52 protein-coding genes and 1 pseudogene (2 of these 53 running past the window's edge) are annotated in these 56,688 nt (G+C 60.1%); 40 read left to right on the forward strand and 13 right to left on the reverse strand.

Annotated elements, in window-relative coordinates; all coding sequences use genetic code 11:
- From mdcH to madM, 3 genes are all read left to right on the forward strand, one after another.
- Window positions 1–496, forward strand: partial view of a malonate decarboxylase subunit epsilon gene (mdcH, locus tag NJC38_RS05400; RefSeq protein ID WP_253111941.1) — the 3' portion only. The gene continues 425 nt to the left of window position 1, outside the view; the window shows 496 of its 921 coding nt (coding positions 426–921); its start codon lies off the left edge, out of view; the stop codon is at window positions 494–496.
- Between the two features lie 64 nt (window positions 497–560).
- Entirely contained in the window at window positions 561–977 is a 417-nt protein-coding gene (madL, locus tag NJC38_RS05405) for a malonate transporter subunit MadL (protein WP_253111943.1), read from the forward strand.
- A 1-nt stretch (window position 978) separates the two neighbouring features.
- A complete protein-coding gene (gene madM / locus NJC38_RS05410; protein WP_045486003.1) occupies window positions 979–1,743 on the forward strand; it encodes a malonate transporter subunit MadM in 765 nt (254 codons plus the stop codon).
- 39 nt (window positions 1,744–1,782) lie between these two features.
- On the opposite strand, the gene NJC38_RS05415 is transcribed toward madM, so the two are convergent.
- Complete coding sequence (locus NJC38_RS05415) at window positions 1,783–2,706, reverse strand: LysR substrate-binding domain-containing protein (protein WP_045486005.1); 924 nt, start codon at window positions 2,704–2,706, stop codon at window positions 1,783–1,785.
- Between the two features lie 127 nt (window positions 2,707–2,833).
- On the opposite strand from NJC38_RS05415, the gene NJC38_RS05420 reads away from it, so the two are divergent.
- Window positions 2,834–3,448 carry a hemolysin III family protein gene (locus NJC38_RS05420; RefSeq protein WP_045486007.1) on the forward strand — a complete coding sequence of 205 codons (615 nt, stop codon included), beginning with the start codon at window positions 2,834–2,836 and terminating at the stop codon, window positions 3,446–3,448.
- 426 nt (window positions 3,449–3,874) lie between these two features.
- Here NJC38_RS05420 and NJC38_RS05425 read toward each other — a convergent pair whose 3' ends face one another.
- Window positions 3,875–4,846, reverse strand: a complete 972-nt coding sequence (locus NJC38_RS05425; RefSeq protein ID WP_253111945.1) for an aliphatic sulfonate ABC transporter substrate-binding protein — start codon at window positions 4,844–4,846, stop codon at window positions 3,875–3,877.
- 383 nt (window positions 4,847–5,229) lie between these two features.
- On the opposite strand from NJC38_RS05425, the gene NJC38_RS05430 reads away from it, so the two are divergent.
- The 7 genes from NJC38_RS05430 (at window position 5,230) to NJC38_RS05460 (ending at window position 12,189) form a co-directional block, all read left to right on the forward strand.
- On the forward strand, window positions 5,230–6,579 hold the full coding sequence (locus NJC38_RS05430) for an OprD family porin (RefSeq protein WP_253111947.1): 1,350 nt from the start codon (window positions 5,230–5,232) through the stop codon (window positions 6,577–6,579).
- Between the two features lie 183 nt (window positions 6,580–6,762).
- Window positions 6,763–7,401: a peroxiredoxin gene (locus NJC38_RS05435; RefSeq protein WP_045486017.1), complete on the forward strand. Its 639-nt coding sequence runs from the start codon at window positions 6,763–6,765 to the stop codon at window positions 7,399–7,401.
- A 304-nt stretch (window positions 7,402–7,705) separates the two neighbouring features.
- Window positions 7,706–8,671 carry a sulfonate ABC transporter substrate-binding protein gene (locus NJC38_RS05440; RefSeq protein ID WP_253111949.1) on the forward strand — a complete coding sequence of 322 codons (966 nt, stop codon included), beginning with the start codon at window positions 7,706–7,708 and terminating at the stop codon, window positions 8,669–8,671.
- A gap of 28 nt (window positions 8,672–8,699) precedes the next feature.
- Window positions 8,700–9,497: an aliphatic sulfonate ABC transporter permease SsuC gene (gene ssuC / locus NJC38_RS05445; protein ID WP_045486023.1), complete on the forward strand. Its 798-nt coding sequence runs from the start codon at window positions 8,700–8,702 to the stop codon at window positions 9,495–9,497.
- Window positions 9,494–10,309, forward strand: a complete 816-nt coding sequence (ssuB, locus tag NJC38_RS05450; protein ID WP_045486026.1) for an aliphatic sulfonates ABC transporter ATP-binding protein — start codon at window positions 9,494–9,496, stop codon at window positions 10,307–10,309. Before ssuC ends, ssuB begins: the two co-directional genes overlap by 4 nt.
- A 32-nt stretch (window positions 10,310–10,341) precedes the next feature.
- Window positions 10,342–10,557, forward strand: coding sequence for a TOBE domain-containing protein (locus tag NJC38_RS05455; RefSeq protein WP_025262382.1), 216 nt, complete (start codon window positions 10,342–10,344; stop codon window positions 10,555–10,557).
- Window positions 10,558–10,887: 330 nt separating this feature from the next.
- Window positions 10,888–12,189, forward strand: coding sequence for a hypothetical protein (locus tag NJC38_RS05460; RefSeq protein WP_253111951.1), 1,302 nt, complete (start codon window positions 10,888–10,890; stop codon window positions 12,187–12,189).
- Between the two features lie 98 nt (window positions 12,190–12,287).
- Here the strand turns inward: NJC38_RS05460 and NJC38_RS05465 are convergent, their stop codons facing one another.
- Window positions 12,288–12,932, reverse strand: coding sequence for a TetR/AcrR family transcriptional regulator (locus NJC38_RS05465; RefSeq protein ID WP_253111953.1), 645 nt, complete (start codon window positions 12,930–12,932; stop codon window positions 12,288–12,290).
- A gap of 102 nt (window positions 12,933–13,034) precedes the next feature.
- Window positions 13,035–13,244: a DUF3077 domain-containing protein gene (locus NJC38_RS05470; RefSeq protein ID WP_253111955.1), complete on the reverse strand. Its 210-nt coding sequence runs from the start codon at window positions 13,242–13,244 to the stop codon at window positions 13,035–13,037.
- Between the two features lie 463 nt (window positions 13,245–13,707).
- Between NJC38_RS05470 and NJC38_RS05475 the strand changes: the two genes are divergently transcribed.
- The 3 genes and pseudogenes from NJC38_RS05475 to NJC38_RS05485 form a co-directional block, all read left to right on the forward strand.
- Window positions 13,708–14,424 carry an RHS repeat-associated core domain-containing protein gene (locus tag NJC38_RS05475; RefSeq protein ID WP_253111964.1) on the forward strand — a complete coding sequence of 239 codons (717 nt, stop codon included), beginning with the start codon at window positions 13,708–13,710 and terminating at the stop codon, window positions 14,422–14,424.
- A gap of 228 nt (window positions 14,425–14,652) precedes the next feature.
- Complete coding sequence (locus tag NJC38_RS05480; protein ID WP_253111966.1) at window positions 14,653–15,423, forward strand: RHS repeat-associated core domain-containing protein; 771 nt, start codon at window positions 14,653–14,655, stop codon at window positions 15,421–15,423.
- A 577-nt stretch (window positions 15,424–16,000) separates the two neighbouring features.
- Window positions 16,001–16,274: pseudogene (locus NJC38_RS05485) on the forward strand (RHS repeat-associated core domain-containing protein); the annotation flags it as partial.
- Between the two features lie 574 nt (window positions 16,275–16,848).
- On the opposite strand, the gene NJC38_RS05490 reads toward NJC38_RS05485, so the two are convergent.
- The gene (locus NJC38_RS05490; protein WP_045486036.1) at window positions 16,849–18,225 is read right to left on the reverse strand and encodes a glutamine synthetase family protein; all 1,377 of its coding nucleotides are present in this window, start codon (window positions 18,223–18,225) and stop codon (window positions 16,849–16,851) included.
- Between the two features lie 610 nt (window positions 18,226–18,835).
- On the opposite strand from NJC38_RS05490, the gene NJC38_RS05495 reads away from it, so the two are divergent.
- The 7 genes from NJC38_RS05495 (at window position 18,836) to NJC38_RS05525 (ending at window position 27,205) form a co-directional block, all read left to right on the forward strand.
- The gene (locus NJC38_RS05495) at window positions 18,836–20,194 is read left to right on the forward strand and encodes a glutamine synthetase family protein (RefSeq protein ID WP_045486039.1); all 1,359 of its coding nucleotides are present in this window, start codon (window positions 18,836–18,838) and stop codon (window positions 20,192–20,194) included.
- Between the two features lie 110 nt (window positions 20,195–20,304).
- A complete protein-coding gene (locus tag NJC38_RS05500; RefSeq protein WP_253111968.1) occupies window positions 20,305–21,669 on the forward strand; it encodes an aspartate aminotransferase family protein in 1,365 nt (454 codons plus the stop codon).
- Window positions 21,670–21,761: 92 nt separating this feature from the next.
- Window positions 21,762–22,859: a polyamine ABC transporter substrate-binding protein gene (locus NJC38_RS05505; protein ID WP_253111970.1), complete on the forward strand. Its 1,098-nt coding sequence runs from the start codon at window positions 21,762–21,764 to the stop codon at window positions 22,857–22,859.
- Between the two features lie 273 nt (window positions 22,860–23,132).
- On the forward strand, window positions 23,133–24,227 hold the full coding sequence (locus tag NJC38_RS05510; protein WP_253111972.1) for a polyamine ABC transporter substrate-binding protein: 1,095 nt from the start codon (window positions 23,133–23,135) through the stop codon (window positions 24,225–24,227).
- 55 nt (window positions 24,228–24,282) lie between these two features.
- Window positions 24,283–25,425, forward strand: a complete 1,143-nt coding sequence (potA, locus tag NJC38_RS05515) for a polyamine ABC transporter ATP-binding protein (RefSeq protein WP_253111974.1) — start codon at window positions 24,283–24,285, stop codon at window positions 25,423–25,425.
- Between the two features lie 35 nt (window positions 25,426–25,460).
- Window positions 25,461–26,342 carry an ABC transporter permease subunit gene (locus tag NJC38_RS05520; protein ID WP_173426712.1) on the forward strand — a complete coding sequence of 294 codons (882 nt, stop codon included), beginning with the start codon at window positions 25,461–25,463 and terminating at the stop codon, window positions 26,340–26,342.
- Complete coding sequence (locus NJC38_RS05525) at window positions 26,339–27,205, forward strand: ABC transporter permease subunit (protein ID WP_045486058.1); 867 nt, start codon at window positions 26,339–26,341, stop codon at window positions 27,203–27,205. The genes NJC38_RS05520 and NJC38_RS05525 overlap by 4 nt, the downstream gene beginning before the upstream one ends.
- On the opposite strand, the gene NJC38_RS05530 is transcribed toward NJC38_RS05525, so the two are convergent.
- Window positions 27,206–28,144 carry a LysR family transcriptional regulator gene (locus NJC38_RS05530; protein ID WP_253111976.1) on the reverse strand — a complete coding sequence of 313 codons (939 nt, stop codon included), beginning with the start codon at window positions 28,142–28,144 and terminating at the stop codon, window positions 27,206–27,208. It abuts the gene before it with no gap.
- A gap of 105 nt (window positions 28,145–28,249) precedes the next feature.
- Between NJC38_RS05530 and araD1 the strand changes: the two genes are divergently transcribed.
- Both araD1 and NJC38_RS05540 read left to right on the forward strand, forming a co-directional pair.
- Window positions 28,250–29,245: an AraD1 family protein gene (gene araD1, locus NJC38_RS05535; protein ID WP_253111978.1), complete on the forward strand. Its 996-nt coding sequence runs from the start codon at window positions 28,250–28,252 to the stop codon at window positions 29,243–29,245.
- 17 nt (window positions 29,246–29,262) lie between these two features.
- The gene (locus tag NJC38_RS05540) at window positions 29,263–30,843 is read left to right on the forward strand and encodes an aldehyde dehydrogenase (NADP(+)) (protein WP_253111981.1); all 1,581 of its coding nucleotides are present in this window, start codon (window positions 29,263–29,265) and stop codon (window positions 30,841–30,843) included.
- 35 nt (window positions 30,844–30,878) lie between these two features.
- Here NJC38_RS05540 and NJC38_RS05545 read toward each other — a convergent pair whose 3' ends face one another.
- From NJC38_RS05545 to NJC38_RS05555, 3 genes are all read right to left on the reverse strand, one after another.
- Window positions 30,879–32,270: an FAD-linked oxidase C-terminal domain-containing protein gene (locus NJC38_RS05545; RefSeq protein WP_253111991.1), complete on the reverse strand. Its 1,392-nt coding sequence runs from the start codon at window positions 32,268–32,270 to the stop codon at window positions 30,879–30,881.
- Window positions 32,271–32,330: 60 nt separating this feature from the next.
- Window positions 32,331–33,053, reverse strand: coding sequence for a FadR/GntR family transcriptional regulator (locus NJC38_RS05550; RefSeq protein WP_045486073.1), 723 nt, complete (start codon window positions 33,051–33,053; stop codon window positions 32,331–32,333).
- A gap of 71 nt (window positions 33,054–33,124) precedes the next feature.
- On the reverse strand, window positions 33,125–34,864 hold the full coding sequence (locus NJC38_RS05555) for an IlvD/Edd family dehydratase (protein WP_045486076.1): 1,740 nt from the start codon (window positions 34,862–34,864) through the stop codon (window positions 33,125–33,127).
- Window positions 34,865–35,072: 208 nt separating this feature from the next.
- Here NJC38_RS05555 and NJC38_RS05560 point away from each other — a divergent pair, with 208 nt between their 5' ends.
- From NJC38_RS05560 to NJC38_RS05580, 5 genes are all read left to right on the forward strand, one after another.
- Window positions 35,073–36,377, forward strand: a complete 1,305-nt coding sequence (locus tag NJC38_RS05560; protein ID WP_253111993.1) for an MFS transporter — start codon at window positions 35,073–35,075, stop codon at window positions 36,375–36,377.
- 60 nt (window positions 36,378–36,437) lie between these two features.
- Window positions 36,438–37,391 (forward strand): acetaldehyde dehydrogenase (acetylating), encoded by a 954-nt coding sequence (locus tag NJC38_RS05565; protein ID WP_253111996.1) that lies wholly within the window; start codon window positions 36,438–36,440, stop codon window positions 37,389–37,391.
- Entirely contained in the window at window positions 37,388–38,407 is a 1,020-nt protein-coding gene (gene dmpG, locus NJC38_RS05570; RefSeq protein WP_253112007.1) for a 4-hydroxy-2-oxovalerate aldolase, read from the forward strand. Before NJC38_RS05565 ends, dmpG begins: the two co-directional genes overlap by 4 nt.
- Before the next feature lie 149 nt (window positions 38,408–38,556).
- Complete coding sequence (locus NJC38_RS05575) at window positions 38,557–39,729, forward strand: hypothetical protein (protein WP_253112009.1); 1,173 nt, start codon at window positions 38,557–38,559, stop codon at window positions 39,727–39,729.
- Between the two features lie 65 nt (window positions 39,730–39,794).
- Window positions 39,795–40,526, forward strand: coding sequence for a hypothetical protein (locus NJC38_RS05580; RefSeq protein ID WP_253112011.1), 732 nt, complete (start codon window positions 39,795–39,797; stop codon window positions 40,524–40,526).
- 257 nt (window positions 40,527–40,783) lie between these two features.
- On the opposite strand, the gene NJC38_RS05585 is transcribed toward NJC38_RS05580, so the two are convergent.
- A complete protein-coding gene (locus NJC38_RS05585) occupies window positions 40,784–43,171 on the reverse strand; it encodes a penicillin acylase family protein (RefSeq protein WP_253112013.1) in 2,388 nt (795 codons plus the stop codon).
- Window positions 43,172–43,322: 151 nt separating this feature from the next.
- On the opposite strand from NJC38_RS05585, the gene NJC38_RS05590 reads away from it, so the two are divergent.
- Entirely contained in the window at window positions 43,323–44,267 is a 945-nt protein-coding gene (locus tag NJC38_RS05590; RefSeq protein WP_253112015.1) for an alpha/beta hydrolase, read from the forward strand.
- A 6-nt stretch (window positions 44,268–44,273) separates the two neighbouring features.
- On the opposite strand, the gene NJC38_RS05595 is transcribed toward NJC38_RS05590, so the two are convergent.
- On the reverse strand, window positions 44,274–45,020 hold the full coding sequence (locus tag NJC38_RS05595) for a DUF2059 domain-containing protein (RefSeq protein ID WP_045486100.1): 747 nt from the start codon (window positions 45,018–45,020) through the stop codon (window positions 44,274–44,276).
- Between the two features lie 188 nt (window positions 45,021–45,208).
- Between NJC38_RS05595 and NJC38_RS05600 the strand changes: the two genes are divergently transcribed.
- Window positions 45,209–45,844, forward strand: a complete 636-nt coding sequence (locus NJC38_RS05600; protein ID WP_045486103.1) for a 2OG-Fe(II) oxygenase — start codon at window positions 45,209–45,211, stop codon at window positions 45,842–45,844.
- Window positions 45,845–45,853: 9 nt separating this feature from the next.
- Here NJC38_RS05600 and NJC38_RS05605 read toward each other — a convergent pair whose 3' ends face one another.
- On the reverse strand, window positions 45,854–46,375 hold the full coding sequence (locus NJC38_RS05605) for an Mpo1-like protein (protein WP_253112017.1): 522 nt from the start codon (window positions 46,373–46,375) through the stop codon (window positions 45,854–45,856).
- Window positions 46,376–46,459: 84 nt separating this feature from the next.
- On the opposite strand from NJC38_RS05605, the gene NJC38_RS05610 reads away from it, so the two are divergent.
- Window positions 46,460–47,170: a Crp/Fnr family transcriptional regulator gene (locus tag NJC38_RS05610; protein ID WP_045486109.1), complete on the forward strand. Its 711-nt coding sequence runs from the start codon at window positions 46,460–46,462 to the stop codon at window positions 47,168–47,170.
- Here the strand turns inward: NJC38_RS05610 and NJC38_RS05615 are convergent.
- On the reverse strand, window positions 47,167–48,132 hold the full coding sequence (locus tag NJC38_RS05615; RefSeq protein ID WP_045486112.1) for an AraC family transcriptional regulator: 966 nt from the start codon (window positions 48,130–48,132) through the stop codon (window positions 47,167–47,169). The genes NJC38_RS05610 and NJC38_RS05615 overlap by 4 nt on opposite strands.
- Window positions 48,133–48,275: 143 nt before the next feature.
- Here NJC38_RS05615 and NJC38_RS05620 point away from each other — a divergent pair, with 143 nt between their 5' ends.
- The 9 genes from NJC38_RS05620 to NJC38_RS05660 form a co-directional block, all read left to right on the forward strand.
- Complete coding sequence (locus NJC38_RS05620) at window positions 48,276–48,857, forward strand: alpha/beta hydrolase (RefSeq protein ID WP_045486115.1); 582 nt, start codon at window positions 48,276–48,278, stop codon at window positions 48,855–48,857.
- A gap of 81 nt (window positions 48,858–48,938) precedes the next feature.
- Complete coding sequence (locus tag NJC38_RS05625) at window positions 48,939–49,889, forward strand: sigma 54-interacting transcriptional regulator (RefSeq protein ID WP_253112019.1); 951 nt, start codon at window positions 48,939–48,941, stop codon at window positions 49,887–49,889.
- Between the two features lie 233 nt (window positions 49,890–50,122).
- Window positions 50,123–50,905, forward strand: coding sequence for a MetQ/NlpA family ABC transporter substrate-binding protein (locus NJC38_RS05630; RefSeq protein ID WP_045486121.1), 783 nt, complete (start codon window positions 50,123–50,125; stop codon window positions 50,903–50,905).
- Between the two features lie 191 nt (window positions 50,906–51,096).
- Complete coding sequence (locus tag NJC38_RS05635) at window positions 51,097–51,993, forward strand: TauD/TfdA family dioxygenase (protein WP_045486123.1); 897 nt, start codon at window positions 51,097–51,099, stop codon at window positions 51,991–51,993.
- A 30-nt stretch (window positions 51,994–52,023) separates the two neighbouring features.
- Entirely contained in the window at window positions 52,024–52,908 is an 885-nt protein-coding gene (locus tag NJC38_RS05640) for an ABC transporter ATP-binding protein (protein ID WP_045486126.1), read from the forward strand.
- Between the two features lie 42 nt (window positions 52,909–52,950).
- Window positions 52,951–53,829 carry an ABC transporter permease gene (locus NJC38_RS05645; protein ID WP_253112021.1) on the forward strand — a complete coding sequence of 293 codons (879 nt, stop codon included), beginning with the start codon at window positions 52,951–52,953 and terminating at the stop codon, window positions 53,827–53,829.
- A gap of 29 nt (window positions 53,830–53,858) precedes the next feature.
- Complete coding sequence (locus NJC38_RS05650) at window positions 53,859–54,875, forward strand: ABC transporter substrate-binding protein (RefSeq protein WP_253112023.1); 1,017 nt, start codon at window positions 53,859–53,861, stop codon at window positions 54,873–54,875.
- Between the two features lie 424 nt (window positions 54,876–55,299).
- Complete coding sequence (locus tag NJC38_RS05655; RefSeq protein ID WP_366855525.1) at window positions 55,300–56,058, forward strand: RHS repeat-associated core domain-containing protein; 759 nt, start codon at window positions 55,300–55,302, stop codon at window positions 56,056–56,058.
- Window positions 56,055–56,688: the 5' portion of an RHS repeat-associated core domain-containing protein gene (locus NJC38_RS05660; protein ID WP_253112025.1), read on the forward strand. The gene runs 92 nt beyond the window's last position; the window shows 634 of its 726 coding nt (coding positions 1–634); it begins with the start codon at window positions 56,055–56,057; its stop codon lies off the right edge, out of view. Before NJC38_RS05655 ends, NJC38_RS05660 begins: the two co-directional genes overlap by 4 nt.

Below are 56,688 nucleotides of genomic sequence, written 5' to 3' on the forward strand. Positions count from 1 at the left end.
GGCCGACGGCCCTGTGTACCTGGCCAATATCAACGCCGAACGGCAGATGGTGATCGCTGGCAGCGATGCAGCGATGCAACAGGTCGCGGCACTGGCCAAGGCTGCGGGGGCCAGTGGCACACGGCGTCTGGCGGTCAGCGTGCCGTCGCACTGCGCACTGCTCGACGCGCCGGCCCGCGAACTGGCCGAGGCGTTCAGCCGCGTCGACCTGCGCCCGCCGCAGGTTCGCTACCTGAGCGCTACCACTGCGCGGCCGGTGGTTCAGCCCGAACGGCTGCGTGACGAGCTGGCGTTCAACATGTGCCGGGTCATCGACTGGCACAGCACGGTCGAAACCGCCCACGAGCGTGGTGTGACGCTGCAGATTGAAATGCCTCCCGGAACGGTACTGACCGGTCTGGGCCGCAAGGTTCTGCAACACGCAACGGTGGTCGCCTTCGATGGCGCACGCCTGGACAGCCTGGTCGCACTTTCACAGGAGGTGAATCGCTCATAAGAACGAGTGCAGCTGCTTCGAAGGACAAAAACAACAACTTCAGCAATGCAAGTGAGGAACGACAATGATTATTTACGGTGTGGCATTACTGGCTGGCTGTACCCTCGCGGGGGTGGTGATCGGTGACATGCTCGGCGCGCTGCTGGGCGTCAAATCCAATGTAGGCGGGGTGGGGATCGCCATGATCCTGTTGATCTGCGCCCGGCTGTGGATGGACAAGAACGGCGGCATGAGCAAAGGCTGTGAGATGGGCGTCGGCTTCTGGGGCGCGATGTACATTCCGGTGGTGGTCGCCATGGCGGCGCAACAGAACGTTGTCACCGCCCTCAAGGGCGGCCCGGTCGCGGTGCTGGCGGCCATCGGTTCGGTGGTGTTGTGCGGCCTCACCATTGCCTTGATCAGCCGTACCAACCGCGGCGAGCCACTGCCTGCCGAAGAGCCGCCAGTGGTCGTCGCTGCCACACCGGCAGGAGGACGCTGACATGGAAGCGCTTATTGAAAAAGCCCTGGAACACAATGGCCTGATCACCGCCTTCGCGTTTGTCGGGATCATCATGTGGGTGTCGGTGATCATCTCCAATCGGCTGACCTTTGGCCGCGTACATGGGTCGGCGATTGCGATTGTCATTGGCCTGGTCCTGGCCTGGGTCGGCGGCACCCTGACCGGCGGCCAGAAAGGCCTGGCGGATCTGGCGCTGTTCTCCGGTATCGGCCTGATGGGCGGCGCCATGCTGCGCGATTTCGCCATCGTTGCCACAGCCTTCGAGGTGCAGGCCACCGAAGCGCGCAAGGCCGGCATGATCGGCGCTGTGGCGCTGCTGTTGGGCACCATTCTGCCGTTCATTGTCGGTGCCTGTGTGGCCTGGCTGTTCGGTTATCGCGATGCGGTGAGCATGACCACCATTGGTGCGGGCGCGGTGACCTACATCGTTGGCCCGGTGACTGGTGCGGCGCTGGGCGCAAGCTCGGATGTGATGGCGCTGTCCATCGCCACCGGGTTGATCAAGGCCATTGTGGTGATGGTCAGCACGCCCATGGCGGCGCGCTGGATGGGCCTGGACAACCCACGCTCGGCGATGGTGTTCGGCGGCCTGGCCGGCACCGTCAGCGGCGTGACCGCAGGCTTGGCCGCCACTGACCGGCGCCTGGTGCCCTATGGCGCGCTGACCGCAACCTTCCACACCGGGCTGGGCTGCCTGCTCGGGCCATCGCTGTTGTACTTTGCGGTGCGTGGGTTGGTGGGTTAACCGCAGGTCTGCTGGCAGCGCGATGCGCTGTCAGGTTCTTCAGGATGATGCCGATGCCCGGCTCGCATACATCCGGCACTCGGCAACCAGGGCCAGCAGGTTCGGGTCGCGTTCGCGGGATTTCAGGAACACCACGCCGATGTCCTGCTGCATGCGGTAACGCGCCTGCAGCGGGATCAGCTTCACCCGGTTTTCATACACGGCGGCGATCCGCCCTGGCAGCAGGGCGTAACCGACGCCGGAGCTGACCATGCTCAGCAGGGTGAAGATATCGTTGACCTGCATTGCCACCTTGGGCTCGAAGCCGGCCTGCTGGAACACCCGCACGCCGTCGCGGTGGGTGGCAAAACCCTGGGTCAGGGTGATGAAGGTTTCTTCGCGCAGGTCGCTCAGGTCCACTTCGGGGTAATGCGCAAAAGCCGAGTCGATGGGCACGGCGAGAAAGATATCGTCGGAAAACAGCGCCAGGTGATCGCAGTCCGGGTCGTTGATGTTGTTATCCAGCGACACCAGCATCGCGTCGACTTCCATGTTCTTGAGCTTGTACAACAGGTCCATGTTCGAGCCCAGCACCAGGTCGATGTTCAGCTCGCTGCGGCGCAGCTTCAGGCCCATGATCAGTTGCGGCACCGTACGCACGGTCAGCGAGTACAGCGCCCCCAAGCGAAAACGTGCGGCCGAAAAGCCGGCGGCCTGGCGGGTCAGTTCCACCGCACTGACCACATCCTGAATCAGCTTCTGGGCGTGTTCTTCCAGCACGTAGGCGCTTTCCAGGGGGGTCAGGTTGCGGCCTTCATGCTTGAACAGCGGGCAGCGCAGGGCACTTTCCAGTGAGTGAATGGCGCGGTGCACACTGACATTGCTGGTCTGCAGCTCGGCGGCGGCGCGGCTGAGGTTGCCGGTGCGCATGAACGCCAGAAAGGTTTCCAGTTTCTTGAGGGTCAGTTCGTCATCGATCTGCATGGCGGGCGCTCGGGGTGGGCGTGGTGACGATTGTGCCCGAGGCGCTGTGCAAAATCCGTAAGTCGATGGTCTGAGCTTTGGCTCTTGCAGCCAGAATTCTCATCACCGGACAAAGGTCGGAGTGCCGATGTACTACGGAGAAAAATTCAACGCCTGGTCTCATCTGGTCGGTGCCGTGCTGGCCTGCGTGGGTGCCATCTGGCTGCTGGTACTGGCCAGCCTGCAGCACGATGTATGGAAAATCGTCAGCGTCGCGGTTTACGGCGTATGCCTGGTCGGGCTGTACAGCGCCTCGACCGTGTACCACAGCGTGCGCGGGCGGGCGAAGCAGATCATGCGCAAGGTCGATCACTTCTCGATCTACCTGATGATCGCTGGCAGCTACACGCCATTCTGTCTGGTGAGCCTGCGCGGCCCGTGGGGCTGGAGCCTGTTTGGCGTGGTCTGGGGGCTGGCGCTGATCGGTATCCTGCAGGAAATCAAACCGCGCTCCGAAGCGCGGATTCTCTCGGTGGTGATCTACGCGCTGATGGGCTGGATCGTGCTGGTGGCGGCCAAACCATTACTGGCGGCGCTGGGCAGTGCCGGGTTCTTCTGGCTGGCCGGCGGCGGCGTGCTGTACACCGTCGGCATTCTGTTCTTCGCCTTTGACCACATTCGCCACTGGCACGGTATCTGGCACCTGTTCGTGATTGGCGGCAGCCTGATGCACTTTGTGGCGATCTGGTTTTATGTGCTTTAGGGCTGATGTGGCCCGTCCTGCTGGTGAAGACGGCGGTACATCCACAACAGATGTAGGGCTTATACCGGCCTCTTCACGACCAAGGTCGTTCCCACCCGGATTCTGATCTGAAATGAGGTGGGAACGAGCTCGCTCGTGAAGGCGGCGGTGCATTCACAGCAGATGTAGGGCTTATACCGGCCTCTTCACGACCAAGGTCGTTCCAAGGTCGTTCCCACCCGGATTCTGATCTGAAATGAGGTGGGAACGAGCTTGCTCGTGAAGGCGGCGGTGCATTCACAACAGATATAGGGCTCATACCGGCCCTTTCACGACCAAGGTCGTTCCCACCCGGACTCTGATCTGAAATAAGGTGGGAACGAGCTTGCTCGTGAAAGGGCCCGGTCAGGCAAAACACATCCAGCTGTGAAAAGGCCAAGCCTGCCTTCAGGGCTTCCACACCTGCACATCTGCGGCATCGACTTTGGCGGGTAACAAGCCGGCCTCGAAGAAGGTGTCAGCGATGCGCTGCTGCTCATCGAGCTTGTCGGCTTCTACCGGCAGGATTTGATAGGTACGGCGCTGGTTGGCGGCCTCCACGGTGGCTACGTCCAGGTTGCCCCACAGCGGGCCAAGCAGTTTTGCGGCCTCGCCGGGGTGCGCCTTGACCCATTGACCGGTCTTTTGCAATTCGTTGAACACGGTCTTGAGCACCGGCTGATGTTTAATGGCATAGGCCTGGGTGGTCAGGTAATAGCGCTGGTACTGGGCCAGACCCTTGCCATCGGCCAGGGTGCGAGTCGGCAACTGGCGCTGCACGCCGCTGAGGAAGGGTTCCCAGGTGACCCAGGCGTCGACCTTGCGGTTCTCGAACGCTGCACGCCCGTCAGCGGGCGTCAGGTAAGCCGGTTCGATATCACTGAACTTCAAGCCAGCGCTTTGCAGCGCGGCGATCAGCAGGTAATGGCTGCCAGCCGCCTTGGTCACCGCCACCTTGCGGCCTTTGAGGTCGGCCAGGCTGCTGAGCTTCGAATCCTTGTGCACCACGATGGCCTGGGCCGAAGGCGAGGGCGCCTCACGGGCAAAGTAGGTCAGGCGGGCACCGGCGGCCTGGGCGAACACCGGTACGGTGTCGGCGACATCAGCGCTCAGGTCGATATTGCCGACGTTCAGCGATTCGAGCAGGGGCAGGCCGCTGGGAAACTCATGCCACGACACGCTGATGCCCTGTTTGTTCAGTTCCCGCTCCAGGGTGCCTTGGGTTTTGAGCACCGCAATCAGCGTGGATGACTTCTGAAAGCCGATGCGCAATTTTTCTTCGGCGTGTGCGGCGCTGGTGCAGGCCAGTGCGGTGGCAACTGTCACAATTGCTGCTAAGTGTCGGGCAAGTGCCCGTTTTACAAGGACTTTTAGTTGCATGGCGAAAAGCTTCCGGAAAAAGTTTCGTGGCGGGAGGTACGATTTCCGGTTGTCCGGTGACCGCAAACTAAAGGATCTGACGAACGGTAATAAAATATTTTTTAGTCATTAGCTTATTTGCTGGATACACTCCGTGTCGGTCTGTTTGACATGGGAAGTCACATATAGCAAAAAGGTATAACAGGTTGCCAAATTGTTCCTTTTTGTTTTAGTGTGATTTCACTACCGTGCAGCGACCGAAACACGCGGTCTAGTCAATTAGTCGTGAGGCACCCGTAAGAGATTGACCTGAAGGTCAACATCGGCGTGAATCCCGCGACCGTGGTTGCAGCATCTGTTGCTGGCCATGGAATACAAAAATTAGATTCACGAGGAGCGAAGTAATGAAGAAGTCCACCCTGGCCCTGGCCGTCACCCTGGGCGTTCTGGCCCAACAGGCCGGCGCTGCCGGTTTCATCGAAGACAGCAAGGCGTCCGTGAGTTCCCGGACCCTGTACTTCAAGAACGACTGGCGTGAAAGCACTGCCCACGACCATCAGGAAACTGCAACCGGTCTGAAGTTTGACTACAGCTCGGGCTTCACTCAGGGCACCGTAGGTTTCGGTCTCGACGCTCAGGCGTTGGTCGGTGTTCACCTGGACGGCGGTCGTGGCTACCGCTCGGCAGCCACCAACGGCGCTATCACGCCTAGCGACCGTGACGGTTCGGCTGTCAGCGAGTGGACTCGTGCCGGCGCTAACGTCAAGGCTCGCTTCTCCAAGACCGAGCTGAAACTCGGTAACGCCCTGGCTCCAAACCTGCCAATCCTGGTCACCAACGACGGTCGCCTGCTGCCACAAGCCTTTGAAGGCGGCATCCTGACCTCCAAGGACCTGGACGGCGTGACCTTCACTGCCGGTCAACTGACCAAGAGCATTGGCCGTGCCTCGTCGAACTGGACTGACCTGTCGGTCAGTGGCGCTAGCAAAGGTAGCGACGAGTTCCGTTTCGCCGGTGCTGACTGGAAAGTCACCAAAGACCTGACCCTGCAGTACTACTTCGCCAACCTGGAAGACTTCTACAAGCAGCACTTCCTGGGTCTGGTACACGTTTACCCGATCTCCGAAGGCCAGTCGTTCAAAACCGACCTGCGTTACTTCGACAGCAGCTCTGACGGTAACAACAGCAACCGTACCGCTGGCTACACCTTCAACAACAACGGCGGTTACGCCAAGAATGCAGGCGAGGTCGACAACAAGACCTGGTCGGCGATGTTCACCTACTCGCTGGGTGGCCACGCATTCATGGTCGGCCACCAGCAAGTGGGCGATGACGGTGGTTTCGTCTCGCTGAACCAAGGTTCGATCACTGACGGCCGTGGCCGTGCCGAAGGCAACGGTGGCGGCAGCTTCTACCTGTTCACCGACTCGATGGCTAACGGTTTCATCCGTGCTGGCGAGAACACCACTTTCGGTCAGTACTCCTATGACTTCGCCAAGGCCGGTATCCCGGGCCTGAAGGCTTCGATTGCCTACCTGCATGGCGATGACATCAAAGGTACTGGTGCCAATGCCGGTCGTGAGTTCTCCGAGTGGGAACGCGACATGCGTGTTGACTACGTGATCCAGAGCGGTCCGTTGAAAGGCTTCGGCACTACCGTACGTCACGCTTCGTTCCGTAGCGAAACCGGCCTGAACACCACTGACACTGATCAGACTCGTGTGATCTTCAACTACACCTACAACTTCATGTAAGTGTGTTGAACGCCGTTTAAAAGAACCCCGCCTTGTGCGGGGTTCTTTTTGCCTGTTTTTTAATATTTCTTTTTGATCTATTTAAATCAATATCTATTCTTTTTAATTTTCAACAGAACAGTGCACAGTGGACTCATAACCCAACAGCACCCAACGCCCACCTGCTTAACAAGGAGCTACACCATGACACTGCGACTTGGCGATATCGCCCCTGACTTCGAACAGGACTCCAGTGAAGGCCGTATTCGTTTCCATGAATGGCTGGGCAATAGCTGGGGCATTCTGTTCTCTCACCCGGCGGACTTCACCCCGGTGTGCACCACCGAGCTGGGCCTTACCGCCAAGCTCAAAGACGAATTCACCAAGCGCGGGGTCAAGGCCATTGCCCTGTCGGTGGACCCGGTCGACTCCCACGTGAAGTGGATCGATGATATCAACACCACCCAGAACACCCTGGTCAATTTCCCGATCCTGGCGGACGCCGATCGCAAGGTCTCGGACCTGTACGACCTGATTCACCCCAATGCCAGTGACACCCTGACCGTACGTTCGCTGTTCATCATCGACCCGAACAAAAAGGTGCGTCTGATCATCACCTACCCGGCCAGTACCGGGCGCAACTTCAATGAAATCCTGCGGGTGGTCGACTCTCTGCAACTGACCGACAACCACAAGGTGGCCACCCCGGCCAACTGGGTGGACGGTGATGACGTGGTCATCGTGCCGTCGCTCAAGGACGAGGAAGAAATCAAGCAACGTTTCCCCAAAGGCTACAAGGCCGTCACGCCCTACCTGCGTCTGACGCCACAACCGAATCGCTGATGGTTGCCTTTCGCGGCGATCCGTTTCGGCCGCGAAACAGAATTCATATCCTCTCGTAGGAGCGGCTTCAGCCGCGATACAGAATCCACATCCTCTTGTAGGAGCGGCTTCAGCCGCGAAACAGAATCCATATCCTCCCTGAGTGGGGTTTTTTCGGGCCGACATTGTCGGCCCTTTTTTTGGCGTATGAAAAATATCCCTCATATTCAATTAAGAAATAACCAAATGAAAAAATGAGATTTATAGATATAAAAAACAACTGGTAATGTCACTCCACTTAACCCGCACAACAACGGAGAGCGCCATGCGCACCACCTTCTTGCGTCAAAGCCTGGCCGCTCTTGTTGCTGCCGCCCTGAGCCTCGGTGTTCTCACCCAGGCGCAAGCTGAAGACTTGCGTATCGGTTATCAGAAGTACGGCACTCTGGTGCTGCTCAAGGCCAAGGGCTCGCTGGAGAAGCGGCTGGCCGAGCAGGGCGTCAAAGTGCAGTGGACCGAGTTCCCCGGTGGCCCGCAGTTGCTCGAAGGCCTCAACGTGGGTTCCATCGACTTCGGCGTGACCGGTGAGACGCCACCGGTGTTCGCCCAAGCGGCCGGTGCCGACCTGCTGTACGTGGCCTACGAGCCGCCGGCGCCGACCAGCGAAGCGATCCTGGTGCCCAAAGGCTCACCGATTACTTCGGTCAAGGAGCTCAAGGGCAAGAAGGTCGCCCTCAACAAAGGCTCCAACGTGCATTACCTGCTGGTTCGGGCGCTTGAAGAAGCTGGCCTGAAATACAGCGACATCCAGACCGTGTTTCTGCCGCCCGCCGATGCCCGCGCCGCCTTTGAGCGTGGCAGCGTCGATGCCTGGGTAATCTGGGACCCGTACCAGGCCGCTGCCGAACAGCAATTGCAGGCACGCACCCTGAAGGACGGCACCGGCATCGTCGATAACCACCAGTTCTACCTGGCGACCAAGCCTTACGCGCAGAAAAACCCGAAGATCATCCAGGCGCTGGTCGAAGAAGTGCGGGCGGTCGGTGAGTGGTCCCAGGCCAACCCTGAAGAGGTGACCAAACAGGTCGCACCGCTGCTCGGCCTGCCGGCTGATATCACCCTGACCTCCGTGAAACGCCAAGGCTACGGCGCGCATTTCATCACCCCGCAGGTGGTCGAGGCGCAACAGAAAATCGCTGACAGCTTCCACCAGCTCAAGCTGATCCCCAAACCATTGAGCATCAAAGATGTGATCTGGACACCTCCTGCCGCTGTTGCCAAAGCACAGTGATTTTCAGGCCTTTCGAGGAGACAACTCCATGAGCCTCAGTGCTTCACAACGAGTCTTGCACAGGCTGGCACCCTGGGCGCTGCCGGTGCTTTTGCTGGCTGTCTGGCAGCTCTCGGTCAGCGCCGGCTGGCTGTCTACCCGCATCCTGCCGGCGCCCAGCGCCGTGATCGAGGCGGGCGTCAGCCTGGTGTCCAGCGGCGAGATCTGGACCCACCTGGCAATCAGCGGCTGGCGTGCCGGGGTGGGCTTCGCCATCGGCGGCGGCATCGGCCTGGCGCTGGGTTTTATCACCGGTCTGACCCGCTGGGGCGAGCGCCTGCTCGACAGCTCGGTGCAGATGATCCGTAACGTGCCGCACCTGGCGCTGATTCCGCTGGTGATCCTGTGGTTCGGCATCGACGAGACCGCCAAGGTGTTTCTGGTGGCCTTGGGCACCCTGTTTCCGATTTACCTCAACACCTATCACGGGATCCGCAACATCGACCCGGCGCTGGTCGAGATGTCGCGCAGTTACGGGTTGTCAGGCTTTGGTCTGTTCCGCCACGTGATCCTGCCGGGCGCCATGCCGTCGATCCTGGTCGGGGTGCGCTTCGCGCTGGGGTTCATGTGGCTGACCCTGATCGTGGCTGAAACCATTTCTGCCAGTTCCGGTATCGGTTACCTGGCCATGAATGCCCGCGAATTCCTGCAAACCGATGTCGTGGTGCTGGCGATCGTGCTGTACGCCGTGCTTGGCAAGCTCGCCGATGTGGCTGCACGCGGCCTGGAGCGCGTGTGCCTGCGTTGGCACCCGGCTTATCAAGTGACTAAAGGCGGTGCGGCATGACCAGTCTGAAACAGCAACAACCGGCGCATCTGTTGCGCGGCATCCCGCTGGCCTCGCACAAGCTCAAGAAGGCCTTTGGCAACCGCGAAGTGCTCAAGGACATCGACCTGCACATTCCGGCCGGGCAGTTCGTCGCCGTGGTCGGGCGCAGCGGTTGCGGCAAAAGCACCCTGTTGCGCCTGCTGGCCGGGCTGGACAAGCCAACTGAAGGCGAGCTGCTGGCCGGCTCTGCGCCGCTGAGCCAGGCCCGCGATGACACCCGCCTGATGTTCCAGGAAGCGCGTTTGCTGCCGTGGAAGAAGATCATCGACAACGTCGGCCTCGGGTTGACTGGCGACTGGCGCCCGCAAGCACTGGAGGCGCTGGAAGCGGTCGGCCTGGCCGAGCGTGCCAACGAGTGGCCGGCGGCGTTGTCCGGTGGCCAGAAGCAGCGTGTGGCGCTGGCGCGTGCATTGATTCACAAGCCACGCCTGTTGTTGCTCGATGAGCCGCTGGGCGCGCTGGACGCCCTGACCCGCATCGAGATGCAGCAGTTGATCGAAAACCTGTGGCGCAAGCATGGCTTTACCGTACTGCTGGTCACCCATGACGTCAGCGAAGCCGTTGCGGTGGCTGACCGGGTGATCCTGATTGAAGAGGGCCGCATCGGCCTGGACCTGATCGTCGACCTGCCACGGCCGCGTGCCCGTGGCTCGCACCGCCTGGCGGCGCTGGAAGCCGAAGTACTCAACCGGGTGCTGGCAATTCCCGGCACACCACCGGACCCGGAACCCGTTTCACCCCTGCCTACGCAACTGCGTTGGGCCAATTAATCAGTATCAATACCTGACGAGAGGAAGATCTCATGACTATCAAGGCCATCAACGTTCGTAACCAGTTCAAAGGCACCATCAAGGAAATCGTCCAGGGCGACGTGCTGTCGGAAATCGACGTGCAGACCGCTTCGGGCATCGTGACCTCGGTCATCACCACCCGCTCGGTCAAGGAACTGGAACTGGCAGTGGGCAGCGAAGTGATCGCATTCGTGAAATCGACTGAAGTGTCGATTGCCAAGCTGTAAGCGATGCGGCGACACCCAACCCCGGACGGCGCAGGCTCTCCGGGGTTTTTTGTATCTACAGGTTGATTAGGCCGGGTGGCTTGCCAACGAATGCAGTGCGCAGCGCTGCCAAGGCCCTTGGAAACATGGCTAACGATCCAGGGTGCGATGCACGAGCGCGTCAAGTTACTCCTTCTGCCAGCTATGCAGTGTCCGCCATGGCGCGGACAGTCACGTACTACCTTGTGATGAGCGTGCAAGGCCATGTACCGGTCACCCTCGCTTGACGTTAATGGCAAAGAGTGATTGAAAAATCATCACGATCAATCATTAACGAGTGGAGTATTGATCATGAGCAACCAGCAGCCGGTTGGAAACATTCAATTTGAATATGAGCCGCCGTTCCCCGCACCGAATGCAATGAGTCAAAGAACTATCGTTCAGGCACTGCCTGGCGGCAAGCGTTACCTGGCCGACAAAGAAACCGCAGTCGGCGTTAAGTATGTCAATGTTCTGGTCACTCGGGTGCTGCGCGATGGCGCGCGCGACACGGGTTTCAATTCGACGGGCTGGCAGGCTGAGCACATCGAAATAGATTCTTATCAAGCATCGGTCGGTTTGTTGCAGCAGTCAGACGGCGGGGTCATTGTTTCAGTATCCAATCAATTGTCCACTGCAGCTTCGTCGCTCGCACTGCTGCGTTACCAAGAGAACGGAGAGCTGGACAAGAACTTTGGTAACAACGGCAAAATCATACACGCCATTCCCCTGGATGTCGGACTGTCCAGACTTGTTGATCAAGACCAGGAATCCAAGGCTGTGCCAGGCGGGTTTGGCGCATTGGTGCCGGGTGACAATGGCAGGTTTTTTAGCCTGGTGCGCAATCGGTCAGGCATTCTCAGCCGGCTGGTAAGCCTGCACCCTGACGGCCAACTGAATCTGGACTTTGGCACAGACGGTATCGTCCCCATCACTCATCCCACCCGGGCCATCAGGACTCATGGCATTACTGTCGCTTCAGACGGCGCGATTATGGCAGTGGGTGGGTTAGAAGGCAGCGTCGGTGCTTTTCTCGCTCGATACACTGCAGAGGGGGCGCTGGATCAATCGTTTGGCGAGAGCGGATTCGTGATTTTCAATGCCAAGGCGGCGGGTGATCTTGAGTCGAAGGTCGTGTCTATCGGCTTGACAAGCGTGGCCGCGCTGGACGGTGGCGCTGCAGTGGCTTGCGGCAGTCTGGGGGTGACATCACCAGCGGGGCCCATCAGTTATGGGCTTGTTGTCTGTGTCAACTCACAGGGCGCACCGCTCACCTCATTCAATGCTGGCAAAGCCTTGTTGTTTGGACCGCCTAAAACACAATTTATTAAGCTCAATAAAGTCGTCGTGCAGGCGGATGGCAAGATCGTAGTGGGTGGTGAATTGAACTTGATCGACAGCAGTATCCTGGTGGCTCGCTTCCTCCCTGATGGCCAGGCGGATAAAGGTTTTTTCCGTAGCGGATGGACCACGTTCAAGCCTTATAAAGCGTGGCACTGCGCGATCGCGGATCTTGCGCTTGATCCGCAAGGCAGCGAGATTCTGGTGACGGGCTCAGGGGGTAGTAACCCAAGCGTGCAATACCAGCAATCCATCGTCGTACAGCTCGGTTAAATGGCTTCACGATGGGCGCTGCGATAATTGGAGTGGGCGACTGAATTCAAGCCTGCCGCTCACTCCAATGTGCGAGGCAACCGAGCGGGATCGCCATCTCACATCTCAAGCGACTGCTGCCTTTTGATCATGCACGGCGGCAAATACAACCCCACATACGCATCAAATACTCGCCTGCTTTCCTCAGCCATACGCGGCGTGATCTGCCCATGCAATTGCATCGAGCGCGCATACACCCGGTCGCCAAGCTCCATCGCCAAGGCAAATACGTCCACATCGGTTGGCAACTCCGGAAGGTGGAAGTGCCGGTTGAAGACGGCCTGCATCAGCCGGCCCAGCTCGATATCGTGCTGGCGGTCTGCCTGGTTGACCTCGGCCAGCCCGTGTTGGGCCAGGATCAACTGGCGGGCGGCGGCGTCGTTGTTGTAGATGTCCAGCATGCGCCATTCCAGCAGCCGTGACAGATCGTGCCAGTCGCTTAGTGAATCGTGCTCCACCGGCGCCAGCAATGTCGCCCGAAAGGCCGCATGCACGTCGGCGGTCAGGGCTTCGAGCAGGGCCGGTACGCTGGCGAAGAAGTGGTACACCGATGACGGCGGAATCTGTGCACGTTCGGCCACGCTGTAGATCGACAGGTTGTCCATGCCCTCGCTGACCAGCAATTCCCGCGCGGCAGTGAGGATCGAGCCGATCCGCGCCTGGCTGGCAGCACGGGGTTTGCGGGGTGTGGCGGGGCGGGTCATGGTCAGCTAACTCTGCGGCGGGCAAGGCGCCATTGTACAGGGCGCCCGCGAGTAACGCTCCCGCCGAAACCGGGCTGTTACGGGATCGGCGGGAGCACCTGCCTAGTGCGCTTCGATCGTCTGTAGCGACTGGTTGACCAGCGCCTGGGCCATTTCTGCCAGATGCATCACCGAGAAGGCCAGGTCACGTTGCTGGCCGCTCAACTGCTCGCCGGCTTCATAGGCGGTGGCGACAGCGCAGCGCAGGATCTGGTCGACACGCAGCAGGGTGTCTTCGAGGTGCATGGGGGGATCGGGTGTGATTTTTTTCATGGTCTAAAACCTCTTAAAGTTTTGGAGCCATCGCTTGTCGCTCTCACACGGCAAAGGGTGGCAGCTATGTACAGGGTGAGAGGACCGGTAGAGGCACCCGGTCAGACCGAAGTCTGCCTGCACACAGCCGCCATAACGCATTCGATACAAGGATAAACCGAAGGCGAATTGACAGGCTTGCGCCGACCTCTTAAAGCAACCGGGCTCTCACACCCACCACTGCATTACAGCGGCGAAGCGCAGACTAGAGGCCCGATCAGGCAGGCGCAAGCGGTCGGGATTCTCTCGGAAACTTCACTCAAGAGATACAGAAAGGTCTGTAAGAAGGGTCACAATTCTTGTCGTCCATCGCCTGTTTTGGCGTGGTTCGGGGCCGTTGAATCCAGCCTGTCATTTCCGCTAGCTGAATCTTGCGACAGCCAGAACGACAATTGGCTGTGAGTTTCTCGTCGAGGCCAGGTTAATGACTGAACAACGAACGCTGCTTCGTGGCCATCCAGGCTTCAATGGTGAGCTTTGCGACCCACTGACCGGGCATTACTTGTTGGGCAATGGTTATCGTGCGTACAACCCAGTGTTGATGCGCTTTAACAGTCCGGACAGCTTGAGTCCGTTTGGTGAGGGCGGGTTGAATGCCTACGCGTATTGCCAAGCGGACCCGGTTAATCGTATTGATCCCAATGGGCATCTCTCGGTGTCTGCTATCAAGCTGTGGCTCTATGGCGCGGCAACTGCAATGTATTCTGCTGGCACTGCTGCTCTTGCGAGTAGCCTGCGTGCGTTTTCCCAAGGGAATTTTGTAAGGGGCATGGGTTATGGCGCAGCTAGCGTAGGCCTGGCGTCTTCGGGCAGCCTGGTGGCGACTATTGCCTATCGCTACCCAAATCTTACCTCTCGGCAAATGTGGGTACTCCCCGCTAAGTTAAGACGCCCCGTAGAAAAGTATATGTTAATGAATCCTCTGCCTTCCTCTGAGTTAACAGGTCTTGTAGAGCAGCATCTGAGAACGGAGCCTCCGCTTCTATCGAACTTTCTGGCGCCTCCGCCTTACTCGGAGAGTGCGACGGTTGAGCTTTCGACCTTCATTAGGCCTCCGGCTTATGAGCCACCTACGCTCAGTAGAGCGGCGGCGATGCGCAACGGTAGTGACGAAATCAGGGCTGATTTAGCCGCACGCTGAATACAGGGTTTACGCAGTGTTTGTCACGGAAGTCGCTACCTAATTCTGTCATGGCGAAAAACATTGCCGGACTGAAGCGATGGCGTCTTGAATATCGCCTGAAACCACCGACCGCCAGCGCTCGGTTTTGCAGGCCCTCAAGGCTAATCAGCCTGTCATTTCCGCTAGCTGAAGCTCGCAGCCAACATCACGATAATTGGCGTTCAACTTCTTATCGGAGTCAGGCTAATGGCTGAACAACGAGCGCCGCTTCCCGGCCAGCCGGGTTGTAAGGCAAAGGCTGGAACTGGCGAGTACCCGGTCGGGAGGTCAGGCTTCAATGGCGAGTTCTGTGACCCGTTGACCGGGCATTATTTGCTGGGCAATGGCTACCGGGCGTTCAATCCAGTGTTGATGAGGTTCAACAGTCCGGATGACCTGAGTCCATTTGGCAGGGGTGGAACCAATGCCTATGCCTACTGCCACGCCGATCCTGTCAATCGGGTGGACGTCGATGGGCATTTTGCGGGCTTTATGTCAGGTATCAAGGGTTTGACGCCGCTTCTTATGGGTGCAGCCGTTGCAATGTCCGTTGCAGGCGCGGGATTGACGGTCGCGGCAGTTGCAGTCAAAGACAAGAAGATCAGGAATATTCTAGGTTTTGCAGGTTTGGGGCTAGGGGCTGCAGGTCTGTTCACAGGCGCCATTAGCCTTATTCCAACAGCCCACTCCAGGTTATCGGGAATGCTGTCGCGTACCAATACCAGCGTTGCTGCGCAACCTGCTGGAGTGGCGGTTAATCATCCTGCCAACATGGTTGCTCAACCTGCTTTTGCGCGGCCTGTTGCAAGCACGGCTACTCAATCTGCCAGCAGGGTTACCCAAACTGTTCCTGACGCGCCACCCCCCTATGAGTTTCCCCCTTCCTACGACCCGCGCGCGATGCCATCTCCCTCGGCATCCAGTAATCCGATTGTCCGGCTCGTTTCGAATATCAGGAAAAGGGTCGGTCTAGTGTAGTGAGTTGCAAGTTCGCGCAACAAATGGCGAGTGATTTTTACTGCCGGGTGAGCTGGACCGGCTCAGCGAGCTGGCCAGCCTGCCGGGCTTTACTGGTGAGCTTCGCGACCCGCTGACCGGGCATTACCTGTCGGGCAATCGCTACCGGGCGTTCTGTCCGGTCGACCAAGAGGTACGAAGACGGTTATGTGGCTAACAGTGACGATTAGAGAGTTGAAGTGTCGCCACAGTTTTTGTCGTCTACAGGGTAATGCCGATCAGTTAAGGTCCAATCGGCCCGGTGGGAGTGGCCGGCCGGCGCTCCGGGCAGCCGACGAATGCTGCGGTACATTCACAGCAAATGTGCCGGTTTTACTGGCCCTTTCGGGGTGGTCCGGCATCCCGGCTAGCCCCCTCCCATCGGGACCGAGTTGAGCCGGATAATCGCTTAACTGATCGGCATTACGTCTACAGGGCGCCTTTAACAACTACCTGCGTTGTCATCGCTGCGTTGAATCCAGCCTGTCATTTCCGCTAGCTGAATCTCGCAGCCAACATCACGACAGTTGGCGTTCAACTTCTTATCGGAGTCAGGCCAATGGCTGAACAACGAGCGCCGCTTCCCGGCCATCCGGGTTGTGGGGCAGCTACTGGACCTGGACAGCGTCAGTCCGTGCACTTGGGCTTCAATGGCGATCTCTGCGAGTCAATCACTGGCCATTATCTGTTGGGCAATGGTTATCGGGCGTACAACCCAGTGTTGGATGCGCTTTAACAGTCCGGACAGCTTGAGTCCGTTTGGAAAGGGTGGGGTTAATGCGTACGCGTATTGTCAGGGGGACCCGCTCAATAAGGTTGACCCGACGGGTCATATCAAATTCGCCAAAGGGGCTGGCAAGTTCTTTCGTGCGGTTCCTGATCGGATACAAGATGGTCGAGTTGCCCGCCCACGACCGGTTGCGCAAGTCAGACCAATGATCAACCAGCGACCGGTTTCAGGACCTGCAGCATCACCCCGGACCTTGCCAGACACAACGGTTGCAGTGAATACGGTGCAACCTCGGGTTATCGAGCGAATCGATAGTGGGATAGGCACTTCTTTTTCGTTCTACGAGCCTGATTATCTGAGGGGGTTGAATGACCAGCAGTATGTCGCCGCCGCCCACGTGAACATGGGGGCGTTTGCTGATTACACACAGAGTCATTTTCCACAGATCGATCAGGTTCTGCATCAGACAGAGCGCATGTTGACGTATCAGCAAGCGTTCACCAGAGGGATGCCGATCCGAGGAGTATCGCCACAGGTACTTGATGGCAATCGACAGTATATTCAGTGGGCACAAGAGAGGCTGAACCTCATAAGTCAGGTGTGCGCCAACTTGAGGCGTTGAAAGCAAGCGCCGCAGATTTTGCATTCATGCGGCGCGTGTTACCTGTTCGCGGCGGTCAAACCGTATGCAAATACCAGTTGTACTCCAAATCCGAAATCGAGTGCTCGAACTCTTCCAGCTCGCTCTCTTTACAAGCCACGAAGATATCGATGTATTTCGGATCGATGTATTTGGCCATGACTTCGCTGTCGTCCAGCGTGCGCAGGGCGTCGCGCAGGTTGTTGGGCAGGCTCTGCTCGAATTGCTCGTAGGAGTTGCCTTCGACCGGTGCGCCCGGCTCGATCTTGTTGGTCAGGCCGTGGTGCACGCCTGCCAGTACCGAAGCCATCAGCAGATACGGGTTGGCATCGGCGCCCGCCACGCGGTGCTCGATGCGCACGGCATCGGCGGTACCGGTCGGCACGCGCACCGCCACGGTGCGGTTGTCCAGGCCCCAGGTTGGCGAGTTGGGCACGTAGAACTGCGCGCCGAAGCGGCGGTAGGAGTTGACGTTCGGGCACAGGAACGCCATCTGCGCCGGCAGGGTCTCGAGCACACCGCCGACCGCATGACGCAATGCGGCGTTCTGCTCGGGATCCTCACTGGTGAAAATGTTCTTGCCGTCGCGATCAAGGATCGAGATGTGCACATGCAGGCCGTTGCCGGCCTGGCCCGGATAGGGCTTGGCCATGAAGGTGGTGTCCATCTCATGGTCGTAGGCGATGTTCTTGATCAGGCGCTTGAGCAGTACCGCGTAGTCGCAGGCCTTGAGCGGGTCGGCCACGTGGTGCAGGTTGACTTCGAACTGCGCCGGGGCGCTTTCCTTGACGATGGCGTCGGCCGGAATGCCTTGCTCCTTGGCGCCTTCAAGGATGTCCTGCAGGCAATCGACGTACTCGTCGAGGTCGTCGATCAGGTACACCTGAGTGGAATGCGGGCGTTTGCCGGAAATCGGTGAGCGCGGTGGCTGTGGGCGGCCGTTCACGTTTTCCTGGTCGATCAGGTAGAACTCAAGCTCAAACGCGGCGCAGATGGTCAGGCCCATCTCGTCGAAACGGCTGACGACCTGGCGCAGTACCTCGCGCGGGTCGGCAAAGAAGGGCTCGCCTTCGAGTTCGTGCATGGTCATCAGCAATTGCGCGGTGGGGCGCTTTTGCCACGGTTCATTGCACAGGGTATTGGGGATCGGGTAGCAGATGCGGTCGGCATCGCCGATATCCAGGCCAAGGCCGGTGCTTTCTACTGTGGAGCCATTGATGTCCAGGGCAAACAACGAGGCCGGGAGGTTGATGCCTTTTTCGTAAACCTTGTGCAGGCTGGTGCGTTCGATTCGCTTGCCACGCACTACACCATTCATATCTGCAATCAGAAGGTCAACGTACAGAACCTCAGGGTGTTCCTTAAGGAACGCGTTCGCTTCGTTGAGCTGAACGGCACGCGGGGGTACCGACATGATGCAACACCTTTGTTGTTAAAAATATCAATCATCGAGTCTTGCCGGATTCAGTCAATCCGAAAGCCATGATGAAGTCAATAGAGCTTTCCTTTGCCCCGAAATGGCGCCATCGTGCCGATTATGCTGCTTGTCAGGGCATTCGCAACACGCTGCAGCCGGGCAATACCCGGAGCCATGAATTGGCGTGTTCAACGTATTTCTAATTATTGTGAAAAAAAATGAACGGCGCTAAGCTCCATCGCAACCCATAACAGCAAAAATACCGGGGGCGTCGATGTCTGCATTGCCATTCATGGACAACAACGCACACTGCACAATGGCCTCGCCAGGCAGTGGTGTCGCCCATCACAGATGCACAGCGTCTACTGAACCCTATCACTATAGTGGCGCGGCTGACAGCGTGCCGCTTACCCCCTTGCGGTCCCGAATGACCGCGCATTTGACTCGGCATCCGCGTCCAGGTTGCGTTAGCCTTGCGCTGCGTTCATCAAACATGCATTTGCGAGGTGCATCCTGCACCGCACGGCGCCTGGGCACTGCACTGTGACGCCGAACAAGTCGCAACCAGGCCTGACTCCGGTCAGGACACGTCAAACCTGAGGTATTTATGAGTACCAATCTCGACCAGCTCACCGATTGGTTGAAAGAACACAAGATCACTGAAGTCGAATGCATGATGTCGGACCTGACCGGCATCACTCGGGGCAAGATCTCCCCCACCAACAAATTCATCGCTGAAAAAGGCATGCGCCTGCCGGAAAGCGTTCTGTTACAGACTGTGACCGGTGACTATGTAGAAGACGAAATCTACTACGAACTGCTCGACCCGGCCGACATCGACATGATCTGCCGCCCCGATGCCAATGCCGTGTATCTGGTGCCATGGGCTATCGAGCCGACGGCCCAGGTGATCCACGACACCTACGACAAACAGGGCAACCCCATCGAGCTGTCGCCACGCAACGTGCTCAAGAAAGTCCTCAAGCTGTATGCCGACCAGGGCTGGCAGCCGATTGTCGCGCCGGAGATGGAGTTCTACCTGACCAAACGCAGCGATGACCCCGACTACCCGTTGCAGCCGCCGGTAGGCCGCTCCGGGCGTCCCGAAACGGGCCGGCAGTCGTTCTCCATCGAGGCCGCCAACGAGTTCGATCCGCTGTTCGAAGACGTTTACGACTGGTGCGAACTGCAAAACCTCGACCTCGACACGCTGATTCATGAAGATGGCACGGCGCAGATGGAAATCAACTTCCGTCACGGTGATGCGCTGTCGCTGGCTGACCAGATCGTGGTGTTCAAACGCACCATGCGCGAGGCCGCGCTCAAGCACAACGTGGCTGCGACCTTCATGGCCAAGCCCATGACCGGCGAGCCGGGCAGCGCCATGCACCTGCACCAGAGTGTGATCGACATTCAGACCGGCAAGAGCATCTTTTCCAACGAAGACGGCACCATGAGCACGCTGTTTCTGCAGCATGTCGGTGGCTTGCAGAAATACATCCCCGAGCTGTTGCCGCTGTTCGCGCCCAACGTCAACTCGTTCCGCCGCTTCCTGCCCGACACCTCGGCGCCGGTCAATGTCGAGTGGGGCGAAGAAAACCGCACCGTCGGCCTGCGCGTACCGGATGCCGGCCCGCAGAACCGCCGCGTCGAAAACCGCCTGCCGGGCGCCGATGCCAACCCGTATCTGGCGATTGCCGCGAGTCTGCTGTGCGGTTTCATCGGCATGGTCGAAGGCATCAACCCCAGCGCGCCGGTGGTGGGGCGTGGCTACGAGCGCCGCAACCTGCGCCTGCCACTGACCATCGAAGACGCGCTGGAGCGCCTGGAAAACAGCAAGACCATCGAGAAGTACCTGGGCAAGAAATTCATCGTTGGCTACGTCGCGGTCAAGCGTGCCGAGCATGAAAACTTCAAGCGCGTGATCAGTTCCTGGGAGCGTGAGTTCCTGCTGTTTGCCGTCTGACCGCTGATAGCCCCGTAGGAGGGGCTTCAGCCCCGAAGCTTTGATCCTTCGCGGCTGAAGCCGCTCCTACACGGGCTATCCACCCTGCAATCTGGCAATGGAGTGATGCAATGACCGTCAAGAATCCACAAACCCTCGAATGGCAAAGCCTCAGCCACCAGCATCATCTGGCGCCTTTCAGTGACTACAAACAACTGAAGGAAAAAGGGCCGCGCATCATTACCCGCGCCGAAGGGGTGTACCTGTGGGACAGCGAAGGGCAGCAGATTCTCGACGGCATGGCCGGCTTGTGGTGCGTGGCGGTGGGCTACGGTCGTGAAGAGCTGGTCGCGGCCGCCAGTCGCCAGATGCGTGAGCTGCCGTATTACAACCTGTTCTTCCAGACCGCTCACCCGCCTGCTCTGGAGCTGGCGCAGGCGATCGGCCAGATTGCCCCGCAGGGCATGAACCATGTGTTCTTCACCGGCTCCGGCTCCGAAGGCAACGACACGATGTTGCGCATGGTGCGTCATTACTGGGCAATCAAAGGCCAGCCGAACAAGAAAACCATCATCAGCCGGGTCAATGGTTATCACGGCTCCACCGTCGCCGGCGCCAGTTTGGGTGGCATGACTTACATGCACGAGCAGGGCGATTTGCCGATTCCCGGAATTGTCCATATTCCTCAGCCGTACTGGTTCGGCGAGGGCGGCGACATGAGCCCGGATGAGTTCGGTGTCTGGGCTGCCGATCAACTGGAGAAAAAAATCCTCGAACTGGGCGTGGACACGGTCGGCGCCTTTATCGCCGAGCCGATTCAGGGCGCTGGCGGGGTCATCGTGCCGCCTGACAGCTACTGGCCGCGGATCAAGGAAATTCTGGCCCGCTACGACATCCTGTTCGTGGCAGACGAGGTGATCTGCGGCTTCGGGCGTACCGGCGAGTGGTTCGGCAGTGACTACTACGGTCTTGAACCGGACATGATGACCATCGCCAAGGGGCTGACCTCCGGTTACGTGCCCATGGGCGGCCTGGTGGTGCGTGACGAAGTCGTCGCGGTGCTCAACGAGGGGGGCGATTTCAACCACGGCTTCACCTATTCCGGGCATCCGGTGGCCGCTGCCGTGGGCCTGGAAAACATACGTATCCTGCGCGAGGAATGCGTCGTCGAACGGGTCAAGGCAGAAACGGCACCTTACTTGCAGAAACGTCTGCGTGAGCTGAGCGACCATCCGTTGGTGGGCGAGGTGCGCGGCGTGGGTCTGTTGGGGGCAATCGAGCTGGTGCGCGACAAGCTCAGCCGGGAGCGTTACACCGGGCAATCGGCGGGCATGATCTGCCGAACCTTCTGTTTTGAAAATGGCCTGATCATGCGAGCGGTCGGCGACACCATGATCATTGCGCCGCCACTGGTCATCAGCCTGGCGCAGATCGACGAACTGGTGAGCAAGGCTCGCCAGTGCCTGGATCTGACCTGGCAGGCGCTGCAAGGTTAATGCTGTTCTACAAGGCCATCCGCTAATCTGCCAGACTAACGGCGCTGCCAGTCAGCCGTTCGGTTTAATAACGACAACTTGGAGCTGTATCCATGAAAACATTCGGCAAGACCCTTCTCGCCTTGTCCATGGCGGGCCTGATGACCGCGACCGTGCACGCTGACGATAAAGTGCTGCACGTTTATAACTGGTCCGATTACATTGCCCCGGACACCGTGGCCAAGTTCGAGAAAGAGTCGGGTATCAAAGTTGTCTACGATGTGTTCGACAGCAATGAAACCCTGGAGGCCAAACTGCTGGCAGGCAAGTCTGGCTACGATGTGGTCGTGCCAAGCAACAACTTCCTGGCCAAGCAGATCAAGGCCGGTGTCTATCAGGAACTGGACCGCTCCAAACTGCCGAACTGGAAAAACCTCGACCCGGCGCTGCTCAAGGCGGTTGGCGATGCCAGTGACCCGGGCAACAAGTTCGCCTTCCCGTACATGTGGGGCACCATCGGCATCGGCTACAACCCCGAGAAGGTCAAGGCGGCACTGGGCGTCGACAAGATCGACTCCTGGGACGTACTGCTCAAGCCCGAGAACATCGCCAAGCTCAAGAGCTGCGGTGTGAGTTTCCTCGACTCGCCTACCGAAATGATCCCGGTGGCCCTGCATTACCTGGGTTACCCGACCAACAGCGAAGACAAGAAACAGCTGGCCGAAGCTGAAGCACTGTGGCTGAAGATCCGTCCTTCTGTGGCTTACTTCCATTCGTCCAAGTACATCTCTGACCTGGCCAATGGCAACATCTGTGTGGCTGTCGGTTACTCCGGTGACCTGGAGCAGGCCAAGTCGCGCGCCCATGAAGCCGGTGACAAGGTCAAGCTGTCCTATGCCATTCCCAAAGAAGGTGCCGGTAGCTTCTATGACATGGTCGCCATCCCTAAAGATGCCGAAAATGTCGACGCGGCCTACAAATTCCTGAATTTCCTGCTGCAGCCGGAAGTCATGGCCGAGATCACCAACGAAGTACGCTTCCCGAACGGCAACAAAGCCGCGACGGCGCTGGTCGACAAGGAAATCTCCGGTGATCCGAGCATCTACCCGACCCAGGAAGTGACTGCCAAGCTGTATGCAATTGCTGATTTGCCAGCCGCCACCCAGCGGATCCTGACCCGCAGCTGGACCAAAATCAAATCGGGGAAATAAATCTGTAACAATTAGTGGGGATGCTGCGTGACCGTCTGTTGGCGCAGCATCTGCACTGCATGGGCGCGGCTTCGGCCGCGAACCATCGATTGATCGCAGGTGATGCACCTGCTGACTAGATTCTTTGCCGGGGCGCACAGGTTGCAGGGTGCGCACCGTTTTTCCTGGAGAGATCCGCCCCCTTCAAGGGGCCCTCTAAAAAGCAGGCGGCCAGCCAGCAGGCAGTTTTAGAGGCACCCCAAGGGCAGGCCCACTGTAAAAAGGACTGATGCTTTGTCTATTTCCATTCTGTTCAAGGCCGTACTGGCCGGAGCCGGGCTGACCCTGGCGCTGAGTGCCCACGCCGATTCGTCCGTTCGCGTTTACAACTGGTCGGATTACGTCGGTGAAACCACTCTGGCGGATTTCGAAAAAGCCACTGGCATCAAGCCGGTTTACGACGTGTTCGACTCCAACGAAACCCTCGAAGGCAAGTTGCTTGCCGGGCGCACCGGCTACGACGTCGTGGTGCCCAGCAACCATTTCCTGGGGAAACAGATCAAGGCCGGTGCCTTCCAGAAACTCGACAAGGCGTTGCTGCCCAATTACCAGAACCTCGACCCGGCACTGCTCAAGCGCCTGGAGAAAAACGATCCGGGCAACCAGTACGCCGTGCCTTACCTGTGGGGCACCAATGGCATCGGTTACAACGTCGAGAAGGTCAAAGAGGTGCTGGGTGTCGACAAAATCGACTCCTGGGCTGTGCTCTTTGAACCGGAGAACATCAAGAAGCTATCAAGCTGTGGTGTCGCCTTCCTTGATTCGGCCGACGAGATGATCCCGGCGGTGCTTAACTATCTGGGGCTGGACCCCAACAGCACCAAGGATGCCGATTACAAAAAGGCCGAGGCCAAGCTGCTGGAAGTGCGTCCTTATGTGACCTATTTCCATTCTTCCAAGTACATCTCCGACCTGGCCAATGGCAATGTCTGCGTGGCGGCCGGTTTCTCCGGCGACGTATTCCAGGCCCGCGACCGTGCCGAAGAGGCCGGCAAGGGCGTCAAGATTGCCTATAGCATCCCCAAAGAGGGTGCCAACCTGTGGTTCGACATGCTGGCCATCCCGGCTGACTCGAAAAACCTCAAAGAGGCCAGTGCGTTCATCAACTACATGCTCGACCCGCAAGTGATTGCCAAGGTCAGTGACCAGGTCGGTTACGCCAACCCCAATACCAAGGCTGGCGAGTTCATGGATCAGGACATCCGCAACAACCCGGCGGTCTATCCGCCGCAAGCCGTGCTGGACCGTTTGTTCGTAAATAGCGAGCTGCCCCCCAAGGTGCAGCGTCTGATGACCCGCAGCTGGACCAAGGTCAAGTCGGGCAAATAAAGAACCTGCCTCTGGCCCACAGCGCCAGAGGCATTATTTCCGGGAGTTTTTACCCATGGCAGTTGCCTCCGGCGCCCTAAACAATCCCCTCGAGACCGGTAAGCAGCCCAAAGAAGTATTGCTCAGGGTCGACAGGGTCACCAAAAAGTTCGACGAGACCGTGGCGGTGGACGATGTGTCCCTGCAGATCAACAAGGGCGAAATCTTTGCCCTGTTGGGCGGTTCCGGTTCGGGTAAATCCACCCTGTTACGCATGCTGGCCGGTTTCGAGCGCCCTACCGACGGGCGTATCTACCTTGATGGCGTCGACATCACCGACCTGCCGCCCTACGAGCGGCCGATCAACATGATGTTCCAGTCCTATGCGCTGTTCCCGCATATGACTGTGGCCGACAACATCGCCTTCGGCCTCAAGCAGGACAAACTGCCCAAGAACGAGATCGACCAGCGCGTGGCCGAGATGCTCAAGCTGGTGCACATGACCCAGTACGCCAAGCGCAAGCCGCACCAACTGTCCGGCGGCCAGCGTCAGCGCGTGGCGCTGGCCCGCTCGCTGGCCAAGAAGCCCAAGCTGCTGTTGCTCGACGAGCCGATGGGCGCCCTGGATAAAAAACTGCGGTCGCAGATGCAGCTTGAGCTGGTGGAAATCATCGAACGAGTGGGCGTGACCTGTGTGATGGTGACCCATGACCAGGAAGAAGCCATGACCATGGCTGCGCGCATCGCGATCATGCACCAGGGCTGGATTGCCCAGATCGGCAGCCCGATCGACGTCTATGAAACCCCTGTCAGCCGTCTGGTGTGTGAGTTCATCGGCAGCGTCAACCTGTTCGAAGGCGAAGCCGTCGAGGACATGGAAGGCTACGCGCTGGTGCGTACCCCTGATCTTGAGCGGCCGATCTATATCGGCCACGGGGTTAGCACCTCTGTGGAGGACAAGAGCCTCACCTATGCACTGCGTCCGGAAAAAGTGCTGATCGCCACCCAGCAGCCGACCACTGAATACAACTGGTCGAGCGGCAAGGTTCACGATATCGCCTACCTGGGCGGGCATTCGGTGTTCCATATCGAGCTGCCCGGCGGCAAGCGTGTGCAGGCCTTCGTGGCCAATGCCGAGCGCCAGAACGACCGGCCGACCTGGGGTGATCAGGTCTATATCTGGTGGGAAGACGACAGCGGCGTGGTACTGCGCTCATGAAAGCACGCAAGGTCAAGCGCCTGCTGCGGCGCATCATCCCCGACGGGCGGCAACTGGTCATTGGTGCGCCGTTTCTGTGGCTGTTCCTGTTTTTCGCCCTGCCGTTTCTGATCGTCCTGAAGATCAGTTTCGCTGAAGCCGACGTAGCGATCCCGCCGTATACCGAGATCTTCACCTACGCCGAAGAAAAGCTGCAGATCGTGCTCAGTTTCACCAGCTACACGATGCTGGCGGGCGACGATTTGTACCTGGCGGCTTATCTGGGTTCGCTGAAGACCGCGTTCTTCAGCACCTTGCTGTGCCTGCTGATTGGCTACCCCATGGCCTACGCCATCGCCAATGCCCGCAAGGACATCCAGACGGTGCTGTTGCTGTTGATCATGATGCCGACCTGGACTGCGATTCTGATCCGGGTCTACGCCTGGATGGGCATCCTCGGTAACAACGGCCTGCTCAACGGCTTCTTGATGTGGCTGGGCCTGATCGACGAGCCGTTGCAGATCCTCAATACCAACCTGGCGGTGTATATCGGCATCGTTTACTCCTACCTGCCGTTCATGATCCTGCCGCTCTACGCCAACCTGGTGAAGCACGATCACAGCCTGCTGGAGGCCGCCTCGGACCTCGGTTCGAGCACCTTCAACAGCTTTTGGAAAATCACCGTGCCGCTGTCGAAGAACGGCATCATTGCCGGCTGCATGCTGGTGTTCATCCCGGTGGTCGGTGAGTTTGTGATTCCTGAGCTGCTCGGTGGCCCGGAAACCCTGATGATCGGCAAGGTGCTGTGGCAGGAGTTCTTCAACAACCGTGACTGGCCGGTGGCTTCGGCGTTGGCGGTGATCATGCTGCTGGTGCTGATCGTGCCGATCATTCTGTTCAACCGCAGTCAGGCCAAGGAACTGGAGGGCAAGGCATGAGAGGCTTCAAGTTCTCCAATCTGATGCTGGTGGTGGGATTGCTGTTCATTTACCTGCCGATGCTGATCCTGGTGATCTACTCGTTCAACGAGTCGCGGCTGGTGACGGTGTGGGGCGGCTGGTCGGTCAAGTGGTACGTGGGGTTGCTGGACAACACCCAGTTGATGGGCTCGGTAATGCGCTCGCTGGAAGTGGCCTTCTACACCGCCATCGCGGCGGTGGCGCTGGGCACCATGGCCGCCTTTGTGCTGACCCGTATCTCGCGGTTTCGCGGCCGCACGGCGTTCGGTGGTCTGGTCACCGCGCCGCTGGTCATGCCTGAGGTGATTACCGGTCTGTCGCTGTTGCTGCTGTTCGTGGCCATGGCGCAACTGATCGGCTGGCCTGCCGAACGTGGCCTGCTGACCATCTGGATCGCCCACACCACGTTCTGTACTGCCTACGTGGCGGTGGTGGTGTCGGCGCGCCTGCGGGAGCTGGACCTGTCCATCGAGGAGGCCGCGATGGACCTTGGTGCGCGGCCGTGGAAGGTGTTCTTCCTGATCACCATCCCGATGATCGCCCCATCGCTGGCGGCCGGCGGCATGATGTCCTTCGCCCTGTCGCTGGACGACCTGGTGCTGGCCAGCTTCGTTTCCGGGCCTGGCTCGACCACCCTGCCGATGGAGGTTTTCTCTGCCGTGCGTCTGGGCGTGAAGCCGGAAATCAACGCCGTGGCCAGTCTGATTCTGTTGGCCGTGTCGCTGGCGACGTTCATGGTCTGGTACTTCACTCGTCAGGCCGAAGAGCGTCGCCGCAAGGCGATTCAACAGGCCATCGACGAGAGTCTGGATGCCTCGGTCAGCGAGCGGCGGCTGGCCTAGCTACACACCGTCGACGTTGCCAACACCCGCCTGCAATGCCTCGGTCAGTAATCTGGCCGGGGCCGACAGCGGTGTGTTGTGGCGGCTGACCAGCCAGAACGGTTCGCTGCGTGAACGCAGGGTCAGCGCCAAGGGCACCACGCCCATACCGCTGGCACTTTCAGCCACGGCCTTGGGCATCATCGCAACCAGTTGCCGGTCCTGTTGCAGCAGCATCAGGGTGGTGAAGGTGGACGCGGTTTCGATCGCAAACCGCGGAAACTCCAGCCCGGCCTCACTGAACTCCCGCTCCAGCACCAGCCGCATCGGCATGTTTGCCGGATAGACCACCCAGTTGTAATGCTGCAGCTCGTCGAGTGTCAGGCTGGCGGCAGCGGCCAGCGGGTGCAGCGGATTGGCAACCAGTTGCAACGCCTCCGGGGCCAGCGGCAGGCAGTCATAGGCTTGCGGGCGCTGACTGACGCTGGTTCGGCAGAGCGCCAGATCCAGGCGCCCCTGGTCAATCAGGCCCAGCAGCCGGGCGCTGGTGTCCTCGACCACTTCCACCGCCAGTTCCGGCTGCGCTTCACGCAGGCGCGCCAGGCTGCTGACCAGCAACGGGACTGCACCCATCACCGCGCCCACGGCAATCCGCCCACCCTGGCCCTGCAGAATGCCGATCAGTTCTTCACGCAGGTGGGCCATGTCGCTGTGGATCAGCCGGGCATAGCGGATCACACAGCGTCCCAGGTCGTTGGCTTCCAGACCCTGGCTGGTGCGGGTGAACAGCCGGGTGCCGAATGCCGACTCGATTTCGTTCAGCGCCGAGGTCGCACCGGGCTGGGTAATGGCCACGTACTCGGCGGCCTTGTGCAGCGAGCCGTGATCGTCCAGAGCGATCAGCAGACGCAGCTGCTTCAGGCGCAGCCGTGAGATCAGTGAGGTGAGCGGAGCGATCATGGGGATAAGTAAAGGTTATCGCTTAATCAGAGGCTCTCATTAGGCAGCCTGCTGGCAGATTCGTAAAGTGCGGCTTATCCACAGCAGAACAAGAAGGCCCATGCCATGCGACTGATCCAGTATGAAACCTCTGCCGGCCAACGCCATGTCGGCATCGTCGAGGGCGAACAGGTACACACCGTGCTGGCGACCCTCAGTACCCGGGAACTGGCCCTGGCGGCCATCAGCGCCGGTCACAGCCTGCAGGACGAAGTGCTCAAGCGCGGCAGCCAGCCCGGCCCGTTGTACCGCGACTTGCAGCAAGCCGGCCAGATACTGCCACCGCTGGATCATGAAGACCCGGCGCACTGCCTGGTCAGCGGCACCGGCCTGACTCATCTGGGCAGCGCGGATACCCGTGACAAGATGCACCAGAAAAAAGACCAGGACGAAGCGACGCTCACCGATACCGCGCGCATGTTCCGTTGGGGCGTAGAGGGCGGCAAGCCAGGTGCCGGCAAGGTCGGCGCGCAGCCGGAGTGGTTCTACAAAGGTGATGGTTCGATCGTGCTGCGCCCCGGTGCAAGCTTTCCACTGCCGACCTTCGCCGAAGACGTCGGTGAAGAGCCCGAGTTGGTTGGCCTGTACGTGATCGGCCCGGACAGCAAGCCTTATCGCCTTGGCTATGCGCTGGGCAACGAGCTGTCCGACCACGTACTGGAGCGTCGTAGCTACCTGTACCTGGCACACTCCAAGCTGCGCTTCTGCGCCTATGGTCCTGAGCTGCGCATCGGTGCCTTGCCAGCGCATCTGGCCGGTATCAGCCGCATTCACCGCGACGGCCAGGTGTTATGGGAAAAGGAATTTCTCAGTGGCGAAGAAAACATGTGCCACAGCCTGGAGAACCTTGAATACCACCACTTCAAATACCGCCAGTTCCTGCGTCCGGGCGATGTGCATGTGCATTTCTTCGGCACCGCAACCCTGTCGTTTGCCGACGCGGTGAGCGCGCGTCCCGGAGACACCTTCGAGATCGAAATCGCCGAGTTCGGCGCACCGCTGCGCACCGGTGTGGTTGTTGATGACGAGCCACTGGCTCCCGGCGCCGTCCAGGCGCTCTGAACACAAAGGAATCACGTATGACCAGCATCACGGGTTGGAACTACATCGGCGGTCAGCGCAGCGCGGAAGGCCAGACCACCTTGCAAAGCTTTGACGCCAGCACCGGGCAGGCCCTGCCTTATGCCTTTCATCAGGCCACCGAGGCCGAGGTCGATGCTGCGGCGCGGGCGGCGCAGGACGCCTATCCGGCGTTTCGCAGTTTGCCGGCGGCACGGCGGGCAGAGTTTCTTGAGGCCATCGCCGATGAGCTCGATGCCCTGGGTGAGCATTTCGTCGCGCTGGTGTGTCAGGAGACGGCATTGCCAGCGGCACGCATCCAGGCAGAGCGGGGCCGAACCAGCGGGCAGATGCGGCTGTTTGCCAAGGTGTTGCGCCGGGGTGACTTTTACGGCGCGCGTATTGATCGTGCCTTGCCTGAGCGCCAGCCTCTGCCGCGGCCGGACCTGCGCCAGTGGCGGATCGGTCTGGGACCGGTGGCGGTGTTTGGGGCCAGCAATTTTCCGCTGGCCTTCTCCACGGCCGGTGGCGATACCGCAGCGGCATTGGCCGCTGGCTGCCCGGTGGTATTCAAGGCCCACAGCGGGCACATGGGCACCGCCGAACAGGTGGCTGATGCGATCTTGCGTGCTGCGCGCCGCACTGACATGCCGACCGGTGTGTTCAATATGATCTTCGGCGGTGGCGTGGGGGCCTGGCTGGTGCAGCATCCGGCCATCCAGGCGGTCGGCTTTACCGGCTCGCTGGCCGGTGGCCGGGCCTTGTGCGACATCGCCGCCGCGCGCCCCCAGCCGATTCCGGTCTTCGCAGAGATGTCGAGTATCAATCCGGTGCTGCTGTTGCCTGAAGCCCTGCAGGTGCGGGGTGAGCGCATCGCCTCGGAGTTGAGCGCAGCGGTGGTCTTGGGCGCCGGGCAGTTCTGTACCAATCCCGGTCTGGTGATCGGCATACGCTCGGCGGCCTTTGATGCCTGGCTGCAGCACTTCACCCGATTGATGGGTGATCAGCCGGCACAGACCCTGCTCAATACCACAACCCTCAAGAGCTACTGTCACGGTCTTGAGCGGCTGCATGCGCATCCAGGTGTCAGCCATCTGGCCGGTGCCGCGCAGCAGGGCCAGCAGGCCCACGCCCAGGTGTTCAAGGCCGACGTCGCGCTGTTGATCAATGGCGATGAACTGTTGCAGGAAGAGGTGTTTGGCCCGACCACGGTGGTGGTCGAAGTCGCCGACCAGGCCGAACTGCTGCGTGCCTTGCACGGCTTGCGCGGCCAACTGACCGCGACCCTGATCGCCGAGCCGGCTGATCTGTGCAACCACACCGAACTCACCGGCCTGCTGGAGCACAAAGCCGGGCGGCTGCTGGTTAATGGTTATCCGACCGGGGTCGAGGTGTGTGACGCCATGGTGCATGGCGGTCCGTACCCGGCCACCTCCGACGCGCGTGGCAGCTCGGTGGGCAGCCTGGCCATCGATCGCTTCCTGCGTCCGGTGTGCTACCAGAACTACCCTGACGAATGGCTGCCCGATGCGCTCAAAAATGCCAACCCGCTGGGTATTGAGCGGCTGGTAGATGGGCTGCACAGCCGCGAGGCGCTGTAGCGGTAGGAGGGGCTTTAGCCCCGAAGGCTTCGCCGCTAAAGCGGCTCCTGCAGTGCCCGGAATATCTTGCCCGGATTCATCAGGCCCTGCGGGTCCAGGGCCTGTTTGATGGCGCGCATGCTGTCGATGGCCACCTCACCATGTTCCTGAAGGAGAAAGTCGATCTTGTGCAACCCCACACCATGTTCACCGGTGCAGGTGCCTCCGGCCTGCAACGCGCGGTGGACGATGGCGTGGTTGAGGCGTTCGGCCTCGATCAGTTCGGCCGGGTTATCCGGCGCCAGCAACATGCAGACGTGGAAATTGCCATCCCCTACATGGCCGAAGATCGGCGCCGGCAGGTAAGACTGGTTCAGGTCCTGTTCGGTGGCGACCACGCATTCGGCCAGTTTCGACAACGGTACACAGACATCCGTAGACAGCGCTCGGCAGCCCGGCTTGAGTTGCAGGAAGGCGAACAATGCATCGTGGCGGGCGCTCCATAGCCGGTTGCGGTCCTCCTGACGGGTCGCCCACTCGAAGTTCTGCCCGCCATTGCCCTGGGCCAGCCCCTGCACGGTTTCAGCCTGTTCAGCCACGCTGGCCTGATTGCCGTGGAACTCCAGAAACAGCGTCGGCGCTGCGCGCAGGTCGAGTTTCGCGTAGCGGTTAAGCGCCTCGATGGCCAGGCGGTCGACCAGTTCGGCACGGGCCACCGGCACGCCCATCTGGATGGTTTCGATCACGGTCTGCACCGCCCCGGCGACACTGTCGAAGCTGCATACCGCGGCGCTGATCGCCTCGGGTTGTGGGTGTAGTTTGAGGGTGATTTCGCTGATCACCCCCAGGGTGCCTTCGCTGCCGATCAGCAGCCGGGTGAGGTCGTAGCCGGCCGATGACTTCTTGGCCTGTGAGCCGGTGTGCATGACCCGACCGTCAGCCAGTACGGCCTTCAGGCCCAGTACGTTCTCGCGCATGGTGCCGTAGCGCACGGCGTTGGTGCCTGAGGCGCGGGTGGCGCACATACCGCCGATGCTGGCGTCGGCTCCCGGGTCGATGGGAAAGAACAGCCCGCTGGCGCGTAGATACTCGTTGAGGGTCTTGCGGGTAATCCCCGGTTGCACCGTGATGCTCATGTCTTCGGGGTTGAACGCCAGCACCTGGTTCATGGCCGACACATCCAGGCTCAGGCCGCCCTGCACGGCCAGCAGATGGCCTTCCAGGGATGAGCCGCTGCCATAAGGGATCACCGGCACCCGGTGGGCGTGGCACAGGCCGAGAATGGCGCTGATTTCTTCAACCGTATGGGCAAACGCCACGGCATCGGGGGGGATCGGGTCGTACAGGGATTCGTCGCGGCCGTGGTGTTCGCGAACGGCCGTGGCGGTGCTGAAACGCTCGCCGAGCAAACCGCTCAGCGCATCAATGAACGAGGCAGGCAAAGGCATGGCAGGCTCCGTGGGCATGGTGTCCGGTCGCCTGCCCGAGCATGACCCAGCTGCCTGACGCTATAGCGGCGTCAGGACGTTCATCACGGTATCGAGGGCGGCACGGGTGTCGTCGAGCTGGACCAGCGAGGCATAGCGGGCAGCCAGGGCATCGCGGTTCTTGATGGCGGTGAGGATGGCCTGGTGGCGGGGCAGGCTGAGTTCCTGAATGTTGGGACGCATGTTGGTCAGGTTGATCGACTCGCGCAGTGGCAACGACAGCATGTTGCACATGTAGGCCAGCAGGTCGTTGTGGGTGGCGTCGGCAATCGCCCGGTGAAAGTCCAGGTCTGGCTGGAGCATTTCTTCGCGGGTCTGTGCCGCCGCCATACGCTGGTAGGCGTCCTCGATCACGGCGATATCGGCATCGGTCGCCGTGGTTGCCGCCATGGCGGCAATCTCCGGTTCGAGAATCCGTCGTACCCCGGCCAGCGTGTTGAAGAACTCGCTGTGCGGGGTCGAGCGCATCAGCCAGAACAGTACGTCCGGGTCGAGCAGGTGCCACTCTGCACGCGGTCGTACCACGGTGCCGACACGAGGCCTGGAGAACACCAGGCCTTTGGCGGTCAGTACCCGGGTGGCCTCGCGCAGCACTGGCCGACTGACCTTGTATTCCTCGCACAGAGTAGCTTCCGGGGGCAGTTTTTCTTCGGGCTTGAAGCGGCCGGAAACGATATGCACACCCAGTTCCTGAACGATCTGCGCGTGCATGCTTTTGCGTGGCTTGGGGGTCTGGTAATCCATAAAGACGCAAGGACTCTGGCGAAATGCGCTGCATCATAACATCCCTCCAGAGCCCTTTCGGCTTCGTGCGGTCAGTGTGAGTGCCGCGGCACTTGCGAGCCACGGCAGCCGACCAGAAAGTCGAAGTCGCAACCCTGATCAGCCTGCATGACGTGATCGACATACAGCCGCGCATAGCCACTGGAGAAAATGTTCGCCGAGGTGTCGGGCTGCAGGTCGGCCAGGCGTCCTTGCAGTTGCTCGTCGCTGATGTCCAGATGCAGCCGGCCGCTGTGGCAGTCCAGCTCGATGAAATCACCATTGCGCACGGCCGCCAGCGGGCCACCGGCCGCCGCTTCCGGGGCGACGTGCAGAACCACAGTGCCGTAGGCGGTGCCGCTCATCCTGGCGTCGGAAATGCGCACCATGTCGGTCACGCCCTTGGCCAGGACCTTGGGCGGCAGGCCCATGTTGCCGACCTCGGCCATGCCCGGATAACCCCGTGGGCCGGCGTTTTTCAGCACCAGTACGCAGGTTTCGTCGACATCCAGGTCCGGGTCGGCGATGCGTGCCTTGTAGTCATCGAAGTTTTCGAACACCACAGCACGACCGCGATGTTGCATCAACGCCGGGGTGGCCGCTGACGGCTTGAGCACCGCACCGCGTGGCGCCAGATTGCCGCGCAGGATACACAGCCCGCCATCGGCCACCAGCGGGTTGTCGATGGGCCGAATCACTTCGTCGTTGTACTGCGGCGAAGCCTGGCAGTTGTTCCAGATGCTCTTGCCGTTGGCGGTCAGGGCGTGCGGGTTGGGTAGCAGACCGTTTTCACCCAGACGGCGGATCACCGCCGGCAGGCCGCCGGCATAGTAGAACTCTTCCATCAGGAAGCGCCCGGAAGGCTGCAGGTCGACCAGCGTCGGTGTACCACGACCGACCCGTGTCCAGTCGTCCAGCTCCAGCTCAACACCAATGCGTCCGGCGATGGCCTTGAGGTGAATCACCGCGTTGGTCGAACCGCCGATGGCGGCGTTGATGCGGATGGCGTTTTCAAAGGCCTCGCGGGTGAGGATTTTCGACAGGCGCAGGTCTTCGTGAACCATGTCGACGATGCGCATGCCCGACAGGTGTGCCAGCACGTAGCGGCGCGAGTCCACGGCCGGAATCGCCGCGTTGTGCGGCAGCGAAGTGCCGAGGGCTTCGGCCATGCAGGCCATGGTCGAGGCGGTGCCCATGGTGTTGCAGGTACCGGCCGAGCGCGACATGCCCGCTTCGGCCGAGAGGAACTCGTCGAGGCTGATCTGGCCGCCCTTGTAAGCCTCGTGCATCTGCCAGACCACTGTGCCCGAGCCAATGTCCTTGCCCTTGTGCTTGCCATTAAGCATTGGCCCGCCAGTGACGACGATGGCCGGCACATCGCAGCTGGCGGCTCCCATCAGGAGGGCCGGGGTGGTCTTGTCGCAGCCGGTGAGCAGCACCACCGCATCGACCGGGTTACCGCGGATGGCTTCTTCGACATCCATGCTGGCCAGGTTGCGGGTCAGCATGGCCGTGGGGCGCAGGTTGGACTCACCGCTGGAAAACACCGGGAACTCCACTGGAAACCCACCGGCCTCCAGCACGCCTTTTTTCACGTGCTCGGCGATCTTGCGAAAGTGTGCGTTGCAGGGGGTCAGCTCTGACCAGGTGTTGCAGATACCGATGATCGGCTTGCCCTGGAACTCGTGGTCCGGAATGCCCTGATTCTTCATCCAACTGCGGTACATGAAGCCGTTCTTGTCGGCAGTGCCGAACCATTGGGCGGAGCGCAGGGAGGGCTTTTTGTCGGTCATGATCGGCGAACTCTTATTGTATGACTATTTGGGTTTCGTGCTGAAAACATACACCATAAAAATCGCATTTCAAGTGGTTGTCAGCTAAATAGTCTTACTATATTGTTCGATTCATGGGGTTGATACGTCCTTGTCGATCGCTGGGCGGTTAATTAGTCAGATCAATCGCAGCCAACCTATCCATAACAAAAACAAGTGGAGAACAGCTATGAATCCGGAATCTCGGATCATTCGCAGGCTTACGCTCAGGTTGATTCCCTTCCTGATCCTGTTGTACCTGGTCGCCTTCATCGATCGCTCGGCGGTCGGCTTCGCCAAATTGCACATGAACGCCGATCTGGGCCTGAGCGACATGGCCTACGGGTTTGGCGCAGGTCTGTTTTTCATCGGTTATTTCATCTTTGAAGTGCCCAGCAACCTGCTGCTGGAGCGATTCGGAGCGCGGCGCTGGTTTGCCCGTATCCTGATCACTTGGGGGGCGATCACTGTGGGTATGGCGTTCGTCCAGGGGCCTTACAGTTTCTACCTGATGCGCTTTTTGCTGGGCGCGGCAGAAGCCGGGTTTTTTCCGGGCGTGCTGTACTACATCACCCGCTGGTTCCCGGTACGCAACCGCGGCAAGGTGCTGGGCTTTTTCATCCTGTCGCAGCCCATCGCGCTGATGGTCACCGGACCGTTATCGGGCTGGATCCTGGGTATGAACGGTATTCAAGGCCTTGCTGGCTGGCAGTGGCTGTTCATTATCATCGGTCTGCCGGCGATTGCCCTGGCCTGGCCGCCCCTGAAAATCCTCCCGGATACTCCCAAGGATGCCCGCTGGCTGGCTGAAGCCGATCGGCAGTGGTTGCAGGGTGAGCTGGAAAAAGACCGCATCGAGTACGGCCAGACCGAACACACCAACCCGCTACGTGCCCTGACCGACCGCCGGGTGCTGATCCTGGCCCTGCTGTACCTGCCCAGCACCCTGAGCACCTATGGCCTGGGCCTGTGGCTGCCAACCCTGGTGCATCAGTTCGGTGGCAGCGACCTGACCACCGGTTTCATCTCGGCGATTCCGTACATCTTCGGGGTCATCGGCCTGTTGCTGGTGCCGCGCAGTTCCGATCGGCTCAATGACCGCTACGGGCACCTCACCGTGCTGTACATCCTCGGTGCCACGGGCCTGTTCCTGAGTGCCTGGCTGAGCATGCCGGGCTGGCAACTGGCTGCCCTGTGCCTGACCGCATTCAGCCTGTTTTCGGTCACCGCCATCTTCTGGGTTCTGCCGGGCCGCTTCCTGTCCGGTGCCACCGCTGCGGCGGGCATCGCCCTGATCAACTCGTTCGGCAACCTGGGCGGCTACATCGGCCCATTCGGCATCGGTGCGCTCAAGGAGTACACCGGCACGCTGTCATCGGGGCTGTACTTCCTGGCAGCGGTGATGCTGACCGGTGTAGTCCTGACCTGGCTGGTTTACGCCCAGCTTGAAAAGAAAGCCGAGAAGCCTGCCGACGCGCTTGGCCAGACCACCTGACTTTCCCTCTTTACCTCTGCGGCGGGCCGCCATGCCCGCTGCCCTGGAGCAACCAAACCAATGACCAGAAAGCTTAAAGTCGCGATCGTCGGCTCGGGCAATATCGGCACCGACCTGATGATCAAGGTGCTGCGTAATGCCCGTTACCTGGAAATGGGCGCGATGGTCGGCATCGATCCGGCCTCCGATGGCCTGGCCCGTGCCGCACGTCTGGGGGTGGCGGTGACCCACGAAGGGGTCGAAGGCCTGACCCGTCTGGCGGTGTTCGACGAGATCGATTTTGTCTTCGATGCCACCTCGGCCGCGGCCCATGTGCGCAATGACGCCTTGTTGCGTGCGGTGAAACCCGGCATCCGCCTGATTGACCTGACCCCGGCGGCAATCGGTCCTTACTGCGTGCCGGTGGCCAACCTGGAACAGAACCTGGAGCAGTTGAACGTCAACATGGTGACCTGCGGTGGCCAGGCGACCATCCCCATGGTGGCGGCGGTGTCACGGGTTGCCAGGGTCCATTACGCCGAGATCGTCGCCTCTATTGCCAGTAAGTCAGCTGGCCCTGGAACTCGCGCCAACATTGATGAGTTCACCGAGACCACCTCGCGAGCCATTGAGGTCATCGGCGGGGCCGGCAAAGGCAAAGCGATCATCGTCATGAACCCGGCCGAGCCGCCGCCGATGATGCGCGACACGGTGTTCGTGTTGTCCGAGCGTGTCGATCAGGCGCTGATTGAAGCCTCGGTGACCGAGATGGTCGCTGCCGTGCAGGCGTATGTGCCCGGTTACCGCCTCAAGCAGCAGGTGCAGTTCGAGGTCATCCCGGTCGATGCGCCGTTGAACATTCCGGGGCTGGGCCGGTTCTCCGGGATCAAGACCTCGATCTTTCTGGAAGTCGAGGGCGCCGCCCATTACCTGCCGGCCTATGCGGGCAACCTCGACATCATGACGTCTGCCGCACTGGCGACCGCCGAGCGCATGGCGCAATCGATGCTGAACGCCGGAGGATCCTTGCAATGACTTTCAACCCCGAGAAAAAGCTGTATATCTCCGATGTGACGCTGCGCGATGGCAGCCATGCGGTGCGTCACCAGTACTCGATCCAGAACGTTCAGGACATCGCCCGGGCGCTGGACAAGGCCAGGGTCGACAGCATTGAAGTGGCCCATGGCGACGGCCTGCAGGGATCGAGCTTCAACTACGGCTTTGCCGCGCATTCCGATCTGGAGTGGATCGAAGCGGTGGCCGATGTGATCAGCCATGCGCGCATCACCACCTTGCTGCTGCCAGGCATCGGCACGGTGCACGACCTCAAGGCCGCTTATGATGCCGGTGCCCGCTCGGTGCGTATCGCGACCCATTGCACCGAGGCCGATGTCTCGAAGCAGCACATCGAGTTCGCCCGCTCGCTGGGCATGGACACTGTGGGCTTTTTGATGATGAGCCACATGATTGCGCCCGAGCGGCTGGCCGAGCAGGCGCGGCTGATGGAAAGCTACGGTGCGACGTGCGTGTACATGGCCGATTCTGGTGGTGCGATGAGCATGCAGGATGTGCGTGAGCGGTTGCGCGCGTTCAAGGCGGTGCTCAAGCCTGAAACCCAGACCGGCATGCATGCCCACCACAACCTCTCGCTGGGCGTGGCCAACTCCATCGTGGCGGTGGAAGAGGGCTGTGACCGCATTGATGCCAGCCTGGCCGGCATGGGCGCCGGGGCCGGCAATGCACCGCTGGAAGTGTTCATTGCCGCCGCCGACCGGCTCGGCTGGAACCATGGCACCGACCTCTACAGCCTGATGGACGCTGCCGACGATATTGTCCGGCCGCTGCAGGACCGGCCCGTGCGGGTCGACCGCGAATCTCTGGCGTTGGGCTATGCAGGGGTGTACTCCAGCTTCCTGCGCCACAGTGAGGCCGCTGCCGCCCGCTATGGCCTCAAAACTGTGGATATTCTGGTCGAGTTGGGCAAACGCGGCATGGTCGGCGGTCAGGAAGACATGATCGTCGATGTGGCACTGGATCTGTTGAATCGCTAGATATCGGTTGGCAACAGCCGCGAAGGTTTCGCGGCTGGGCTACGAAGCAAGCGCTATCAAACATGTAGGACACGTCCAATTTTGCTGTAGGCCCGTAAATCCCCGTCGAGCGCTTGCTAGGCTGCGATCCCACGATCAGGGACCGCGCGATGAGCGAGCCAAAAACCACCCCGCAATACACCAAAGCGCCCGACACCGGCCTGCGGGTCATGCCGCGGCCGACCACGCCGCAGAGTGCTGAAAGCCTCCCGCCGCCACCGGTCTACAGCTTCGAAAATCCCCCGCCCAGACAGCAACTGCGCCCTGAACCTGTTGTCGGTGCCGAACCCGGCTTTTACATCGTGCCACGCAGCATGTCACCGGCCGAGCTGTACCGTGAGCTGTTCAGCGCCATGCCCAACGCCGCGTTGCGCTCGTTCAGCCAGCTCAATCCCGGCCTGGATCAAACCCTCAAGGCCGGCACCCTGATCGTCCTCAGCGACCCGAACAACCGCACCTGCACCTTTGCCGAATCACAACTGTTGGCTGCCGCCGAAGAGGTCAAGGCTGCCCTGGCACCACTGACGCCTGAGGAGGCTGACTTCATGATGCGCCATGCCGCAGAGATCGCCTCGTTTACAGGGGAGACATCGACCTGGCTGGGGGTGAGTGCGGCGGTGATGGAGGCGCATTTGAAGCGTATTGAAAGTGTTTTAAAGAAAATTGAAGCGTTGCACGCTGACAACTTTCGCAGGCACGGGCATCTCAAGTCGCCGGAGTTTTTCAGCGAACGCAAGAAGCTGCTGGCCCAACTGGATGAGCACCTTCTGGGCTCCAAGCGTTTGCGTGCAATGACTACGCTTGACGATCACCACAAACTGAAAAATGCGTTGGGAATCTCCAGTCGAAGCCTGGTGCATCACTGGCGTAAAGCCGGAGGGGCCGGACCCATTCCGGGGTATACCGAGCACGTCAAAGCGATCAGTCGAGCTACTGCCTGGATGAAGGTCGGGGGCTACATCGGTATTGGTTTCGGGGCTATGTCCGGGATTACGGCAATCAAGGATGTGTGCCGAAACGGCGATGAAAGCGCGTGTCGCAAGATCAAGTTTGTCGAGGGTGGAAAGTTCTTGGGTGCAACGGGAGTTGGGATGGCAAGTGGTTGGATTGCAGGCAAGGCGGCGATGCCTATTTGCTTGCTCCTCGGGCCAGCCAGCGCTGGAGTAGGAACGGTTGTATGTGCTGCAACTGCTGTCGGGATCGGAGCTTTGGTAGGCACATTAAAGGGAAGTGATTGGGGAGAGGATGCCGGTAATTTCGCCTATGAATGGGTATATCCATGATTGAGCATGAGTCTTGGAGGTCTATAGCACTACAGATATATGTATTGGGCCCTCTGGTATTAGTGGTGTTGCGGCATCTGTTCGTTCGGTATCTCTGTCGCTTCCATCTGGGCGACATGCTTGAAGCTATCAAGGACAGTCCGGAATTCAAGCGGGAGTACATGAGGGGAATTGAACATCTAGGACTAGGCTCTCGTGCCGGGCTGTTGTTGTTGATTGGGCGAGCGCTTTTTTTTTCTAAAAGCAGGATTGCAAACGGTCACCTCAATGCAATGGAAATTGAAAGATTTCCGTCTCATTTGAGGCGGCTGGCATTAGGTAATGCCTTTTTTCTTGCGTTCAATGTCATATGGTTTCTGACATGGCTGGTGCAGCTTTCATTGACACGACCTGATCTGATCGCGCGAATTATTAATGAGATGCAGAACCCGTTTTTTTTATTTTATGCGGGTCCCTGGATTTTTTTCGCAGGTAGCCATTTTTTGAAGGTATATCTGAGCCGATATTTTTTGGGTGAAATGATCGCGGCTGTTGGTTTGAATGCTGAATATCGTCGGCTACATACAGTGGCGCTGGAGCGGATTGTGTTCTGCGAGCGTTCTCATTTACTGATCATGATAGGGCTCGCGGTCCTGTATAAAGGCTTAGGGGTAAGGAATTCGAAACTGCAAGTTTATGAGCTGAGCTTTTTGTCTCGTAAATTCAAAAGATTGGCGGCCATAAAGGCACTTTGTACTAATGTCTGGTTGCTATGGCTTTTGGTTACGTGTCCGTTTCTTGTCATGGAGCGGCTCTGATGTTCGGCGTTTACGCACGGAAATTCGGTTGAAAGTCTTGGGGGGAGTGGTTCTGAAAGTGATTGGTTAGCCACCTTTCTAAGGTGCGGTTGTTTTCTGGCCATTTCTGCAAGATTTATATTGAGCGTTTATGTAAGGCATTACTTGCTAAAGAAACTCTTGGGCCAGTTGCACTCTGGCTCTGATTTGGATCTTAGCATTTGCTCCAGTCGCGAAAGCTTCGCAGCTAAAGCTGCTCCTACGAGGTTTCATGTTCACTAACGTCTCGGCACCAACCGCAATTCCCCCTGCCGATGTGCCTGCACATCCGCCTCACTGAACCACTGCGGCATGTACTCGCCACGAATGTAACTTTCAGCCTGGTCGGCATAGTGGCGGTCAAACGGTACGCCGCTCTGGCCGACCGGGTTGATGCCCAGGCTGTTGGCCGGGTCGGCGAAGTCGATCAGGCGGCGCGTCGAGGGACCGTAGTTGACCGGCCATGGTGCGGGGCCGGTGCGTGATGACAGGTTATTGGGGACTTCGTGGCTGCCGGGGGCCGGCAAGGGGCCGACGTTGAGCAGCCAGTCCAGAGGCTTCTGGGCACCCAGCGGATGGGCGTGGGTCAGTTGATGAACCTTGCCCCATTGCCACTGCTGCGAGTCATTGCCGTACAGGCTGCGCAGGTGATCGAGGCTGGCGCGCCAGGCGGCCTGGACGATCTCGCTGCGGCTTTCGCGGGCCGGCGTCTGGCGGTCGTCCCACCATGGCGAGTCGGCGTCGGCGGCCAGGCGCGGCATGGCCGAGTCGAACACCCGGGTTGAGAGCAGGGTGTCGAACAGGGCATCGCCCAGGTCGTCCTTGAAGGCTTTGTCTGCCAGGTTGAACAGCAACTGGTTAAACAGCGTGGCAGCCACTGAGTCCAGCGGGTAGTCGCCTTGCCAGGATGCAAGCTGGCCGAGCAGCGCCCGTTCGGCCGGGTCTTGAGTGGCTCGCAACAGCTCTGGCAACAGGGGCTTGAGGATGCTCGGCGCATAGTCGGTGGTGGTGCCCAGTTGCAGGGCCTTGCTCGACTTCAGGTCCCATTTCACTGAGGCATCACGCAGCTGCCGATCGAGCTGTTGGCCGCGTTGCGGTGGGTTGTAGTAGCCGGGAATCTCGATGCCGGCCGGCGATAGCGGCTGGAAATTGGCCGAGATGATGTAGCCGCGGGCCGGGTTTTCTTCCTGGGGGTTGGCGCTGAACGGGTGAAAACCCGGTTTCTCGGCCTGGCCGCTGCTGCCGTCGAGAATGAAGGCCGGGTTGACGCCCTGTGGGCGGATTGGCAGTTGCCCGGCAGCCCACCAGCCAATGTCGCCGCTGGCGTTGGCCCAGACGATGTTCAGCCCCGGCGCCTGAATCTTCGCTGCGGCGCTGCGCATCTTGTCCAGCGTATCGGCGCGGTTGGCCTGATAGAAACCGTCGAGCACCGGGTTATCGGCCTCCAGAAATGACCACCACATGGCAATCGGCGTGCTGCCGGCCTGTTTGCCCAGTGCGTCGTTGATGATCGGCCCGTGCGGCGAGCGGCGCAGGGTCAGGGTCACCGGTGGCTGGCCCTTGACCGCGATCTGCTGTTCGCTGCGGGTCATCTCCACCCAGCGGCCCTGACACCAGACCTGCTCGGGGTTGTCTGGGTTGGTTTTCTCGGCGATCAGGTCCAGGTCATCGTTCTGGAACATGGTCAGGCTCCAGCCGAAATCCATGTTGTGACCGAGAAAGGCGAAGGGATTGAGTGCCTGGTAGTGACCGTACAGCTCGAAATCCGGGGACGACAACTGCGCCTCGTACCACACCGCCGGCACCGAGAAGCGGATATGCGGGTCTCCGGCCAGCAGCGGCTTGCCACTGCGGGTGCGGCTACCGGCGATGGCCCAGGCATTGCTGCCTTCGAACTGTGGCAGGCCGGCGTCCTGCAAGGCCTGTTGGCTCAATTGCGCCAAGGCACCGAGGTCGTGCCAGTCGTTGTGGCTCAGCCCCGGCTGGCCAGCCAGAATGCCGTCGGGATGCCATTGCAGATCGAATACTTTCAGGTAATTGGCGCCCAACTCGTCACGCACGTAGGTCAGCAACGGTTCGGTACGAAACGCCGCAGCGAAGCTATAGGCCAGGTAACCGCCGATGCTCAGCGTGTCTTCGGCGCTGAACGGCCGTTTCGCAATGCCCAGCAGGTCGAACTCCAGCGGCCTGGCGCGGCTGTCCTGGTACTGGTTGATGCCGTCCAGATAGGCCTCCAGTGCCTGCCAAGCCGGGGTTGTACGGTCCTGACGGGCGACATAGGCGTCGGCGTGTTCGCGGATGCGCAAGGTGCGAAACAGCCGGTCTGTGTCGATCAGTTTGGGGCCCAGCACCTCTGCCAGTTCACCGCGCGCCAGACGGCGCAGCATTTCCATCTGGAACAGCCGGTCCTGGGCTTGCACATAGCCCAGCGCCCGGTACATGTCGGCCTGGTTTTCGGCGCGGATATGCGGCACACCACGTTCGTCATAACGCACGCTGACCGGCGCGCGCAGACCGTTGAGGGCCAGTTCGCCGGCACGCACGGGTTGTTTGCTGTGGACGTACCAGGTCGCACCTGCGACAAGCAGGCCAAGGGCGATGGCGAGGACGGTAAGGCTGCGTTTCATCCGGTGTCTCTGCAAGTGGCTGGCTGACTGAAGCAGAGCCGCACCCTACAGTCTGTGACGGCGCCTGGGTAGTGCCAGCTTGTGGCTTGCCAGCCAGCGACAGACAGATGAAGATCAGTGCAACACCTTGCCCTGCGCCTGTGGATTTGCCATGACCGACACCTTCGACCCCGATCAGTTACGTGCCAGCCTGCAGCCGCTGAGCGCCGATGATGTTCTGTCGCCAGCCGGGCAGGCTTACCAGCGTTTCTACAGCCTGGGTGCATTGGGCGGTGAAAAGGTCATTCGCAGCTGGCTGGGCCGTCTGGATGTGGATCAGTACCAAATCGTCGGCCAGGTCTGGTTGCCGGAGCGACCGCTGGCGACACTGATCCTGATGCACGGTTTCTACGATCATATGGGTTTGTATCGGCATGTGATCGAGTGGGCGCTGGCGCAGAACTTTGCGGTGCTGTCTTGCGACCTGCCGGGGCATGGGCTGTCCAGCGGCAGCCGGGCGAGCATTGGTGACTTCGCCGAGTACCAGACCGTGCTGCAGCGTCTGCTGGCCGAGGCGCAAGCCTTGCAGTTGCCGCAGCCCTGGCACTTGTGCGGGCAGAGCACCGGCGGCGCCATCGTGGTCGACCATGTACTGCATCGCGGCAGCGACAGCCCGGCCCAAGGCCAGGTGATTCTGTTATCTCCGCTGGTACGGCCAAGGGCGTGGGGCTGGTCCAAGGCCAGTTACTACTTGCTGCGACCGTTTGTCAGCGGCATTGCCCGGCGCTTTACCGAAAACTCCAATGCCCCGGCGTTTCTGCCGTTTCTGATGGCCGACCCCTTGCAGCCGCGGCGCCTGCCCACTGCCTGGGTCGGGGCGCTGGCGCGCTGGATCGTGCATATCGAGAAGGCGCCACGCAGCGAACGGCAGCCGTGGATCGTGCAGGGCGAGTCGGACATGACCGTGGACTGGAGCTACAACCTGAGTGTGCTCAACGAAAAATTCAGCGACCCGCAGATTCTGATGCTGCGTGAGGCCAGGCACCACCTGGCCAATGAGATTCCCGAATTGCGCGCTCAGTATTTCGAGTTTCTCAATGGGCGCTTTCGGAGCTGAACCCACTTATAGGTTTGAGTTGCTCTGCCCGACTGCCAGGCCTGCCTTGATCGCCGCCAGCGCCGCCTGATAATAGGCCCGACCTTCGGGTGATTCGGCAAAGCTTGAGAACTGCTCCAGTTCCGGGTCCGAAAGGTCGCGGTAGACGTACAGCAGGGTGTTGTTGAGGTCTGCGGCAATCTGCGCCATCAGCCGTTCGCGCTGGCCTTCGAGCATGCCTTGGGCCTGACCACCGCCCAGCAGCCCCGGAATCATCTGGCTGAGGCTGTCGGCGGCGACCCCGGCCAGCGCCAGGCTGACCTCGGCACCGGCCTGCTTGGCCGGCAGCGCCTGGGCCAGATGGCCGATCAGCAATTGGCGGGTCGAGTCGGCCTGGATCACCGGCAGCCCCTGGGCGTGTTTGGCCAGTTGATCGGCGCGGGTGGCGGTCAGCTCGGCATTGACGATTTTGCGCCCCAGCGGCGACTGAAAAAAACGCAAGGCCGGAGCCGGATCCTTGAGGGTTTCGCGCAGCCGCTGCGCTGCGCGCTGGTCGACGGCCTGCGCCGCAAAACGCTGGTTGCTGTTGTTGACCAGGGCCTGGAACACCGCCGGTGGCAGGTTGGCCTGATAGCGCTGCTGCGCAGCCTTGAGCGCGTCATTGAAATGCGCCCGTTGTTGCGGCCAGCCAGCGGCTTTGTACAACTGATCGAAGTTGTCTGCCCAGGCAGGCAGTGCGCACAACAGCAACAACACAACACACAAACGACGCATTCGGGACTCCTGTCGGCAGGCCACTATTCTCGGTGCGTTGGCGGGGGTTTGTCGAGGCATGCCTGCGCCGGATCAATTAAAACTGCAACAGCCCGGTAACCCACTATTGGATAGCCGGGGTTACGGCTACTATAGGCAGCCTCTGAAAACGTTTGCGAGGCACTCGCAGTCAGTTTCTGAGGTGCTCCATGCACGCCACGCCCATCCCCACCGATCACCCCTTGTTACAGCGCATTGTTGACGACCTTGCCACCCGCGGCTGGTCGCAGCAGGACGTGTTCCTGCCTGATGAACTGACCCGCGAACTGGCCGCCGAGTGCCGTCGGCGTGCCGCTGCCGGTGACCTGGAGCCGGCCGGGGTTGGTCGTGGGCTGGCGCAGGAGGTGCGCGAGGGGATTCGCGGCGATCATATCCAGTGGCTGGAGCCGGGGCAGTCAGGTGTCTGTGACCAGTACCTGCAGGTCATGGACAGCTTGCGGACGGCCTTGAACCGCGATTTGTTCATGGGCCTGGAAGATTTCGAGAGCCACTTCGCTTTCTACCCGCCGGGGGCGTTCTACAAGCGGCATCTGGATCGCTTTCGCGATGACGACCGGCGCATGGTCTCGGCGGTGTTGTACCTCAATCCTGACTGGCAGCCGCAAGAGGGCGGTCAGTTGCGGATGTACCTGGAAAACGACGCGCCGCATGACGTGCAGCCGATCAGCGGTTGCCTGGCCATCTTTCTGTCTGGTGAGGTGGCGCATGAGGTATTGCCAGCCAGCCGCGACCGGCTGTCGCTGACTGGCTGGTTCAGGCGCCGGGGCAACGACGTCCTGGCCTGAGCCGGTTTCTCAACCTGTGACAGGCTTACGCTTGCGTACCGGCCCCACCCGTTTCTCGATCGCCTGCTGCAAGTCCTTGCGCATCCCCAGCAGGAAGGCCAGTTCTGCCACCACGAACAACGGGCCGATGATCAGCCCGGTCACGTCGTCGATGAACGCCGGTTTGCGGCCTTCGTAGTAGTGGCCGATGAACTGGATGATCCAGCCAGTCACGAACAGGCCCACGCCCCATGCCAGCCATACGCTGGTGGATTGCTGTGCCAGGCTGGCACCGCTCCATAGGCACAACAGCAGCAACACCGACATCAATACGCCCAGTGGCCGGTCCAGACGCAGATAGAAACGTACCGACGCCACGGCGACCAGCAAGGCCGGTGACAGCCATAGGCCGTAGGCAAGTACCCCAGGGCGTGACAGAAGAATCGTCACGGCCAGTACGATCAGTGGAATACCCAGGAAGTGGGTCACGATATTGCGCCAATCACGGTGATAAGCCGCATATTGGCTGAGATGATCGACCAGGTTTTTCATTATTATTCCTGCCCGCAGCGTTGATGGGTTGGCTACACAGTAGCTGCTCCAGCAAACACCTGCCTACGAAAAAAGGGAGCAGAAATGACAAATGGAACGCTGTGGCGGTCGCGCTTGATGAGCGACTACTGGTTTGGGCAATTGCCGGCCGCCTTGCAAGACGCTTTATTGGGCGCTGCGCGACAACGGCGTATTACCCCAGGCAAGCTGCTGTTTGCTCAGGGTGACCCGCCCTGTGGCCTGTACGTGCTGCTTGAGGGCGCGGTGCGCATGGGCAGTGCCGGGCAACAGCGTCTGACGCCACGGCTTGAAGAGCTGGTGGCGCCGTTCTGGTTTGGCGAGGTGTCGCTGTTCGATGGCCAGCCACGCACGCTGGATGCCTATTCTCTGGTGCAGAGCATCTTTTTGCAGGTGCCCCAGCCGTTTATTGATCAATGGCTGCTTGAGCACCCTGAAGATTTACGCTTTTTTGCCCAGTTGCTCAGTAACAAGCTCGGCCTGCCATTGCTGCGCCCGGAAAAACTGCACAGCCTGCCGGATCGCGCCCGCGTCGCCTGGCGGTTGTTACTGCTCTGCGAAGGCTACGGGCAACTGAGCCATGCCCGGCGGCTGGTCGGTTTCGAGGCGATTGAAGCCTGCCCTACCGTAGCGTTGTCGCGCGCCGCCTTGCTGGAAGTCCTGCAAGACTTGCAGCAGCGCAGGATCATCCGGCTGGGCCAGGAGCAACTGGAAGTCTTCGATATCGATAAGCTGCGCAAGGCAGCCAATGTGCTGCGCGCCCGCGCACCCTGCTAACGTGCCAGCCCCTGGCGATACTGCGTCGGGGTCAGGCCGGTCCAACGCTTGAAGGCGCGGCTGAAACTGTCGACATCGGCAAACCCCAGCAGCGACGCAATCTCGCTGAGTGAGGCGTCCGGGTCGTTGATGTGCAGCAACGCAAGGTTTTCCCGGCACTGGTTGACCAGCAGATCATAGCGGCAGCCTTCGTCGGCCAAGTGCCGTTGCAGGCTGCGCAGGCTCAAGCCTAAAACCTGGGCAACGGTCTCGGCGCTCGGTTCGCCTTCGGGTAACTGCGCTTCGATCGCGCTGCGCACCCGTGGCTCCCAGATCAGCGCCTGGGCCTGTGCTGCCGGCTCGCCCGGCTGGGTGGCGCCGTCATCCAGGTGGCTGTCGAAGTCGCGGCTGGCGAACACCAACAGGTTGTGCGCCGCGCCGAAAAACAACGGCGCGCGAAACAGCTCCTGCCACGGCAGCGGGTTTTCCGGCTGGGGGCGTTGCAGGTGCACCTCCAGCGGTGCATAGCTACGCCCCAGGCGGTTACGGCAGGTGCGGACGTAGATGGCAGCAAAGGCATCGAGCATCTCGGGCACGGGAGCCGCGCAGTCTGGCGGTGGGCTGAAGCTGAATTCGTAGCGCTCGCCGGTTTTCTGGAAGCTCAGTTGCAGGGCGTCGCGAGTGGGGGAGTGATAGCGCACGATCCGCTCGAACACCTCGCGCAACGATTCGCTGGCCACCAGGGTGTAGCCCAGCGCATGAAAACTGGTCGGGCTGACAAAGCGTGACACCCGCAGGCCCAAGGCCGGGTCGGCGCTGGCCTGCACTGCCAGTTGCCACAAGCGTAGCGTCGCCCCCGGCGCCTCGCGTGTGTGCGGGTCAAACCCGGCTGCCAGGCACAGCCCGGCGCTGTCCAGGCCCAGGACGTCGAGTTGCTTGCGCAGAGCGCGGGTCCAACTGGCGAGGCTGCTTGGCTCGGGCATGCGCGATACACCCTGTGTTGGCTAGGGGAGAAGAAATGCTGTTATTTCTCTATGGAATTAATAAATATCTTCTTATTCCTTAACGAATATATATTGCCTCCCTATACTCGCTGCATGGATACAGGCCTTCAGGAGGCGACCCCATGCATAACGAATCCATCCGTTATCTGATCGTGCCAGGTTGGCAAGGGTCGCCGGACGATCACTGGCAGACTCATTGGCAGAATAGCTTGCCCAACAGCGCCCGTGTACAACAGGCTGACTGGGACAAACCACGTCGTGAAGATTGGGTGGGTGAGTTGCAGCGTTCGATTGCCGCGCACAGCTCGCCGGTGATCCTGATCGCCCATAGTCTGGGCTGCATCACGGTGGCGCACTGGGCGCAACTGGCGCCGGTCGAGTCGCTGCGTCAAGTGCATGGGGCATTGCTGGTTGCGCCTGCCGACGTCGAGCGGCCCAATTGCCCGCCGGCGCTGCGAAATTTTGCGCCGATTCCCGATCACCTGCTGCCGTTCCCGACCCAGATTGTCAGTTCTGACAACGATCCGGCGGTCAGCACCCAGCGTGCCATGGAAATGGCCCGCCACTGGGGCGCCGAGGTGGGCTTTCTGAGCCAGGCCGGGCACATCAACGTCAAGTCCGGTCACCAACGCTGGGAGCAGGGCTTCGCCTACCTTTACCGCCTGCAAAGCCGCCTGGAGCAACAGTCGCGTCGGCGCGCTTGAGTCTGCGTTTTATTTATCAGCTCCGATCCGGGGCCATTTTTTGTAACGCCGGGGCCAGGATGGCGCTGGCGGGAGTTATTCATGAGTGTTCAAGAGATTCCTGGTCAGTCGTTTCTGACCTTCCCTGATGCTGACAAGAGCCCGCTGAGCATCCGTGCCAAGGCGCTGGTGTTCATCGACCCCCGCTCGCGGCAGTTGCGTACCGAAATGGAGCAACTGGCGGCGGGGCCGTTGCCGATCCTGATTCGCGGCGAACCGGGCACCGGTAAAGAGCTGCTGGCCCGCCACATTCATCGTGGCAGTGATCGCGGTGGCCTGTTCGTTTCGGTCAATTGCGGGGCGCTGAGTCCGACCTATGCCGAAGCCGAGCTGTTCGGCCACGCGCCTGGCGCCCACAACGGCTCACCAAGTAGCCGCGCCGGCTGGTTCGGTTCGGCCAACGGCGGCACGCTGTATCTGGATGAAATCGGCGACCTGCCGCTGCCGATTCAGAGCAAGCTGTTGGCCGCGCTGGAAAATCATGAAGTCACCCGGGTCGGCTCACAGCAGCCCAGCCCAGTGGATGTGCGCCTGGTCGCGGCGACCAGTATCGACCTGGCCAAGGCCGTGGCGGCGGGCAAGTTTCACGAGCGCTTGTACCATTACCTCAGCGAAGGCCGTCTCGACCTGCCTGCCTTGCGCGAACAGCCGGGCAATATCCTGCCGTTGGCCGAATACTTCGTCGGTATCTACAGCCAGCGCCTGAACCTGCCGGTGCAGTTGATCAGCGATGCTGCCCATGAGGTGTTGCAGGCCCACGACTGGCCGGGCAATACCCGCGAGCTGGAAAACGTCATCCACTTCGCCCTGCTGGTCAGCAGCGGCGAAGAAATTCTGCCAGAACACCTCAATCTGCCGGGCAGCAACGATCCGCTGGCTGAAATTGAACACCAGACCCGTCGTTTGCTGGGTAATGCCGAGCCTGCGCAACTGGCGCAACTGAAAAGCCTGTTGCAAACACTCACCGTGCGCCTTGAGCAACTGCCGGGCTGAGCCCTTTGAGTCGCTGATTTCAACGCCGTAGTCCGTGATGGGCTGCGGCGTTTTTTTTGCCAACTGGTCAGGAAATAGCGCACCAGAGGCTTATCTGTAAAAGTAATAAGAAGATTGATAAAAAGTATTTTGTGGTAATAAAAAAGCCCGCTAATGTCTGCTCCACGTCCCAATGGCCACCATCGGGACCCTCAAATACTCATAAGCAACACAGATCCTCCAAGGGGCAACGCATGAAAAAGACATTCCTGATGGCCGCACTGGCAGTGGCGTTCTCGACAGGCCTGGCACATGCCGGCGAGAAACTGGTGGTTGGCGCGACCCCGGTTCCGCATGCCGAAATCCTTGAGCTGATCAAGCCGACCCTGGCCAAGGAAGGGGTGGACCTGGAAATCAAGGTTTTCACCGACTACGTGCAGCCCAATGTACAGCTCAACGAGAAGCGTCTGGACGCCAACTACTTCCAGACCAAGCCTTATCTGGACGGGTTCAATAAAGGTAAAGGCGCGACCCTGACCACCGGTGTGGGTGTACACGTCGAACCCTTTGGTGGTTACTCGTCGAAATACAAGAGCCTGAACGAGCTGCCTGAGGGCGCCACCGTGGCGATCCCCAACGAGGGCAGCAATGCCGGCCGTGCCCTGTTGCTGTTGCAAAAAGGCGGCCTGATCACCCTGAAAGACCCGACCAACGCCCTGTCGACCCCGAAAGACATCGCAACCAACCCCAAAAAGCTGAAATTCCGTGAGCTGGAATCGGCGGTACTGCCGCGTACCCTGAGCCAGGTCGATCTGGCGCTGATCAACACCAACTACGCGCTGGAAGCCAAGCTCAACCCGAAAAAGGATGCACTGATCATTGAAGGCGCCGATTCGCCGTACGTGAACTATCTGGTAACCCGTGCCGACAACGCCAACACCGACGCGATCCAGAAGCTGTCCAAGGCGCTGACCAGCCCTGAAGTCAAAGCTTTCATCGAGAAGAAATACGACGGCGCGGTATTGCCGGCGTTCTAAGCAGTAACAGTTTCAATAGCAGCATTTTCGCGGCTGAAGCCGCTCTTGCAGGCGTACGCCCGTAGGAGCGGCTTCAGCCGCGAAGCATTTGAAACCAGTCATATGCATATTCAATAACGGTATTTAAATTTAATTTCTTATATCGATACAGTTACTCCATTCAGTTCCTGGTCCTTTGAATCGGAGTACTCATGCCAGCAGCCTCCCTCGCTTCTTCAGCCGCACAATCGGCCAGCCAATCCTTCGAAGTACGCCCTTTGTCCGGCAATGTCGGTGCCGAGATTGTCGGCCTGGATTTGTCTCGCAGCCTCAACGACAGCGACTTTGCCCGGGTCCATAAAGCCCATCTGGACCACCATTTGGTGGTGTTCCGTGACCAGCGGATCACCCCGCAGCAGCAGATCGATTTCAGCCGTCGTTTCGGTGTATTGCAGATCCACGTGCTCAAGCAGTTCCTGTTGGCCAACCACCCGGAAATCCTCATCGTTTCCAATATCGTTGAAGACGGCCAGCCCATCGGCCTGGGCGATGCGGGCAAGTTCTGGCATTCGGACCTGTCCTACAAAGAGCTGCCAAGCCTGGGTTCGATGCTCTATGCCCAGGAACTGCCCAGCGAAGGCGGCGACACATTGTTCGCCGACATGCACAAGGCCTGGGAAACCTTGCCTGAGCATCTGCGCAAGGCCGTGGAAGGCCGCAAAGCAGTGCACAGCTATACCGCGCGCTACCGTGACGGTCACAACGCCGAAAACTGGCGGCCGACCCTGACCCCCGAGCAACTGGCTCAGGTGGTTGAAGTGGCGCATCCGGTGGTGCGTACCCACCCGGAGAATGGCCGTAAGGCGCTATTTGTCAGTGAAAACTTCACCACCCATATCGTCGGTGTGCCTGAAGACGAAAGCCGCCAGATTCTCGCCGAGGTGTATGCCCACAGCACCCGCCCCGAGAACGTCTACCGCCACCAATGGCAGGACAACGACATGGTGTTCTGGGACAACCGTTCATTGATCCACCTGGCGACCGGCTGCCCGGCCCATCTGCGCCGCCGCTTGCACCGCACGACCATTCAGGGCACTGCGCCTTACTGATCAGCCGTACCGATTTAGAGGAGCGCCGACATGAATGCTGTCGTGCAAAGCCATACGGCTAGCCATAACAATCCCGCGCAACAGGCCAATCAGCCCGCCGCTGAGGCCTTGTTGCAAGTACAGAATGTGAGTTTGGAATACCGTACCCCGGAGCGGGTTGTGCGGGCGACCCATCAGGTCAGTTTCGAGGTCGATCCGTCTGACCGCTTCGTCCTGCTCGGCCCCTCGGGCTGCGGCAAGTCCACCCTGCTCAAGGCCGTGGCCGGTTTCATCAGGCCCAGCGAGGGGCAGATTCGTCTGGCCGGTCATCAGGTCAGCGAACCGGGACCGGACCGCATCGTGGTGTTCCAGGAGTTCGACCAGTTACCGCCCTGGAAGACGGTGATCGAGAACGTCATGTTCCCGCTGCTGGCCTCGCGCACCCTCAAGCGTCCCGAGGCGCTGGAGCGTGCCAAATACTATCTGGACAAGGTCGGCCTGAGCGCTTTCGCCCAGGCGTACCCGCACACTTTGTCTGGCGGCATGAAAGCGAGGGTAGCGATTGCCCGCGCGCTGGCCATGCAGCCGAAGATCCTGCTGATGGATGAGCCTTTCGCCGCGCTCGACGCGCTGACCCGGCGCAAGATGCAGGAAGAGTTGCTAGAGCTATGGGACGAGGTGCGTTTCACCCTGTTGTTCGTCACCCACTCCATTGAAGAGGCGTTGGTGGTCGGCAACCGCATCCTGCTGCTGTCGCCGCATCCGGGCCGGGTTCGCGCCGAGATCAACAGCCACCAGTACGACTTGCAGAGCCTGGGCGGGGTGGGGTTTCAGCAGACCGCGCAGCGCATCCACCGCTTGCTGTTCGACGAGCAGCCCGGTGGCAGCCAGACCGAGCGTGAACTGGGCTTTCAGGACATACGCATCGCGTATTGAGCATTCACCGGCAGGCCTGGCCTGCCCGCAGAGATTCAAACCATGAGTATTTCCACCAATCCGTCTTCGCCGCGCCGCGAAGAATATGAAGTCGCGCTTGAACCATTCGTTCAGAGCGAGCTGGCCCGTGACATTCCCCTGCTGCAGCGCATCTGGCAACTGGGCTGGGTGCGCAAGACCCTGATCATGATCGTCCTGGCCGTGCTCTGGGAAGTGGTCGCCCGCATCCAGGCCAACGACCTGCTGCTGCCGAGCTTCTTGCAGACTGCCAAAGCGTTTTACGAAGGCCTGCTCAGCGGCGAACTGCTGGGCAAGGTATGGATCTCGCTTACGGTGTTGATTCAGGGGTATCTGATCGGCATCGTCCTGGCCTTTGGTCTGACCACCCTGGCGGTGTCGACCCAACTGGGCCGTGACCTGCTCAGTACCCTGACCGCCATGTTCAACCCGCTGCCGGCCATCGCCCTGTTGCCGCTGGCGTTGCTGTGGTTTGGTCTGGGCCAGAACAGCCTGATCTTCGTCCTGGTGCACTCGGTGCTCTGGGCACTGGCGTTGAACACCTATGCCGGTTTTCTGGGGGTGTCCGAGACGCAGCGCATGGCCGGTCGCAACTATGGCCTCAAGGGTCTGCGCTTTGTCTGGCACATCCTGATTCCGGCGGCGCTGCCGTCGATTCTGGCTGGCCTGAAGATTGGCTGGGCCTTCGCCTGGCGCACCCTGATCGCCGCCGAACTGGTGTTCGGCGCCTCGTCGGGCAAGGGCGGCCTGGGCTGGTACATCTTCCAGAACCGCAACGAGCTGTACACCGACAAGGTGTTTGCCGGCCTGGCTGCGGTGATCCTTATCGGCCTGCTGGTCGAGAACCTGTTGTTCGCCAACATTGAACGTCTGACCGTGAAACGCTGGGGCATGCAGCGTTAAGCATCACAAAATTCCAAGAGAGTCTTTCCATGAGCACTATTTTCAAACGTTCGGCCTTGGGCGGCCTGGCTGCGACCTTGGCTTTGAGCGGGCTGTTCAGCAGTACGGCCCAGGCCGAAGGCAAGATCAGCATCGCCCAGCAATTCGGGATCGGTTATCTGATTCTCGATGTGGTGCGCGACCAGCAACTGATCGAGAAGCACGGCAAGCAACAAGGTCTGGATATCGAGGTGAACTGGAACAGCGTGTCCGGCGCCACGGCGATGAACGAAGGTCTGCTGGCCGGCGCACTGGATGTGGTGTCGGCCGGCGTACCGCCGATGCTGACGGTCTGGGACCGGACAAAGGGCAAGCAGAACGTCAAGGCCATTGCCTCGTTGGGCTCGATGCCCAACTACCTGCTGACCAACAACCCGAACGTGAAGACCCTCAAGGACTTCACCGACAAAGACCGTATCGCCGTACCGGCAGCGGGCGTGGGGTTCCAGTCGCGGACCTTGCAGATCGAAACGGCGCGGCAGTTCGGCAACGACCAGTACAAGAAATTCGACAATATCTCGGTGAGCCTGGCCCACCCGGATGCTACGGCCGCGCTGATTGCCGGTGGCTCGGAGATCAACTCGCACTTCTCCAGCCCGCCGTTCCAGTACCAGGCGCTGGAAAACCCGGGCGTGCATAAAGTGCTCAGTTCGTATGACGTGCTTGGTGGCCAGGCTACGTTCAACGTGCTGTACACCACCCAGAAGTTCCACGACGAGAACCCCAAGACCTACAAGGCGTTCTACGACGCACTGGCCGAAGCCGAGAAAATCATCAAAGCCGACAAACCGGCCGCCGCGCAGACCTACATCCGCGTCGAGCAGTCCAAACTGCCATTGACGCTGGTCGAGAAGATCGTCGCCGATCCGGAAATCGACTTCACCATCACCCCGCAGCGCACCTTCATCTATGCCGAGAAGTTGCATGAGCTGGGCGTGTTGAAAAACAAGGCGGCGAGCTGGAAGGACTACTTCTTCGAAGAAGCCCACGGTACGCCGGGGAGCTGAGTAACCAGTGCCGGCCATATAGCGCAATAAACACCGAAGCTTGCAGGAGCAGCTTTAGCTGCGAAGCCTTCACACAGCGTCTTCGCGGCTAAAGCCAATACTGTTCAATCAGGTACTGTATAGCCCCGGTGGGAGCGAGCTCTGCTCGCGAAGAGGCCGGTAAAGTCACAGCATCTGCTGCGCATGTGCTGCCGCCTTCGTTGTGGTTCGGCACTCCGACAACCGGAGCGCCGGCCGGCCACTCCTACCGAGATGTGTGTACTTAAGCGAACAGCATCGCGGCTAATGCTGAGGTACATCCACAGCCGGTGTGCTGGTTTCTCTGGCCCTTTCGCGAGCAAGCTCGCTCTTACTTCTGCCAGTACCCGACTTCTTTGCGACAGAGCATTGTTGACGCCTCTCTCGATACTTTGAGCAGGCCGTTATGGCGATGCGTATCTACCGCTACGATCCGCTGGACCGTCTGGCCAGGACCAGAAGCCTGGCTGCTGCCGAACATTCGTCGCCCGGCTTCAATGGCGAGTTGCCCGACCCGCTGACCGGGCACTACCTGTTGGGCCATGGCTACCGGGCGGATAACCCGGTGCTGATGCGTTTCAACAGCCCCGACAGCCTGAGCCCGTTTGCCGAAGGCGGGATCAATGCCTATGCCTACTGCCAAGGCGACCCGGTGAATCTTCAGGATCCAAGCGGGCATATTGGCCGTATTGCCCAGTGGCATCTTGGGGTGCGATTAAAACAGGCCGCCAAGATCAAGAAACCCACCAAGGCTGCGGCCTCCCAAAGCTTTGGAATGGGCGATCTTGACGCCTTCGAAGGTACTCCCCATGTCATGGATCGCGTGCTTGCCCAGTTATCCGGCGATGACCTGGTCGCCTTTTCACTCGCTTCAACGAGAGCAAAAATAGCGGTCGATAGCGTTGCCAAGCCCTTGAGCATTGCGGTCAGTGCCGATGAGTTAAGCCGGGACATGATCTTGAAGATGCGTGATATCTCTCTGGGGCAAGCGCATGGATACTTGCCGAGAGAGGTTCGGCGCTGGAGCAACCTGAAAAGCATGGCTGCCCACGCGCCCCGTAGCGATATCCCGATGCAGGAGATGCAGGCCGCTGCCGAGTATATAAGCGCGTCCAACGCAAGAACCCATCGCTGGCAGCTCAGCCAGCATGGCCATCGCTCATGACAACCCGCATTTATCGCTACGATCCGCTGGATCGTCTGGCCAGGACCAGAAGCCTGGCTGCTGCCCAACATTCGTCGCCCGGCTTCAATGGCGAGTTGCCCGACCCGCTGACCGGGCACTACCTGCTGGGCCATGGCTACCGGGCGTATAACCCGGTGCTGATGCATTTCAACAGCGCCGACAGCCTGAGCCCGTTTGCCGAAGGCGGGATCAATGCCTATGCCTACTGCCGAGGCGATCCGGTCAACCGCTGCGATCCCACGGGGCACGCTGATTTTTTTGGAGATTTCTGGCGTGATGTGATGCCGATCCTTGGCATGGTGATACCGCTGATCACCTCGGGAGTGCTGTACAAATTCACCAAACCCAGGATTGCCAAGCTGCGCGCGGGCAACGCGACCACCGGTGACAAACTGGTGGTGGCAGGTTCCGCTGCGGTGGCGGCCTCGGCCATCGTGGGGATTGCCGGTACGGTGGTCAGGTACGTGGTGCCCGAGTCGAATGCAGGGCATGCGCTTGGGGCTCTGGCTCTGCTGGGCACAGGCGCTTTCAGCGGGATGCGTTATGCCGGTCTCAAGCTGGGCAAGGTCGCTGCGCCTGCGTCGTCCCCCATAGCGCTTGCAGGGATTG

The organism is Pseudomonas sp. 21LCFQ010, assembly GCF_024129905.1.
Lineage (GTDB): Bacteria > Pseudomonadota > Gammaproteobacteria > Pseudomonadales > Pseudomonadaceae > Aquipseudomonas.

Bases quoted from the DNA above. Each gene is read 5' to 3' on its own strand.
- madL (WP_253111943.1), top strand. From the start codon at position 561: ATGATTATTTACGGTGTGGCATTACTGGCTGGCTGTACCCTCGCGGGG.
- madM (WP_045486003.1), top strand. From the start codon at position 979: ATGGAAGCGCTTATTGAAAAAGCCCTGGAACACAATGGCCTGATCACC.
- NJC38_RS05415 (WP_045486005.1), bottom strand. From the start codon at position 2,706: ATGCAGATCGATGACGAACTGACCCTCAAGAAACTGGAAACCTTTCTG.
- NJC38_RS05420 (WP_045486007.1), top strand. From the start codon at position 2,834: ATGTACTACGGAGAAAAATTCAACGCCTGGTCTCATCTGGTCGGTGCC.
- NJC38_RS05425 (WP_253111945.1), bottom strand. From the start codon at position 4,846: ATGCAACTAAAAGTCCTTGTAAAACGGGCACTTGCCCGACACTTAGCA.
- NJC38_RS05430 (WP_253111947.1), top strand. From the start codon at position 5,230: ATGAAGAAGTCCACCCTGGCCCTGGCCGTCACCCTGGGCGTTCTGGCC.
- NJC38_RS05435 (WP_045486017.1), top strand. From the start codon at position 6,763: ATGACACTGCGACTTGGCGATATCGCCCCTGACTTCGAACAGGACTCC.
- NJC38_RS05440 (WP_253111949.1), top strand. From the start codon at position 7,706: ATGCGCACCACCTTCTTGCGTCAAAGCCTGGCCGCTCTTGTTGCTGCC.
- ssuC (WP_045486023.1), top strand. From the start codon at position 8,700: ATGAGCCTCAGTGCTTCACAACGAGTCTTGCACAGGCTGGCACCCTGG.
- ssuB (WP_045486026.1), top strand. From the start codon at position 9,494: ATGACCAGTCTGAAACAGCAACAACCGGCGCATCTGTTGCGCGGCATC.
- NJC38_RS05455 (WP_025262382.1), top strand. From the start codon at position 10,342: ATGACTATCAAGGCCATCAACGTTCGTAACCAGTTCAAAGGCACCATC.
- NJC38_RS05460 (WP_253111951.1), top strand. From the start codon at position 10,888: ATGAGCAACCAGCAGCCGGTTGGAAACATTCAATTTGAATATGAGCCG.
- NJC38_RS05465 (WP_253111953.1), bottom strand. From the start codon at position 12,932: ATGACCCGCCCCGCCACACCCCGCAAACCCCGTGCTGCCAGCCAGGCG.
- NJC38_RS05470 (WP_253111955.1), bottom strand. From the start codon at position 13,244: ATGAAAAAAATCACACCCGATCCCCCCATGCACCTCGAAGACACCCTG.
- NJC38_RS05475 (WP_253111964.1), top strand. From the start codon at position 13,708: ATGACTGAACAACGAACGCTGCTTCGTGGCCATCCAGGCTTCAATGGT.
- NJC38_RS05480 (WP_253111966.1), top strand. From the start codon at position 14,653: ATGGCTGAACAACGAGCGCCGCTTCCCGGCCAGCCGGGTTGTAAGGCA.
- NJC38_RS05490 (WP_045486036.1), bottom strand. From the start codon at position 18,225: ATGTCGGTACCCCCGCGTGCCGTTCAGCTCAACGAAGCGAACGCGTTC.
- NJC38_RS05495 (WP_045486039.1), top strand. From the start codon at position 18,836: ATGAGTACCAATCTCGACCAGCTCACCGATTGGTTGAAAGAACACAAG.
- NJC38_RS05500 (WP_253111968.1), top strand. From the start codon at position 20,305: ATGACCGTCAAGAATCCACAAACCCTCGAATGGCAAAGCCTCAGCCAC.
- NJC38_RS05505 (WP_253111970.1), top strand. From the start codon at position 21,762: ATGAAAACATTCGGCAAGACCCTTCTCGCCTTGTCCATGGCGGGCCTG.
- potA (WP_253111974.1), top strand. From the start codon at position 24,283: ATGGCAGTTGCCTCCGGCGCCCTAAACAATCCCCTCGAGACCGGTAAG.
- NJC38_RS05525 (WP_045486058.1), top strand. From the start codon at position 26,339: ATGAGAGGCTTCAAGTTCTCCAATCTGATGCTGGTGGTGGGATTGCTG.
- NJC38_RS05530 (WP_253111976.1), bottom strand. From the start codon at position 28,144: ATGATCGCTCCGCTCACCTCACTGATCTCACGGCTGCGCCTGAAGCAG.
- araD1 (WP_253111978.1), top strand. From the start codon at position 28,250: ATGCGACTGATCCAGTATGAAACCTCTGCCGGCCAACGCCATGTCGGC.
- NJC38_RS05540 (WP_253111981.1), top strand. From the start codon at position 29,263: ATGACCAGCATCACGGGTTGGAACTACATCGGCGGTCAGCGCAGCGCG.
- NJC38_RS05545 (WP_253111991.1), bottom strand. From the start codon at position 32,270: ATGCCTTTGCCTGCCTCGTTCATTGATGCGCTGAGCGGTTTGCTCGGC.
- NJC38_RS05550 (WP_045486073.1), bottom strand. From the start codon at position 33,053: ATGGATTACCAGACCCCCAAGCCACGCAAAAGCATGCACGCGCAGATC.
- NJC38_RS05555 (WP_045486076.1), bottom strand. From the start codon at position 34,864: ATGACCGACAAAAAGCCCTCCCTGCGCTCCGCCCAATGGTTCGGCACT.
- NJC38_RS05560 (WP_253111993.1), top strand. From the start codon at position 35,073: ATGAATCCGGAATCTCGGATCATTCGCAGGCTTACGCTCAGGTTGATT.
- NJC38_RS05565 (WP_253111996.1), top strand. From the start codon at position 36,438: ATGACCAGAAAGCTTAAAGTCGCGATCGTCGGCTCGGGCAATATCGGC.
- dmpG (WP_253112007.1), top strand. From the start codon at position 37,388: ATGACTTTCAACCCCGAGAAAAAGCTGTATATCTCCGATGTGACGCTG.
- NJC38_RS05575 (WP_253112009.1), top strand. From the start codon at position 38,557: ATGAGCGAGCCAAAAACCACCCCGCAATACACCAAAGCGCCCGACACC.
- NJC38_RS05585 (WP_253112013.1), bottom strand. From the start codon at position 43,171: ATGAAACGCAGCCTTACCGTCCTCGCCATCGCCCTTGGCCTGCTTGTC.
- NJC38_RS05590 (WP_253112015.1), top strand. From the start codon at position 43,323: ATGACCGACACCTTCGACCCCGATCAGTTACGTGCCAGCCTGCAGCCG.
- NJC38_RS05595 (WP_045486100.1), bottom strand. From the start codon at position 45,020: ATGCGTCGTTTGTGTGTTGTGTTGTTGCTGTTGTGCGCACTGCCTGCC.
- NJC38_RS05600 (WP_045486103.1), top strand. From the start codon at position 45,209: ATGCACGCCACGCCCATCCCCACCGATCACCCCTTGTTACAGCGCATT.
- NJC38_RS05605 (WP_253112017.1), bottom strand. From the start codon at position 46,375: ATGAAAAACCTGGTCGATCATCTCAGCCAATATGCGGCTTATCACCGT.
- NJC38_RS05610 (WP_045486109.1), top strand. From the start codon at position 46,460: ATGACAAATGGAACGCTGTGGCGGTCGCGCTTGATGAGCGACTACTGG.
- NJC38_RS05615 (WP_045486112.1), bottom strand. From the start codon at position 48,132: ATGCCCGAGCCAAGCAGCCTCGCCAGTTGGACCCGCGCTCTGCGCAAG.
- NJC38_RS05620 (WP_045486115.1), top strand. From the start codon at position 48,276: ATGCATAACGAATCCATCCGTTATCTGATCGTGCCAGGTTGGCAAGGG.
- NJC38_RS05625 (WP_253112019.1), top strand. From the start codon at position 48,939: ATGAGTGTTCAAGAGATTCCTGGTCAGTCGTTTCTGACCTTCCCTGAT.
- NJC38_RS05630 (WP_045486121.1), top strand. From the start codon at position 50,123: ATGAAAAAGACATTCCTGATGGCCGCACTGGCAGTGGCGTTCTCGACA.
- NJC38_RS05635 (WP_045486123.1), top strand. From the start codon at position 51,097: ATGCCAGCAGCCTCCCTCGCTTCTTCAGCCGCACAATCGGCCAGCCAA.
- NJC38_RS05640 (WP_045486126.1), top strand. From the start codon at position 52,024: ATGAATGCTGTCGTGCAAAGCCATACGGCTAGCCATAACAATCCCGCG.
- NJC38_RS05645 (WP_253112021.1), top strand. From the start codon at position 52,951: ATGAGTATTTCCACCAATCCGTCTTCGCCGCGCCGCGAAGAATATGAA.
- NJC38_RS05650 (WP_253112023.1), top strand. From the start codon at position 53,859: ATGAGCACTATTTTCAAACGTTCGGCCTTGGGCGGCCTGGCTGCGACC.
- NJC38_RS05655 (WP_366855525.1), top strand. From the start codon at position 55,300: ATGGCGATGCGTATCTACCGCTACGATCCGCTGGACCGTCTGGCCAGG.